We start from the raw sequence: 53,975 nt of genomic DNA on the forward strand, positions 1-53,975 counted from the left end.
CGCGTGGCCGAGGCGCTGGCGGAGCTCGCCCCCTATGCCGGGGAGCGGGGCGTCAAGCTCGCTCTGGAGCCGCTGCACCCCGTCTACTGTCCCGACCGGGCCGTGCTGTCCACCCTCGGGCAGGCGCTCGACCTGAGCCTGGCCCACCCGGAGGAGCAGGTCGGCGTGGTGGTGGACACCTTCCACGTCTGGTGGGACCCGAGGTTGCCCGACGAGATCGCCCGCGCCGGCCGCAGGATCGCGTCGTACCAGGTGTGCGACTACCTGCACCCGCTGCCCGCCGACGTGCTGCTCGGACGGGGCATGATGGGTGACGGCGTGATCGCCTTCCCGCCGATCACGCGGGCGGTGCTGGCCGCCGGATACACCGGCGACATCGAGGTCGAGATCTTCAACGCCGACGTCTGGGCCACCGACCCGGACGAGGTGGTGGCCACGATGAAGGCCCGCTACGAGGACGTGGTGCTCGCCACCGGGTGAACGGCCCGCGCGGTCACGACGGCAGGGTGATCGTGCCCGCGGCGCCGTTGACGGTGATCTCCTGGCCCGTGGTGATGCGGTGGGTGGCGCCGGCGACGCCGACGACGGCCGGGATGCCGTACTCCCTGGCCACCACCGCGCCGTGCGACATCGAGCCGCCCATCTCCATCACGAGCCCGCCCGCCGTCAGGAACAGCGGTGTCCAGCCCGGGTCCGTCGAGGGGCAGACCAGGATCTCGCCCGGTTCCAGGTGCGCGCCGGTCGGGTCCATCACCACCCTGGCCACGCCGGTGACGGTGCCCGCGGACGCGGCCGTGCCGGTCAGCGCGCCGTCCGCGGCGGGGGTGGCCAGCGCCTCGGGCTCGGTGCCGTCGGAAAGCAGCACCCTGGGCACGTGCCTGCGGCGCGACTCCCGTTCGTACGCCTCCCGCCGCTGCGCCACCAGCCCGCGCAGGTCGCCGCCGCGCAGGGCGGCCCTGGCCTGCCTCGGGTCGAGGAAGAACACGTCACGCGCCTCGTCCAGCACGCCGAGGCCGGCCAGGTGCTCCCCCACCTGGAGCAGGCTCCGCCGCACGCCGGCGAGCGCCTTGACCGCGTAGAACTTGGGCAGTTCCCGCAGCCCCGCGTACATCCGCGTGCGCCCGAGCGCGAACCGCACCACGGCGGCCCGCCACCGGCCCTTGCGCCCGGCCTCGGCCGCCACGCGGGCGATCTCGGTCTCCGCCTTCCGCGCACCGTTGGCGAACATCGTGGCGGGCGCGAGGCCGGCGTCGGCGTCCATGCGCAGGTAGTTGGCGATCACGCCGAGGATGTGGCCGGGCTCCTCCGACCAGCGGGGCACGCCCAGGTCGATCTCGGCGACACCGCGATGGCCGTACGTGTCCAGAAATTTCGTGATCTCCCGCTGGGCGATGGGCGGGAGCGTCCCGGCCCGGTAGCGGCGGACCAGCTCCTCCACCGGCTCCTTCATGAACGGCTCCGGCTCGACGCGGGTGGACAGGTCCCACAGCTCCAGGTCCATCTCCGTGGTGGGGTTGTGCGGGACACTGCGCAGGACGTCCTGCATGTCGCCGAGCGGCACGCCGGAGAGCCTGGACGACAGCGCGAACAGGCCGTAGCCCGTGATCACGATCGGCATGATCGAGACGATGAGGGGGAAGACGGTCCTGAGCACGCGCTCGGCGTGGTCGAGGCGCTGCTCCGGGGTGGCGTCCGCCGGCAACCGGAGCCGCCGGCCGGCGACCTCGCCGACGCGGGCGGTGTACGCCAGGGCCTTGCGCGGCCTGGTCAGCGCGAGCAGCACCCGTGAGGGGGCGTGGATGCGGCCGGCGAACCGGCGCAGGCCACGGATCACGGGACGGCGAGAGGTGTACGCCAGCGACAACCGCGGATCGGCCACCAGCTGCTCCACGACCGGGCCCGTACGCGCCTCCCCGAGCTGCAGCATGCGGGGCATGATGACGCGGCCGGCCTTGCTGCGTACGGCGGTGGTGAGGTCCATCCACAACCGCTGCCCCGACTCGGTCATGAAGTGCGGGCCGTCGAGGGGGTCGGCGGGGCCGTGGCCGAACATCCCGGCCCCTCCTGAGGCGATCAGCTTGAGCGCCGACGCTCCCATGGGGGTGAGCGGGCCCATGACGCCCTGGGCGACGTTGAAGGAGAAGTACACCCGCAGTCCGGGCCCGGGGGCGTCCGGCAGCGGATAGAGGGTGGTGATGGGGCGCGCCTGGGTGAGCCAGAGCCGGCCGTCGTGGTCGACGGCCCATTCGGTGTCCTGCGGGGCGCCGTAGTGGTCCTCGACGCGCGTGCCCAGCTCGGCCAGGGCGAGCACCTCGGCGTCGGTCAGGCAGAGCTCCTCGCCGGGCGCGTCGCCGGTGGCCTCGACACGTTCCGTGCCGCCGCCGGGCAGCGCGCGGATCGCCAGCCGCTTGTCGCCCGGCCGGCGTTCGAGGATCTCGCCCCCGTGGACGATGAAGCGGTCGGGGTTCACGGCGCCGGAGACGACGGCCTCGCCGAGCCCTGGCGCCGCGTCGATGACGGCCTCGCGCCGGCGGCCCGTGACCGGGTTGGCGGTGAACATGACGCCCGAGACCCGCGCGTCCACCATCGTCTGGACGACCACCGCGAGCCGTACGGCGGCGTGGTCGATGCCGTTCGACTCGCGGTAGGCGACGGCGCGATCGGTCCAGAGCGAGGCCCAGCAGCGGCGTACGGCCTCGACCACCGCGTCGGCTCCCACCACGTTGAGGAAGGTGTCCTGCTGCCCGGCGAAGCTGGCGAACGGCAGGTCCTCGGCGGTCGCGGAGGAGCGCACGGCCACCGGCACGTCGTCTCCGAGCGCGGTGTACCCCTTGACGATCGTCTCGTGCACGGCCGCGGGCACCGAGGCCTCCAGCAGGTGCCGCCTGGCGCGCTCGGCGAGCCCCTCGCCGCTCGTCTCCAGCCCCTCGGCGACCTGCCGGTACGCCTCCGTGGTCAGCACCCAGCCGGGGGGCACGGGCAGCCCCGCCCTGGTCAGCTCGCCGAGGTTGGCGGCCTTTCCGCCCACCTCGGCGAGCATTCCGGCGTCGATCTCGGAGAAATCCAGTGCCGTGTTCATCAGATGCACCCCTGCCCTTCAGCGTCCTGACATGAGTGTCACGCTTTCCCGGCAAGAATTCAACACATGATGAAAGAAGTCACAGAGGCAGCGGCTCACCGTCCAGCTCCCAGGCGGGATCGACGTCCGCCCCCAGCAGGGCGAGCACCGTCGGGGCCACGTCGACCAGCCGGGGACCGCTCAGGGAACGTCCGCCCAGGTGCTCCCCCAGCCGGCAGACGATCACGAACACCCGGCGCTCCTCCTCCGAGTCGCCGCCGTGACCCCCCTCGTCCACGTGCCCGTGGTCGGTGGTGACGAGCACGGTCCAGCGCTCGCCGGCGTACGAGGGCCGGGCGCGGACGGCGCCGAGCAGGCGTCCCAGGTAGGCGTCCTGGGTCTGGAGTGCGGCGGCGTACTCGGGGCAGTGCGGGCCGAGGTCGTGGGCCACGTCGTCGGTCTCGCCCAGGTAGACGAACATCGCGTCCGGGTCGCCTTCCGCCAGGTGCCGCCCGGCGGCGTCGGCGACCTGCGTGTCGGCCTCGGCCCAGCCGATGGCGTAGCCGTCGCGCACGAACCGGTGGCCGGCCGCCGGGCCGAACGCGCCGTGCTCGGCGAGCGCCGCCCACGAGAAGAAGGCGGCGGTGGACAGCTCGGGGCGGGCATGCCTCGCGCGCGTCAAGAAGTCCGGAAATTTTTGGAACTGGGGTGCGGTGAAGCTGTTGTCTACGACGCCGTGTTTGTCGGGCCAGGCCCCGGTGGCGATGGACGACCAGCCGGGCCCCGAGTCCGTACGCGACCTGATCGTGCGGCCGCCGGTCGCCGGTTCAGGAGCCTTGGGCACGACCTCGCCCGCCGACTCCGTACGCGGGGTGCCGGCCTCACCGTAGGGGAGCAGACTGGTGCCGTACGCACCGGAGGCCATCAGCTCCGCCAGCACCGGCGCGCCCACAGCCTGGAGCCGGTCGAAGCGCAGGCCGTCCATGCCGACAACGAGGACTTTGTTCTTGGATGCGGACATCCCCCTATCTAAGCGGTGAAGCGTCGCACCCAGTCGGCCGCTCCCGGCAGGATCTCCTCGACCGGAGCGACCTGCGGATACCACGTGCGCTCCCACTCCAGCGACACCCAGCCGTCGTAGCCGGCCCCGCGCAGCAGCCCGCCCGCCTCGTCGAGCGGCACGGACCCGGTCCACAGGGGCACCGGCGTGGTGTCGTGCGCCGACACGGCGTCCTTGACCTGGACGTACACCAGGTGAGGCCCGAGCGCGGCGAGCGAGTCCGCCGGCGGCTCGCCGTTGCGCCAGGGATGCAGCAGGTCCCACAACGCGCCGGCGGTCTCGGGGCAGCCCGCCTCGGCGAGCAGCGCGGCCACGGCGGCGCCGGTGGCCATGGCGTCGTGCGTCTCGACGAGCACGCGCAGGCCGAGGGCGCCCGCCGTACCGGAGACCGCCCTGAGCCTGCGGGCGCCGACGGCCGGATCGTCGCCGCGGGGGAAGACGCGCACGCCGGGAGCGCCCAGATCGGCGGCCAGCCGCAGGTCGGCGAGGAGCGCCCCGACGACGGGTTCGTCCGGCCCTGGCTCACAGATGCCGACGTATCCGGCGAGGGCGGAGATCTCCAGGCCCGCCCCCTCCACCCGCTCCCGCACCGCGCGCCGCTCGGCGGCGTCCAGGCCGGAGTGCACGCCGGTTTCGGGGTGCAGGCGCAGCTCCAGCCCCTCACAGCCGCCTGCGGTCGCTATCTCGATCGCCCTGCCGAGCCCTTCGCCGGGCAAGCCCAGCGTGCTGACCGCCAGCCTCACGCCATCCTCCGCACACTCTCCCGCAGCACGACCTCGCCCGCGACCTGCTCGACCACGACCGGGTCGCCTTCGCCCAGCGCCAGCTCCAGCGCCCTGGCCCCCATGTCCTTCAACGGCAGGCGCACGGTCGTCAGCGCGGGCACATGGTCACGCAGGGTGACGATGTCGTCGAACCCGGCCACCGAGACGTCGTCGGGCACGCGCACGCCGCGTTCGCGGTAGGCCGCGAGCGCCCCGACCGCCATCACGTCGTTGACCGCGAACACGCAGCTCACGTCGCCGGCCTGTGAGGCCGCCGCGTAGCCGCCGTCGCGGTCGAACGGCCCATGGATCACCTGCGGCGCGGGCAGCCCCAGCTCCTCCAGCGCCTCGACGAACCCGGCGCACCGATCGGCCGCCGTCACCAGGTGCGGCGGCCCCGCCAGCACCGCGAAGCGGGTGTGCCCCAGGCCGGCCAGGGCCCGCGCCAGTTCGGCAGCGCCCTGCCGGTTGGCCGGCGCGACGGTGTCGACGCCGAGCAGGTCCTGGCCCACGCAGGCCGCCCGGCCGCCGCCGGCCTGGTATCGGGCCAGCTCGTCGCGCAGGCGCCCGGTGACGGCGGGGTCGGCGACACGTGAGCCGACCAGCAGCACCGCCCTGACGCGCTGGGCGTTGAGCGTCGCGACGTAGGCGATCTCCTGCTCGGGGTCGCGATGCGTGGTGCCCACCATGACGAGCAGGCCCTCGGTGGCCGCGGCCCGCATCGCCCCGTCGGCCAGGGCCGCGAAGTAGGGGTCGGTCAGGTCGTGGACGACGATGCCGATGACGTTGCTCGCGCCGCGGGCCAGCGTCTGGGCCGCGATGTTGGCGCGGTAACCGAGCTCGTCGGCGGCCTGCTCGACGCGCGCCCGCAGGGCCGCGCCGACCTGGCGGGTGCTGCCGTTGAGCACCCGCGAGGCGGTCGCCAGTGAGACGCCCGCCTGCTTGGCGACGTCTTCAAGCGTGACCACGAGACCTCCCAGGAAAGCGGTTTCCAAGTCTGCCAGACCAGCACCTGGATCCGCATCCTACGGGTGGGCCGCACTCGGCGGCCCACCCGGAGAGTGGTCTGTCCTGCGCCCGGGTCCTATGCCCAGGGGAACAGGATGTCGAGCAGGCCCTTGCGCTCCTCCTCGGTCGGCTCGGGGTCGGGCACCGGGTCCTGCGTCGTCGGCTGCGAGGCGGGAGGCTGGTCCTGCGACTCCTGGCTGGTGCTCCGCGAATCCCGGTTCTCCGACGACTGCCTCTGGGCCGGGGTGTCGGTGTCCCGCATCTCGTCCTGCGGGGCCCGGGTCGACCTAGGGCTGGCCTTGGTCGTCGGGTCGCCGATGTCGCGGGTGGGCGACGGACGGCTCTGCGGCTCGCGCGTCGGCTGGGTCTCCCCCTGCGGGCGGTTCTGCCGCGCCGGCTCGGTGCTGGTGGGCTCGTCCGTGGCCGTGTCGGTGGGCTCGGGCTCGGTCTCCTCCTCCACCGGCGTCTCCTCCTCGGAGGGGATGGCCGAGTCGGACGGAGCGGTCACCTCTCCGGCGCTGGCGCACCTGCCGCCGGCGCACGGGTCGTCGGCGGACGTACCGGTGAGCATCCAGCCCACGCCGACGCCGACCAGCACCACCGCGGCGGCCGCCACCAGCAGGACCCTGGTGCGGTGACGCACCTCGCCCTCGCCGCCGGCGCCATCACCGGCGCCACCGCCTCCGCCACGGGAGGAACGCCCCCCGTCGCCCTGGTCGTCGGTCCAGCCGGAGCCGAGGAAGCCGCGCTTGGGCTTGTCGTCGTCCAGGTCGTCCGCCTCGTACCCCCGGTCGAGCGGGAGGTAGGGAGACTCGTCATCGGGGTGGCGGGAGCCGCCGCGCTCGTCGAGCACCTCGTGCGGGCCGCTGGGCCCGCCGAAGTCGTGCGGGCCGCTCGGGCCGCCGAAGTCATGCGGACCGCTCGGACCACCGAAGTCGTGCGCGCCGCTGGGACCGCCGAAGTCGTGCGCGCCACTGGGCCCGCCGAACTCGTGCGAGCCGCTCGGGCCGCCGAAATCATGCCCACTGGAACCGCTCAGCACTTCACGGTGGGAGTCGCTCCCGCCGCCCAGCACATCATGGGGGTCACCGCCGCCGCCCAGCACGTCACGCGGAGGGCTTCCCCCGTCGAGCACGTCATGCGAGCCGCCCGTCCCGCCGGCGTCGTACGCCGAGGACGTCCCGCTGAGCACATCATGGTGACCGGGGTCGTCAAGGACGTCACGCCGCTCGATCAACTGGGGCTCGGCGCCCTTCTCCAGCGGAAGGATGTAGGTCTCGTTGCCGACCACCTGAATGGCGGGTTGTTCGTCGGTGTCCTCAGTGCTCCACCGCGGAGACAGCACATCACCCGTCATCTCCGGGTTTAACGACCTACCCTGCCCATCCTCGTATGGCCTGTCGTTCTCGTCGCGCGCCACGATGGAACCTCTCTAATACGAATACGACCCGCCCTTTCCTAGCAGACACGACCATCACTTGTCCGGAAATTTCACATGTTTCCCTCAAAACACGCAGTGTAACGTGCGCCCCTGAGCTGTCCCTACCATGCCACGTACGAGCGGACAAAGCCCCTCAGCAGCCGTCTCAGCCGGCGAGACCGGGCACCAGCCCGTCAGGCACGGCAGCGGCGGTCAAGGACGGCGGCGCGTCTCCGGGCAGGCGCACCGGTCCGCACATCGCTGAACGGCGGCATCGAGGGCTCCATCCAATGGACGCGAATCACGGGCGTCGCTACGCCGGGTGACGCCATCATGACGGTCATGCTGTTGACCGAGATGGCGCCCCCTCCCGGCGCCGAGCAGGTGGCCGGGCTGCGCGCCCGCGCCAGGGCCGCCCGCCACCGCGCCTTCGTCGCGCTGTCCGCCTCGATCGCGGTGCTGACCACCGCCCAGTTGCTCGCCGACCGGGCGCCGACCAGGGAGCAGACGGTGCCGCTCGCGGTGCTGTCCCTGGTGGCCCTGGCGGCGGCGCTGCCCGCGATGGCCGCCACCCAGTACGCCTGGGGTGTGCGGGCCCGCCTGGTCCGGTGGCGCGAGCACGAGTTGTACGGCGCCGCACACTCGGGCGGCACCCGGCCGTTCAGCCGGCTCGCCCTCGCCGCGGGCTGGGCGGTGACCCTGCTGCTGGGCGGCACCACGCCGGGCTTCTTCGACCAGGCCGCCCTGTACTCCGTCGCCGACGACCTGAGCTGGACGGTCGAGGCACTGGCGGTTGCGAGTTGCGGGGCCGGGGTGCTGTTCCTCCTCTGGTGGGCCCGCGACGCGCTGTGGCTGCTGGCCCGCGCCCGGCGTTCGGGCGTCTCGCCGGGCGACCCGTGGGATCCGGGCCACGAACCCCGCCCGCGTACGGCCCCGTGGCGGACGGGCGCGCTCTGGGCGGGCGCGGCGGTGGCGGTGACGGCCCTGCTCGCGGCCCGCGCCCATCTGTGGGAGCCGGCGACGGCGGCGGTCTACACGCTGCTGACCGCCGCTCTTGTGCTCGGAGTAGTTACCGACGAGTAGCATAGGCGCGGAACCCATCCAGCGAACGAGGAGCGAATCCGTGCCTTCCTCTCGTGACGTCGTGTTCGTCGACGGCGTGCGCACACCCTTCGGCCGGTCGGGGCCGAACGGGCTGTACGCGGAGACCCGCGCCGACGACCTGGTCGTCCGCGTCATCCGCGAGCTCATCCGGCGTAACCCCGGCCTGCCGCCCGAGCGCGTCGACGAGGTCGCCATCGCCGCGACCACGCAGATCGGCGACCAGGGCCTGACCATCGGCCGGTCGGCGGCGGTGCTGGCCGGGCTGCCGAAGAGCGTGCCCGGCTACGCCGTCGACCGCATGTGCGCGGGCGCGATGACCGCGGTCACCACGGTCGCGGGCGGCATCGCGTTCGGCGCCTACGACGTCGCCATCGCCGGGGGCGTCGAGCACATGGGCCGCCACCCCATGGGCGAGGGCGTCGACCCGAACCCGCGCTTCCTGTCCGAGAAGCTGGTCGACCCGAGCGCCCTGGTGATGGGCATGACGGCGGAGAACCTGCACGACCGCTACCCGTCGATCACCAAGGAGCGCGCCGACCGGTACGCGGTGCTGTCGCAGGAGCGGGCGGCCAAGGCGTACGCCGACGACAGAATCCAGCCCGACCTGGTGCCGTCCGCGATCAGGACGGCCGAGAAGGGCTGGGGTCTCGCGGTCGAGGACGAGGCGCCGCGGCCGGGCACCACCATGGAGGGCCTGAGCACGCTCAAGACGCCGTTCCGTCCGCACGGCAACGTCACGGCGGGCAACTCCTCCGGCATCAACGACGGCGCCACCGGCTGCGTCGTGGCCGCCGGAGAGGTCGCCGCCGAGCTGGGGCTGGCGCCGAAGATGCGGCTGGTGTCCTACGCGTTCGCGGGCGTCGACCCCGAGGTCATGGGCGTCGGGCCGATCCCGTCCACGGAGCGGGCGCTGCGCCTGGCCGGGCTGGACATCTCCGACATCGGGCTGTTCGAGATCAACGAGGCGTTCGCCGTGCAGGTGCTGGCGTTCCTCGAGCACTTCGGCATCGCCGACGACGACCCGCGCGTGAACCCCTACGGCGGCGCCATCGCCTACGGCCACCCGCTGGCCTCTTCGGGCGTGCGGCTGATGACGCAGCTCGCGCGGCAGTTCGGCGAGCGTCCCGGCGTGCGGTACGGCATCACCACGATGTGCGTCGGACTGGGCATGGGCGGCACTGTGATCTGGGAGAACCTGGCATGAGCGAGCTGGACAACTGGCGTGCGCTGCTGAGCGAGCGCGCCGCCGACGAGGTCGTCACCAAGGCGCTGGTACGCGACGTGCGCCTGCCCGGCGGCGCCGGCACGATGGCGCTGATCACCCTGGACAACGGCTTCGACCACACCAGGCCGAACACGTTCGGCCCGCACGGCCTGTTCGCGCTGAACGGCGCCCTGTCGGAGATCGCCGAGCGCACCGACCTGGCCGCGGTGGGCGTGACGGGCAAACCGTTCATCTTCGCCGTCGGCGCCGACCTCAAGGGAGCGGCAGCCCTGCGTACCCGTGAGGAGGCGCTGGCCGTCGCCCGGCTCGGCCACCACGTGTTCCGCCGGCTCGGCGAGCTGCCCGTCCCGTCGTTCGCGTTCGTGAACGGCGCGGCCATGGGCGGCGGGCTCGAGGTCGCGCTGCACTGTACGTACCGGACGATCTCCTCGGGCGTGCCGGCCGTGGCGCTGCCCGAGTGTTTCCTCGGGCTGGTGCCCGGCTGGGGCGGCACGCAGTTGCTGCCGCGCCTGATCGGCCCGGCCGACGCGATCAAGCTGATCATCGAGAACCCGCTGGCACAGAACCGCGTGACCAAGGGCAGGCAGGCGTACGAGCTGGGCGTCGCCGACGCCATGTTCGAGCCCGCCGACTTCCTGGAGGAGTCGCTGCGCTGGGCCGCCCAGGTGATCAACGGCGAGGTGGTCGTGGAGCGGCCCGCGCACGACGGCTGGGACAAGGCGGTCGCCGACGCGCGGTTCCTGGTCGACATGAAGCTGCGCGGCGCGTCGCCCGCCCCCTACCGGGCGCTCGACCTGATCGAGCAGGCCCGCACCGCGACCCGCGACGAGGGGTTCGCCGCCGAGGACGAGGCGCTGGCCGACCTGCTGACGGGTGACGAGCTGCGGGCCGGGCTCTACGCGTTCGACCTGGTGCAGCGGCGCGCCAAGCAGCCGGCGGGCGCGCCCGACCCGTCGCTCGCCCGCAAGGTGGGCAAGGTCGGCATCGTCGGTGCGGGGCTGATGGCCTCGCAGATGGCGCTGCTGTTCGCCCGCCGGCTGGAGGTGCCGGTCGTGCTGACCGACGTCGACCAGGCGAGGATCGACAAGGGCGTGGCGTACGTACGGGACGAGATCGGCAAGCTGCTGGCCAGGGGCCGCATCTCGCGGGACCAGGCCAACCGGCTCACGGCGCTGGTGACCGGCTCGCCCTCCAAGGACGCCTTCGCCGACGCCGACTTCGTGATCGAGGCGGTCTTCGAGGACCTCGCGGTCAAGAAGCAGGTCCTCGCCGAGGTGGAGGCCGTCGTCGGCCCCTCCTGCGTGCTGGCCACGAACACCTCCTCGCTGTCGCTGACCGCGATGGGCGCCGAGCTCGCGCACCCGGAGCGGCTGGTCGGGTTCCACTTCTTCAACCCGGTCGCGGTCATGCCGCTGCTGGAGATCGTCGCGGGCGCCGCGACGGACGACGCCACGCTGGCCACGGCGTTCGCGGTGGGCAGGACCTTGAAGAAGTCGGCGGTGCTGGTCAAGGACGCACCCGCGTTCGTGGTCAACCGGCTGCTGACCCGCTTCATGGGCGAGGTCGTGGCGGCCGTGGACGAGGGCACGCCGCTGGAGACGGCCGAGCACGCGCTCGACGGGCTGGGCCTGCCGATGACACCGTTCGCGCTGCTGCAGCTGGTCGGCCCGGCCGTCGGCCTGCACGTGGCGGGGACGCTCCACGAGGCGTTCCCCGAGCGGTTCGGTGTCTCGCAGAACCTGGCCGAGCTGGTCGCCGCCGGCAAGCCGGGCGTCTACCTGCCGGACCTGACGCTGGACGAGGAGGCGGTGGCGCTCTTCGCGGGCGGCGACCGGCCGTCCACCGCCGAGCAGGTGCGCGAGCGGGTGCTGGCGGCGCTGGCCGAGGAGATCCGGATCATGCTGGACGAGGGCGTCGTCGCGGCGGCGCAGGACATCGACCTGTGCATGATCCTCGGCGCCGGCTGGCCGTTCCATCTGGGTGGCATCACGCCGTATCTGGACAGGTCCGGTATCGCCCGGCCGCGCTTCCTTCCTCCGGGCCTGGCGTCGATGCCCGCGTGATTTTACGGAGGCCCGCCCGGCGGGCCTCCCCACGCCACACCCTCCTCCGCCGTAGCGTTTGGTGCCGTCCTACGAACGGAGAGTAACCATGATGAGAGCAGCCGGCACCATCGCGCTCTGCGGAGCCCTCCTGGCGGGCGCGTCGTCGCCCGCGGCGGCGGCGCGTGACCCCAAGGTGCAGCTCAAGATCGTCAACTCGGTCAAGGGCGGGGCCACGAAGACGGCCTGGCTCCACTGCGCGCCCACCGGGGGGACCCACCCCGACGCCCGCACGGCCTGCCGCCAGCTGCGCCGGGTCGGAGGCGACCCGGCCAAGCTCAACGTCTCGCCCGGCACGGCCTGCACGAAGGAGTTCAGGCCGCACGTCATCGCGGTCGTCGGCCGGTGGCACGGCAAGACCGTGAAGTGGGGGAAGGTCTTCCCCAACGGCTGCCAGGCCAAGGCCGCGACCGGAGCCGTCGCCGCGCTCTGACCCCCGGCACGGGGGTGGTCCGCGCCCCACCCCCGGCGTTGCTCAGCGGCCGCTCTTCTGCCAGGGCATCGCCGTCCTGCTGTGCCAGTAGCCGTACGCGAAGTAGAGCACGATGCCGATGATCATCCAGATGACGAACCGCAGCCACGTCTGCACCGGCAGGTTGAGCATCAGGTAGAGGCAGGCCAGCACGGACAGGATCGGCAGCACCGGCACCAGCGGCGCCCTGAACGCCCGCGGCAGGTCCGGCCTGGTGCGCCTGAGCACCACCACGCCGATCGAGACCACCACGAACGCGAAGAGCGTGCCGATGTTCACCAGCTCGGCCAGCTCGCCGAACGACACGAACCCGGCCAGCACCATCGTGACCAGCCCGATGAGGACCGTGAGCCGGACCGGCGTGCCGAAACGCGGATTGACCTTGGCCATCGAGCGCGGCAGCAGCCCGTCGCGGCACATCGCGAAGAGCACCCGGGTCTGACCCAGCAGCAGCACGAGCACCACCGTCGTCAGGCCGGCCAGCGCGCCCACGCTGATGATTCCGGCCAGCCACGGCTGACCGACCGCGATGAAGGCGTCCGACAGCGGCGCCGACGTGCTCAGCTCGCTGTAGCGCTGCATGCCGACGACGACGATGGAGACGGCGACGTACAGCAGCGTGCAGATCGCCAGCGAGCCGATGATGCCGCGCGGCACGTCGCGCTGCGGCCGCACGGTCTCCTCCGCGGCGGTGGCCACGATGTCGAAGCCGATGAACGCGAAGAACACGATGGCCGCGGCCGAGAAGATGCCGATCACGCCGAACGCGACCGGCGTGATGCCGAACAGCACCTGGATCAGCGGCGCGTTCGTGCCCTCCACCTGCGGCGTGGGCACCGCCTCGGGGATGAACGGCGTGTAGTTGGCGCCCTTGATGAAGAAGAGCCCGGCCACGATGACGAGCAGCACCACGGCGACCTTAGTGATCACCAGGATGAGGTTGACCCGTGAGGACAGCTTGATGCCGACCGCCAGCACCGTCGTGAGGACGGCGACGATGACGACGGCGGGCAGGTTGACCACGGGGTCGTCACCGGCGATCGTGGCGGGCAGCTCCAGGCCGGCCGAGGCCAGCATCGAGGCGAAATAGCCCGACCAGCCCACCGCCACCACGGCGGCGGCCAGCGCCAGCTCGAGGATCAGGTCCCAGCCGATCACCCACGCGGGGAACTCCCCCAGCGTGGCGAAGGAGAAGGTGTAGGCGGACCCCGCCACCGGGATCGTGGAGGCGAACTCCGCGTAGCACAGCGCCGCAAGGGCGCACACGACGGCCGCGACGACGAAGGAGAGCGCCACCGCCGGGCCGGCCAGCTCCTTGGCGACCTGCCCGGTGAGCACGAAGATCCCCGTACCGACGATCACGCCGATGCCGAAGACCGTCAGGTCCGTGGCCGTCAGGCGTTTACGCAGCTGGTGCTCGGGGGCCTCGGTGTCGCCGATCGACTGCTCGACGCTCTTCGTGCGAAAGATGTCCACGCTCAGCGATCCTTCCCACGCCCCCGGCCGTCATGCGCCGCCGGGGGCATGCTCCCCGAGCGTGGTTCAGTGGCGGGCGGGCTCCTCCGCCTGGGCGCGTCTGGCGACCGCCTCGGTGATCTGGCGGGCGAGGTCCTGGCCGGTCAGGCCGATGCGGCTGAGGATCGCGGCCCGCTTGGCGTGGTCGAGGAACTCCTGCGGGATGCCGAAGGTGCGTACGGGCACGTCGACGTCGGCGTCACGCAGCAGGCGGGCCACGGCGTCGCCCACCGCGCCCACCCGGCCGTTGTCCTCGACGACGGCCACCAGCTTGTGCTGCCTGGCCGCCGGCGCGAGCGCCTCGTCGAGCGGCTTGACCCAGCGCGGGTCGACCACGGTGGTCGCGATGCCCTGGGCGTCGAGCAGGACCGCCGCCTCCATGCAGATCTGCGCCATCGGGCCCACGCCGACCAGCAGCACGTCGGGCTCGGACTCGTGCCCGCCCTCAGGGTCGCCCTTCGGGACGCGCAGCACGTCCATCTCGCCCAGCCGGCCGACCGCGTCGAGCGTCTCGGCGACCGGGCCCTTGGGGAAGCGCAGCACGGTCGGGCCGTCGGAGACCTCCACGGCCTCGCGCAGCAGCTCGGTCAGCCGGTCTCCGTCGCGCGGCACCGCGACTTTGAGGCCGGGCACCACCTGGAGGATGGACAGGTCCCACATGCCGTTGTGGCTGGCGCCGTCGTCGCCCGTGACGCCCGCCCGGTCGAGCACGACGGTGACCGGCAGCCGGTGCAGCGCGACGTCCATGAGAAGCTGGTCGAACGCGCGGTTGAGGAAGGTGGCATAGACGGCCACCACCGGATGCATGCCGCCCAGGGCGAGGCCGGCGGCGCTGGTGAGCGCGTGCTGCTCGGCGATGCCGACGTCGTAGATGCGGTCGGGGTAGGCCTCGGCGAAGGCGTTGAGGCCCGTCGGGTGCAGCATGGCCGCGGTGATCGCGACCAGGTCGTCGCGCTCCTTGCCGAGCCGGACCAGTTCCTCGCTGAACACGTTGGTCCAGATGCGGCCCTTGGGCTTCTCCGCGCCGGTGGCCCGGTCGAAGGCGCCCGGCGAGTGGAACTGGTCCTCGTCGTGGTCCTCGGCGGGGGCGTAACCGCGGCCCTTCCGGGTGAGCGCGTGCACGATGACGGGCCCCCGGAAGCCGCGGGCCTTGCGCAGCGCCGCCTCCATGGCCTGCTCGTCGTGGCCGTCGATGGGCCCGACGTATTTCAGGCCGAGGTCCTCGAACATCACCTGCGGCGCGATGACGTCCTTGACGCCCTTCTTGAAGCCGTGGAGCGCGTCGTAGAGGACGGGAACGTTGCCGATCTTGTCTTTGACGTATTCGAGCACGTCCTCGTAGTGGCGGTTGACGCGCAGCGAGGACAGGTGGGAGGCCAGGCCGCCGATGGTGGGCGAGTAGGAGCGCCCGTTGTCGTTGACCACGATGACGACCGGCAGGTCCTTGGCGGCGGCGATGTTGTTGAGCGCCTCCCAGGCCATGCCGCCGGTCAGCGCGCCGTCGCCGATCACGGCGACCACCGTGCGGTCGCGCTCGCCGCGCAGCTTGAACGCCTTGGCCAGGCCGTCGGCGTAGGACAGCGCGGTCGAGGCGTGGGAGTTCTCGACGAAGTCGTGCTCCGACTCGGCCCTGCTCGGGTAGCCCGACAGGCCGCCCTCCTGCTTCAGCGCGTCGAACCCGGACGCGCGGCCGGTGAGGAGCTTGTGCACGTACGCCTGGTGGCCGGTGTCCCAGACGACGGGGTCGGCAGGCGAGTCGAAGACCCGGTGCACGGCGATGGTCAGCTCGACCACGCCGAGGTTGGGGCCCAGGTGGCCACCGTACTTCGCGCACGAGTCGACGAGCAGGTCACGGATCTCCCCCGCGAGCCGCGGCAACTCCTCCACAGTGAGCCGTTTGACGTCCTGCGGTCCCTTTACCGAGCCCAGCAACCCGCTCACGGATCCGACTCCCCTCTGCTCTTGTCCGCCGATTCCCCGAGTGTAGTTCGCGGACGCCTCACTGACTCCATCGAGTCAAACCCACCCCGGTATGTCCGATCTTGACCTACTCTTTCGTTACCTATGAACTCCGTCCACAAAACTAAACGCGCAGCACTTGTGGCCGCCGCACTGGTTCTCGCCCTGGCAGCGGCCGGTCTGGTGCTCGTGCTGGTGGACGGGACCTTGACGCCGCGCGGGTTACGCAACGAGGCCCAGCAACTCGCCGACCCTCCCTCGCGCGCCGCGGGTCAGCAGGCGCGGGTGCCCGACCTCGGCAAGGCGGTGGCGACCCGCAATCCGCTGTACAGGACCGGGCGGCTCACCGACGTCAACTGCCGCCCCGGCCCCCTTCCCGCCAGGAGCATCACCGCGTACCGGCGGTTCCTGACGCGCGTGACCGCGTGCCTGAACCGGGTGTGGGGCCTGCAGTTCCGCAAGGCGGACATGCCCTTCACCAAACCGCGGCTGCGGATCATCACTCGCAAAGTCAAGACGCCCTGCGGGGTGTGGAACGCCGGCGCCGACGGCGTCTACTGCTCCACCGACCGCACCATGTACCTCATGATCAGCAAGGACCAGCTGCGCAACCCGTTCCCGCTCGGGATCACCCGGCTGATCGCCCACGAGTACGGTCACCACGTGCAGCAGATCTCCGGCATCTGGAACTACTACTGGACCGCCAGGACCCTGGCGGGCAAGACCAGGCGGCTGCTGCTCTCACGCAAGTCCGAGCTCCAGGCCGAATGTTTCTCCGCCGCCTTCATGCGGACGATGCGGGGCTCCGAACTGGTCTCCACCGCCGACTGGGCCTACACCGTGGAGTGGTTCAGGAAGAACGGCGCCAAGGGCTGGCCGCAGAACGACCACGGCAAGGGTCCCACGCAGGCGGCCTGGATGTCGCGCGGGTTCAAACGCGGCACGCCGGGCGCGTGCAACACCTGGGCCACCGCGTCCCGTAACGTCAGATGATCTAAGATCCGCCATCGTGCGCTTATCCCACTTGCTGGTAGCCGCGTGTGTGGTCGTGGGTCTGCTCCTGCCCGGCCCCGCCCGCGCGGCGCAACCGGCCCCGTCCGCCGGGCTGTCCGGCGAGCTGAGCGGCACGGGCCTGCCGCTCCTGTGCGACATCCCGGACATCCGGCTGGGCAGCGTGGCCTCGCTCAGGTCGTTCCACCGCGCGATGGCCGACTGCGCCGACCGGTTCTGGGCGGTCACGTTCGCCGTGGCCGGACTGGCCTACAGTCCGCCCGAGCTGTCCATCACGACGGGAACCGACTCGGTGTGCGGCGCGATCACCGACAACGGCGCACAGTACTGCCCGGACCAGCAGACGATCGTCGTCCGGATCATGCAGCACGAGCTGCACGACCCGTTCAGGATGAACATCGCGCACTCCATCGCCCACGAGTGGGGACACCACGTGCAGCGGCTGACCGGGGTGCTCGACGCGTACAACGCGCTGTACCAGCCGGCCTCGGGGCAGGCGCGGAACCTGCTGAACCACCGGCTGGAGATGCAGGCCGAGTGCTACGCGGGGGTGTTCTACAGCGCCGCGCTGGACTCGATCGCCCCCGGCATCGCATGGGAGGCGTGGATCGAGGCCGTGAGCGAGGCGGACGAGAGCGAGGCCCACGGCAGGCCCGCCAACCTGGCGGCCTGGCAGGACCGCGGCTACCGCGGCGGGGCGACCGGCCACTGCGACACATGGACGGCGGGCGACTCCGCAGTCACCTGACCACGGCCCCTGACCACGGTCACCCCGACCACGGGCCCTGAGCATGGGCCCTGAGCATGGGCCCTGAGCATGGGCCCTGAGCATGGGCCCTGAGCATGGGTGGGGCGGCCCTCAGGCGTTGGCGCGGGCCAGGACCTCCAGCGGGTCGGACAGCACGTGTGCGAAGGCGAGCTCGGCCGCCCCCACCAGGGTCGCGGCGTCACCCAGGGCCGACGTACGCAGCCGCAGGTCACGCTGCGGCGCCATCGCGTGCAACGTGAGCTGTGTGCGCACCTGCGCGGCCGAGCCGAGATAGATTTCCCGCAACATCCCGCCGAAGATCAGCATTTCCGGGTTGAAGATGTTCACCAGGTTCGCGACGCCGAGCCCGAGCCACTCGCCGACCCTCTTCAGGCCCTCCTGCGCCCCGATGTCGCCGCGGTCGGCGGCCTCGACCACGGCCCTGACCGCGTCCCTGCCCTGCTGCGCGCCGAACCGGCCGGCCGACTCCAGCAGCGCCCGCTCTCCCACCTCCGCCTCCAGGCAGCCGCTGGAGCCGCAGCCGCAGGCGCGGCCGCCCGGGTTGATGACCATGTGGCCGACCTCCCCGCCGTAACCGTCGTGGCCGCCGAGCAGATGGCCGCCCGCGATGATCCCGCCACCGATGCCGACGTCGCCGTGCAGGTAGATGAGGTCCTTGGCGCCGGTGCCGACCCCGCGGCTGTGCTCGGCCAGCGCGCCCAGGTTGGCGTCGTTGCCCACGCTGACCGGCAGCCCCAGGCCCAGCCTGCGGCCCAGCTCCTCGCCGAACGGCACCTCACCGTCCAGCAGGTTGGGGCCGAACGTCACCACGCCGTCGGCCTTGCGCACGCCGCCGGACACGGCCGCCGCCGCGCCGACGCACACCGTGTCGGCGCTGGTCTTGCGCCGCATCTGCCGGGCGAACCCGGACAACGTCGCGGCCAGCTCGTCCAGCTTGAACCGGCTCCGGTCGCGCGGGACCTCCCTGCGGTCGAGGATGACCCCGCCCAGCCCCACACGCGCGACCGCGAGCCGGTCGGGGCCCACGTCGAACGCGAACACGTAGACCCGTGCCGACTCGGGCCGCACCACGAGCGAGGGCCGCCCGGCACGGCCCGTCTCGCGCGGCAGCTCCTCGCGTACCAGCCCCGCGGCGGTGAGGTCGGAGGTCAGCGCCATGATGGTGCTCCGGTTGAGCCCCATCCTGGACGTGAGCTCGGCGCGCGAGATCGGCCCGCCCAGATGTACATGCCGGAGCAGCGCGCCGAGATTGTGGCGCCTGATGTCCTCTTGAGACGGTCCGGCACGCATGGTCTGGAGTTCCTTCAGGGGCTGCGAGTCGCTGATCACCTTAATCCAGCGGCCGCCGCCCGCTTGCGCGCCAGGGCGTCGACACCCGCGGCCAGCAGCAGGACGGACCCGGTGACCAGGTATTTCACACTGGCCCCGTACCCCATCAGGCCCATGCCGTTCTCGATCACGGCCACCACCGCGCCGCCCATCACGGCGTCCAGCACCCGGCCCTTGCCGCCGAACAGGCTGGTGCCGCCGATGACGGCCGCGCCGACCGCGTACAGCAGGACGGAGCTGCCGCCCGTGTTCGGGTCGACGGAGCTGGCCCTGGACGCGGCCACGATCCCGCCGACCGCGGCCATCGAGGAGCAGATCACGAAGGCGTAGATCTTGATGCGGTCGACCGGGATGCCCGCCCGCCTCGCGGCCTCGGCATTGCCTCCGACCGCGTACAGGTGCCGGCCGAACGCCGTGCGGCGCAGCACCAGCGTCCACACGACCAGCAGCACCAGGATGACCGGCACCACGATCGGCACGCCCGTGAGCGAGACCAGCTCGGGGTTGCGGCTGCGCTCCAGGTTGAGCGCGAAGACCGCGAGCCCGGCGAACACGACCAGCAGGCCCACGCGGAACGCGATCAGCGACATCGGGTCGGCGACCAGGCCGCGCTTGGCGCGCGATCTGGCCCGCCTGAGCTGTACGCCCGCGAAGATCGCCACGCAGACCGCGTAGAGCACCCACCCCAGCCACGGGGGCAGGTTCCTGTTCGCGATGGCGACGATCACGCTGTTCCTGATGGAGATGTTCGTGCCCTCGTCGACCAGCACCAGGACCAGGCCCTGGAAGGCGAGGAACCCCGCCAGCGTCACCACGAACGACGGTATGCCGACCTTCGCGACCAGCGCGCCGAGCATCATGCCGATGAGCACACCGGTGAGGATCGCCGCCACCACGGACACGTACCAGGGCAGGCCCGCGCTGGTCAGCGTGACCGCGAGCACCGCCGCGCACACGCCGCTGGCGAAACCCGCCGACAGGTCGATCTCGCCGAGCAGCAGCACGAACACCAGGCCCATCGCGATCAGCGTGATCGCGGCCCCCTGGGTGAACAGGTTGGCGAAGTTGATCGCGGTGACGAACGAGGGCCGCGCGGCCGCGAAGACCCCGCAGAGCACCACCAGGCCGAGTACGGCCGGCAGCGCGCCCATGTCGCCGCCGCGCACCCGCTGGACGTAGGCGAGGAAACTGTTGCCGATCGACGGTGACTGCGTCGCCGTGACGATCGCCTCGCTCGGTAGTTCTTCGACCTTGTTCATGGCGTGACCCCGTTCTTGAGGCCGAGATCGCCGCTACGGCCGGAGGTGATCAGTTCGACGACCTGCGCGTGCGTCACGTCGGCGGTCTTGACCTGCGCGGCCATCCTGCCGAGGTAGAGCGCCGCGATCCGGTCGGAGACGGCGAAGACGTCGTTCAAGTTGTGCGAGATGAGCACGACGGCCAGCCCCGTGTCGGCCAGCCTGCGCACCAGTTCCAGCACCTGCGCGGTCTGGGCCACGCCCAGGGCCGCGGTCGGCTCGTCGAGGATGACGACCTTGCTGTTCCACAGCACGGCCTTGGCGATGGCCACGGTCTGCCGCTGCCCGCCGGACAGGCTGGAGACCTGCTGCCTGATGGACTTCACCGTACGCACGGACAGGCTGCTGAGCGTGCGCTCGGCGAGTTCCTCCATGCTGTCCTCGTCGAGCATCGGGCCTCGCCTGCGCTCTCTGCCGAGGAACATGTTCTGCACGATGTCGAGGTTGTCGCACAGGGCGAGGTCCTGGTAGACGATCTCGATGCCCAGTTCGCCCGCGTCGCGCGGGCTGTGGACCTGGACCGGGCGGCCGTCGAAGAGGATCTCGCCGTCGTCGATCGGGTAGATGCCGCCGACGCACTTGACGAGCGTCGACTTACCGGCGCCGTTGTCACCGACGAGCGCCGTGACCTCGCCGGCGTACGCCGACAGTTCGACCCTGTGCAGCACCTTCACCGGGCCGAAGCTCTTGTCTATCCCGCGCACTTCAAGGAGGGGGGTCATGGGGCTCCCTAAGGAGGGCACGGCCGCGCTCGTGGCGCGGGCCGTACCCCTTGGTCTTATTCGATTCCTGCCTCGGTGCACTTCTCGGCGAAGTCACCCGTGCACAGTTCCTCCTTGGTCACGAACCCGTCGGCCACCACGTCCTTGATGTTCTCGAAGTGGATGGCCTGCGGCTCCATCAGCTCCGCGGGCACGTCCTGGCCGCTCTCCGGGTCCTTGACGCTGCTGCTCGCCGTGGGCTTCTCGCCCTTGGCCAGCGCCACCGCGAGCTTGGCCGCGGCGTCGGCCTCCTTCTTGACGGCCTTGTAGACGGTCATGCACTGGTCGCCGGCGAGGATGTTCTGCAGGCCCTGCACGGTGGCGTCCTGGCCGGTGACCGGCACCTTGCCGTTGAGGTTGTTCTTCTTCAGCACGGTGATGGCGGCGTTGCCGAGGCCGTCGTTGGCGGCCAGCACCCCGGCGATCTTCGGCTCCTGGGTCAGCATCTGCTCGAAGAGCGTCGCGGCCTGGGTGTTGTCCCAGTCGGGCACCGACTGCTCCGGGCCCTTGACGTACTCGCCGGCGTCGAACTTCGGCTTGAGCACGCCGTCGTACCCCGCCTTGAACAGGGTGGCGTTGTTGTCCGTCGGCGAGCCGTTGAGGTAGGCGACGATCGGCTTGTCCGCCTCCTTGTCGGTCAGGCACTTGGCCAGGCCCTCGCCCTGGAGCTGACCGACCTTGGTGTTGTCGAAGCTCACGTAGTAGGCGGCGCCGCCGCCGAGCGTCAGCCGGTCGTAGTCGATGGTGGGCACGCCCTGCGACTTGGCCTTGTCGATGACGGTCTTGCCGGTGCCGCTGTCCAGGTTGACGATCATCAGAACGGTGGCGCCGTTGGTGATCATCTGGTCGGCGATGGTCTGGAACGCCGTCTTGTCGTTCTGGGCGTTCTGGATGTCGTACTGGACTCCGGCGGCCTTGAACGCCTCTTCGAGGTACTTGCGGTCCGCCGTCTCCCACCTGGCCGAGGACTTGCTGTCCGGCAGGATGACACCGATCTTGCCCGCCGCCGCCTGTGATGCGGTCGCGGAGGCCGTCGACGAAGTGGTCTGACCGCTTTCGCCCCCGCAGGCGGTGAGACCGAGAGCGAGCGCGGCTGCCGCGGCGGTCATGCTGAGGATCCCCTTGCGCATGGTGCAGGGTCCTTTCTTCCGGAGGGGCCGGATGAATGTTGTTTGCGGCAACGTATTCCGGGATCGCCTGCTTTGGAAGACCCACTCGCGCGGTAGTTTGTTGTTTCTAGTAACAATCAGGAAACATGGGGCCGTACTCCGGGCCGCGCGTCCGGAAGCCCGCGGCTCGCTAACGTGGGCCCATGATCGTATGGATCAACGGCACCCACGGCGCGGGCAAGACGACCACCGGCGCACTCGTGCAGCCACTGCTTCCGGACTCACGGGTGTTCGACGCCGAGAAGGTCGGCGTGACCCTCATGGACATCCGGCCGGGGCTGCCCTCGACGGGCAACTTCCAGCACTGGCCGCCGTGGCGGTCGCTCGTCGTCGAAACCGCCCGCCACGTGCTCGACTACGTCGGCGGCACCCTGGTGATGCCCATGACCGTCCTGGTCGAGCAGTACTGGCGCGAGATCAGCGCGGGCCTCGCGCGGCACTCCATTCCGGTACGGCACTTCGTCCTCCACGCCGACCAGGACACCCTGCGTGAGCGCATCGAGGGGGACACCGTGCTCGGCCCCTCCACCTTCCGGCTCCAGCACCTCGAGCCCTACGCGGAGGCGGCCCGCACGTGGCTGCATCGCGAGGCCGAGGTCGTCGACACCACGCATCTCACCCCCGCCCTGGCCGCCTCGCGGATCGCCGAGGCCGTCAAGAACTGAGACCCGCTCCGCCGCCGGTACCTGGGGTGGGGGCTTACGTTCACGGGCTGTGCGCCCGCCGCGTGATCGCTCCGGGCAGAGCCGACCATCGACGGAGCCGCCGTCCGCGTCGGCGGAGCGGGGTCGGCGGAGCGGGGTCGGCGGGCCGGCGTCGCGCCGGGTTGGGTGCGGTGACAATGGGGGCATGGGAGATCCGGTCGAGATCGTCGACCACGACCCGGGCTGGGCCGCGACGTTCGCCACGCTCGGCCGCAGGATGCGGGCGGCGCTCGGCTCGGTCGCGGTGCGGATCGACCACATCGGGTCGACGTCGGTGCCCGGACTGGCCGCCAAGCCCGTGATCGACGTGCAGGTCGCCGTGCGCTCGTTCGAACCGCTGGAGGCGTACAAGGGCCCGCTTGAGCGGGTCGGGCTGGTCCACCGGGCGGGCAATCCGGAACTGACCAAACGTTACTTCCGCGAGGCGCCGGGACACCTGCAGCGCAGGACTCATGTGCACGTACGCGAACTCGGCAGCTTCTCCCAGCAACTGCCGCTGCTGTTCCGCGACTACCTTCGCGCGCACCCCGAGGCCGCGGCAGAGTTCGCCGAGGTGAAACGGCGGTGCGCCGAGCGGTTCCGTGACGCGCGGCACGAGTACGTCGCCGCCAAGGAACCGTACGTGTGGGCCATGGTGCGCCGCGCCGACACCTGGGCCCAGCGCACCGGCTGGCGCCCGGGCCCGAGCGACGCGTAACCGCCGGCCGGGGCGCCCCGGCACACGAGCGGGCACCCGGGCCACCCGGCACGTCCCCGCCCGCAATCGAGACCCTGACCCGACCACCGACGCCTGCTGCGCCACCCGGCAGTACGCATGACCGGAAGCCGAGCCGAGCGCCGGCGTCCGGGCCGTGCCGGTGAGGTCCGGGGCACGACGGTGTCCGTACGAGGAGGGCGGGCCCACCTCACGGCCGTCACGGCGGGCCGGTCAGGGCAGGCCGATGACGACGTTCTGGGCGATCAGGCTCAGCGCCGAGGCGGTCGCCACCACGAGCACCGCCATCCGGGCCCTGCCGCCGTCGAGGTAGCGCCGCAGCGGCCCCGACGCCAGGAACCCGATGGCCATGGGCACGACCAGCGTCGCCCCCGCCGCCACCGCCTGCACGGGCAGTTCGCCCACCAGGGCCAGGATCCCCAGCGACTGCAGCGCGCTCAGACAGAAGAACGCCGCGAGCGTCGCCCTGATCTGCGGGCCCTCCGCGCTCTGGTACACCAGCGCGATGGGCGGCCCGCCGATGCCCGTCGCGGTGCCGGTGATGCCGGAGACGAAACCGGCGGAGGTGAGCGTCACGCCGGTGCGCGGCACGCTCATCGCCCTGGCGGTCAGGAGCACGGCGATCACCACCATGACCGCCACGAAGACGCTCCTGGCATATATGGATGTGTAGACAATAATGAGTGCACCGATGACACTCCCCGGCAGCCTGCCCAGCAGCGCGAACCCCACTCCGCGCCACTCCACCCGCCGCCATTCCGAGGCCAGCGTGAACAGTGGCATCGCCAGGTTGACCATCTGGACGGCGCCCGGCATCAGGCCGGGCTCGATCATCGTCAGCACGGGCACGGCCACCAACCCCAGCCCGACACCCACCCCACCCTGCACGACCGCGCCCGCAAAAACCGCCAGTCCACCCACGATGAGCAGCAATGCCGCATCAGTCATGCAGGAGAGTCAACCATCTTTACTCTCTGTTGCCATTCCTGCTCCAAGAGTGACCGGCTCGTGTATTCTTTTCCACGACGCAGACGTAGCCTCTGGAGTATGAGCATGAAGTCTAAAGCCGCGACGACGATACGCGTCAGCGTCACAACCCGAGACCGCCTAGCCCGAATCGCCCGCCAGGAGGGTCGAACCATGACCGAGGTGCTGCACAACGCCATCGCCGACTACGAGCAGAAGCAGTTCTGGCAGACCGTGAACGAGCAGGTCGGGCAGACGCAGCGCGAAGACCCAGAAGGCTGGGCCGACTACCTGACCGAACGCGAACAGGTGCTCGGTCCACGCCCCCGCTCCCGTCGGATCGCGCCCGAATGGGACGGTCTAATCACATTTCCCGAGGAGAAGGATGAAACTGACGCAAGGTGATATCTGGTTCACCAGGTTCAGCAGTCCGACCGGTCGCGAGCAGGGTTTCGACCGTCCCTCTCTGATCGTCAGCAACGACAACCTCAACCAGTCGAGGCTCGGGCTCGTCTTTGCCGTACCTCTGACCACCCGGGAGCGCGGATATCTCACCCATGTCCGGATAGGCCGTGACGGGACCGGGTTGGCCAAGACAAGCTGGGCGATGATCGAGCAGATCCGCGCCATCTCGCCGGACAGGTTCGACTTCTTCGTCGGCACCGCCCCCGAGGAGGTCGTCGAGGAAGCGGTCACCGTGCTGAAACGCATGCTCTAGGAGATTCGCCGCCCGGCGAAAAAGAGCTTCGCCGGGTGGCTCTCTCATCGTGCCACACTTTGCAGATCAATAAGCTGGCGAGCGTGCGATCCCTCCCGATGACGCGTGTCCTGGCCCTCGCCGCTGTTCTGGCGTCCGTCTGCCTGACCGCCCCGCCCGCGCAGGCGGCGCCCGTACGCAGCCCGTTCCCCAAGAAGGCAGGCAAGCTGGCCGCGACCTCATGCCCCGAGACCCCGATCGTCTCCGGCGGCGTTCCGCGCACCCGGGAGTACCTCCAGACGGTCGTGAAATGTCTGGACAAGTCGTGGGGTGCATACGTTGAGCGGGCAGGGCGTACGTTTCACAAGCCCGTCGTCCGCTACTTCGAGGAGCCGGCGAGCACCGTGTGCGGGATGCGCTGGCCCGCGTACGCCGACGCCTTCTACTGCACCGAGCGCGCCACCGTGGTCTTCCCGCTGACCGGCCGGTGGATCGAGAACAGGACCGACCTCTTCCCGTTCAAGGTGGCCGCCCACGAGTACGGTCACCACCTGCAGAGCCTGCTCGGCATCCGCCGCTCCTACGAGGCCAGGGCACGCGCCGACCGCAGCCACGCGGACCGGTTGAAGCGCCGCTACGAACTCCAGGCCGACTGCCTGTCCGGAGTCTTCCTGGGCAGCGTCTGGCGCTCCCTGGCCCGCTCCGAACGCGACTGGGCGGCGCTGCTCGACGCGACCCGGGCGAGCGGCGACGACGATGACGGCCACCGCACCCACGGCAAGGGGTCAAGCCGGGCCTACTGGCTCAAACGCGGCTACGGCGCCGTCTCTCCCGCCGCCTGCGACACCTGGTCGGCACCCGCCACCAGAGTCGCCTGACCGCAAAGCCTCTCGACCTGCCCGGTGACCCGCCCAGTGAGCTGACCAGTGAGCTGCCCGATGACCTGACCGGTGACCTGACCGGTGAGACGGCGGCGGGTGGGTCGCGGGCCTGCGACGCAGACCCGAGCGACCGGCCGCCGGCTCGTGACCAGCGTGATCCGTGATCCGTGATCCGTGATCCGTGATCCGTGATCCGTGATCCGTGGCGGAGGGCCGCCTGGGGAGCGAGAAGCCGCCCGGCGGAGGGTGTTCCGCCGGGCGGCTCTCATGGTGTCGGGTGGTTCCCCCGAAACGGGCGCGTGAAGATCGCGCCCAACCCCGGCGACGAGCCGGGCTCCGTCGCTCCCGGCCGGCTCTTGACCGGCCGGGAGGTCGGGACGTTCACTTCGCGAGCAACGACCGCAGAACGTACTGCATGATGCCGCCGTGCCGGTAGTAGTCGGCCTCGCCCGGCGTGTCGATGCGCACCACCGCGTCGAACTCGACGTCGCCGGCCTTGACGTGCACCGTGCGCGGGATGCCGCCCTTGTTGAGCTCCTCGACGCCCGTGATGTCGAACGTCTCCTCCCCCGTCAGGCCGAGGCTCTCCACCGAGGCGCCCTCGGGGAACTGCAGCGGGAGCACGCCCATGCCGATCAGGTTGGAGCGGTGGATGCGCTCGTACGACTCGGCGATGACCGCGCGGACGCCCAGCAGCGCCGTGCCCTTGGCCGCCCAGTCGCGCGAGGAGCCGGAGCCGTATTCCTTGCCCGCCAGCACCACCAGCGGCGTTCCCTGGGCCGCGTAGTTGACCGAGGCGTCGTAGATGAACGACACCGGGCCGTCGGGCTGGGTGAAGTCACGGGTGTAGCCGCCCTCGGTGCCGGGGGCGATCTGGTTGCGCAGGCGGATGTTGGCGAACGTGCCCCTGATCATCACCTCGTGGTTGCCACGACGCGAGCCGTAGGAGTTGAAGTCCTTCACCTCGACCCCGTGGGACTTCAGGTATTGCGCGGCCGGCGTACCCACCTTGATGGAGCCGGCAGGCGAGATGTGGTCGGTGGTGACCGAGTCGCCGACCTTGACCAGTACGCGGGCGCCGGTGATGTCCGACACCGGCTCCGGCTTCTCCGGCATGCCGTCGAAGTAGGGGGCCTTGCGGACGTAGGTCGAGTCAGGGTCCCACTCGAAGGTGTCGCCGGTCGGGATCGGCAGCGAGCGCCAGTGGTCGTCGCCCTTGAAGACGTCGGCGTAGTCGCGCTCGAACATGTCGCGCCCGATCGAGGAGTTGACCACGGCCGCGATCTCGTCCGGCGCGGGCCAGATGTCGCGCAGGTAGACCGGCTCGCCGTCGCTGCCGAGGCCGAGCGGCTCGGTCTCGAGGTCGAGGTCCATGGTCCCGGCCAGCGCGTACGCCACCACCAGCGGCGGCGAGGCCAGGTAGTTCATCTTGACGTCGGGGTTGATGCGGCCCTCGAAGTTGCGGTTGCCCGACAACACGGCGGTGACGGCCAGGTCGTTGGCCTGCACGGCCTCCGAGATCTCCGGCAGCAGCGGGCCCGAGTTGCCGATGCAGGTGGTGCAGCCGTAGCCGACGAGGTTGAAACCGATCTTGTCGAGGTACGGCTGGAGCCCCGAACGTTCGAAGTAGCCGGTGACGACCTGCGACCCGGGGGCCAGCGAGGTCTTGACCCACGGCTTGCGGGTCAGGCCCTTCTCCACCGCGTTGCGGGCCAGCAGCGCCGCGCCGAGCATGACGTACGGGTTGGAGGTGTTGGTGCACGAGGTGATCGCGGCGATCGAGACGATGCCGTGGTCGATCTCGAACGAGGTGCCGTCGGCCAGCGTGACCGGCACCGGCTTGTGCGGCCGGCCGCCGTTGGCCGTGGAGTTGGAGGCCGGCGAGTCGGAGGCCGGGAAGGACTCCTTGGACGCCTCGTCGACGCCGTCCTCCACGTAGTTCTCGACGTCGTGACGCCAGGTCTCCTTGGCGGCCGACAGGGCGATGCGGTCCTGCGGGCGCTTGGGGCCGGCGATGGACGGCACGACCGTGGCGAGGTCGAGCTCGATGTACTCGGAGAAGACGGGCTCGGGCGCGGACGGGTCGAGCCAGAGACCCTGCGCCTTGGCGTACGCCTCGACAAGAGCGATCTGCTCCTCGGAGCGCCCGGTCAGGCGGAGGTAGTCGACGGTCTGGCCGTCGATCGGGAAGATCGCGCATGTGGAGCCGAACTCGGGGCTCATGTTGCCGATCGTGGCCCGGTCGGCCAGCGGCACCGACGCGACGCCCTCGCCGTAGAACTCGACGAACTTGCCGACCACGCCGTGCTTGCGCAGGATCTCGGTGATCGTCAGGACCAGGTCGGTGGCCGTCGCGCCGGCGGGCAGCTTGCCGCTGAGCTTGAAGCCGACCACCCGTGGGATGAGCATCGAGATCGGCTGGCCGAGCATCGCGGCCTCGGCCTCGATGCCGCCCACGCCCCAGCCGAGGACGCCGATGCCGTTCTCCATCGTGGTGTGGGAGTCGGTGCCGACGCACGTGTCGGGGTAGGCCTTGCCGTCGCGGGTCATGACCACGCGGGCCAGGTGCTCGATGTTGACCTGGTGGACGATGCCGGTGCCGGGCGGCACCACCTTGAACTCGTCGAAGGCCGTCTGGCCCCAGCGCAGGAACTGGTAACGCTCGTGGTTGCGCTGGTATTCGCGCTCGACGTTGCGCTGGAAGGCGTCGGGATGGCCGAAGTAGTCGACGATGACCGAGTGGTCGATGACCATCTCGGCGGGCGCGAGCGGGTTGATCCTGGCCGGGTCGCCGCCGAGGTCGCCTACGGCCTCGCGCATCGTGGCCAGGTCGACCACGCACGGCACGCCCGTGAAGTCCTGCATGATGACGCGCGCGGGCGTGAACTGGATCTCCACGCTCGGCGCCGCCTTCGGGTCCCATCCTCCGAGCGCGCGGATGTGGTCGGCGGTGATGTTGGCGCCGTCCTCGGTGCGGAGGAGGTTTTCCAGCAGGATCTTCAGGCTGTACGGGAGGCGTGCGGCGCCCTCGACGGCGTCCAGCCGGAAGATCTCGTATGACGCGTCGCCGACGCGTAGCGTGTCACGGCTGCCGAAGCTGTTCGCGGACACGGTGGTTCGCCTCCTCCATCAGACATCTTTCAGGCTTGCGGGTGGCTCCCCGCTCCTCACTCACGTCGCGGAACCCCACCAGGGTCGGGTCTCCACTCCGCTCGCTGCGTCGGGTTCACTCGCACTCATGGGTCGTTCACCCTCCTCACTCACGTCGCGGAACCCCTCCTGCGTCGGGTCTCCACTCCGCTCGCTGCGTCGGGTTCACTCGCACTCATGGGTCGTTCACCCTCCTCACTCACTTCGCGGAACCCCTCCTGCGTCGGGTCTCCACTCCGCTCGCTGCGTCGGGTTCACTCCCCAAATCCTGCCGCACGCGCGGACAAGTAAGCACGTTAGGTACGCCTAAGTCGCGACTGCGCGGCAGGTGTCTCGATATCAAGATATCTGGAAAAGTATCTCGACATCAAGTTAAACGGGTACGAGACGCCAGTACAGCAGCCCGATGATGGCCACGGACAGGACCGGCGCGAGGATCTTCTGCTCGAACTTCCTGCCCGTCTTGATGCCGATCTTCCAGGGCAGGACGAACTTCGCCCCGAGCGGCCACAGAACGGGGCACCCGCGTTCGGTCATGCAGTCGCCGACGACGTGGGTGAAGCTTCCGACCGCCACGGCCAGCCCGAGCCAGGCGTACCCCACCTCGAGGGAGAGGAAGACGGCGTAGAGCCCGGCGGTCATGCCGATGTTGATCATGATCGAGCCGAGCTTGTTGCCGGGGATGCCGACGCCGATGGCGCGCAACGCCAGGCCGATGAGCAGCACGACCATGATGTCGCGCCCGATCGGATAGGTGTTGGCCAGCCAGTGGGCCCCGAGCCCGATGGCCACGGCGAACAGGAGCGAGTGGGTGGCGCCGCGGTGGCCGCCGCCGATCCAGGACACGAACTTGCTGAGCGCCCATGTCAGCGGCCCGAACGTCTGAGCGATCGTCGCACTCGGATGGTCGAGGTCGGGCAGCATCGCGGCGCCCGCACAGATGATGGCGCCGGCGATCAACTCGGCGGGACTGAGCGCGGTGGCCATGATCCCGGTCTCCACGAACCGGGTGGACTCGTTCAGCAGCGGCAGCGCCGCAAGGGGCGGCGCCAGCCCCAGCCAGGCGATGGCCCCGGTCATCGCGTGCGTGTGCCCCATCATGATCCGGACTGTACGGCAAAGACCTTCTTTACGCGGCGAGGCATGCCGTGCATCCCGGGCACCAGGGCGACGACCCGAGAGGAAAGTGCCCGCGAACGCAGACGAGGTCGTCTCCGCGGCGACAGCACCCCCCAGCCCTGCCGACGCGGAACGACCTCGTCTGCTCTGAACAACGTGCGCCTCCCCCGAACTGTTCCCAGATTCCGCAACTTTTTCGTGATGTGGCTCACACCTTTTCGTGACTTGCGGAACGTCATTTCATCGATATATCTTTGACCCATCGAGAACAGATCGCGATATAGGGGGAAAAATGAGTTCAGCACAAGCAGCGGGAGGCCCCTGGCCGGGCGCGCACGAATACAAGCGCGCCGCCCGCGAGGCCTTCAGGGCCATGAGCGACGCCTTCGAGCAGATGGGCGGCCACCACCATCACCGCGGCGGCCCGCACGAGCACCGCCACCGCGGCAGGAGGGGTGGCCCCGGATTCCCGTTCGACTTCGGGCGCGGCCCGTGGAGCGGCCCCGGCGGCTTCGGCGGCCCGTGGAGCGGCGGGCACCGCGGCAGGGGTCGCAAGGCGAAGCGGGGCGACGTGCGCGCCGCGATCCTGGCCCTGCTCTCCGAGGAGCCGCGCAACGGCTACCAGATCATCCAGGAGATCGCCGAGCGCAGCGAGGGCGGCTGGAAGCCCAGCCCCGGCGCCGTCTACCCGGCGTTGCAGCAGCTCACCGACGAGGGCCTGGTGATCTCGGAGGAGCACGAGGGCCGCAAGGCCTACCGCCTCACCGAGCAGGGCAGCGCGTACGTCGAGACGCACGCCGACGAGGTCAGGGCCCCCTGGGACGAGATGCGCCCCGACATCGACGACAACACCGCCGACCTCTGGCACATCGCGCGGCAGTCGGCGTTCGCCATGATGCAGATCCTGCAGACCGGCAACGACGCACAGATCCGCGAAGCGCGTAAGACTCTGGTGGAGACCCGGCGCAAGCTCTACCACGTCCTCGCCGACGACGAGCCGGGCGAGGAATGACCACACGGACGGCCGGCGCACGCGATGGCCGGTCCGGAGACAGCGAGGAGCCGCACATGGACCGCAACGATCTGCGCATCGGCGACGCCGAGCGCGAGCAGACGATGGCCGCCCTGCGTGAGCACTTCGCCGAGGGCCGCCTGACCCACGAGGAGCTCGACGAGCGCATCGACCGGACGCTGGCCGCGAAAACGGCCCGCGACCTGGCGAGCATCACGGCCGACCTCCCCGGGCACGACCATCACGCGCCGACGCCGCAGCCCGGCATGGACGACTGGCGGGCGGTGATGCACGCGCACCGCCGGCAGATGCAGCAGATGCGCCACGCGCACCGCGACCTGCACCGCGACCTGCACCGCGACATGCACCGCGACATGCACTGGGGCCGGCCCCACCAGCACTCATGGCGGCGCCACCGCGGTCCGCACCCGATCGTGCCCCTGCTGTTCGTGGCCATGATGGCGGGGCTGTTCTTCGGCGGGTTCGGCATCTTCAAGGTGCTGCTCGTGGTGTGGGTCGTCGCCGTGGTCGTCAGCATGGCCCGCCGCCGGTTCCACCACCGCCGCTGATCGCCCCGCAGCCAAGACCATAGCCCCCGCCCGACGGCTCGTTGACAAACGGAACACCGATCCGTATCTTTTCGGAACAACGATCCGTTTATCGCGTGGCCTGCCGCGACGTGTTCACCCCGTGCGCGGCGGCCGCGGCCCTCAGACGGGAGTCATCATGATCTTGGTAACCGGCGGTCTCGGATTCATCGGCTCGCACACCGTCCAGGCGCTCTCCGACATGGGCCAGGAAAGCGTGCTGGTCCAGCGGAGCGCGACCGAGCCGCCCGCCTACCTCGCCGGCGCGAAGGTGGCGGTGGAGCAGGCCGACATCACCGACCTGCGCACCCTGCTCGACGTCGGCGAACGCCACGAGGTCACCGGCATCGTGCACCTCGCCGGATCCATGCCCTGGCCGCCCGATCCCGGCCGGCCCGTCGAAGCCACCCGCAAGGCGCTCGGCGGCCTGCTCAACGTCATGCAGGCCGCCCGGGACTGGGGGGTGCGGCGCGTGGGTGTCGCGAGCACGATCGGCGTCTACTCCGGCCTGGCGGACGAGGGCGCGCTCCATGAGGACCTGCCCCTGCCCATGACGTCGTTCCACGCCATCCCGACCTTCAAGAAGATCGGCGAGCTGCTCGGCGAGCACCTGGCCGACGCCACCGGCCTCGAGGTCGTCAACTACCGCATCTCGGCCACCTGGGGACCGCGCGACCCCCACGGGGCGCTGTTCTTCGCGGCACCCGAACTCGTTCACGCCGCCGTTCGCGGGACCGAGCCCGACCTGTCGGCTCTGCCCGCGCCGGCGCACGCGGAGGACGCGATCGACCTGTGCTACGTGAAGGACACGGCCCGCGCCATCGCGCTCCTCCAGCTCGCCGACCGGCTGAACCACCGCACCTACAACGTCGCGTCCGGGCGCGCGACGTCCAACGCCGAGGTCATCGCCGCGATCAGGAAGGTCGTCCCCGGCGCCGAGGTAGGTCTGCCCACCGGCGGAACCGGCGGGCAGACCTACCTCGACATCACCCGTCTGCGGCAGGACACCGGCTTCCGGCCCGGCTACGACGTCGAGCGCGCCGCCGCCGACTACATCACCTGGCTGCGCGCCGGCAACGAGCGCTGAGCCCGGCCCGCGGGCGCGCGCTCGTTGACGCAGCGCAGCACGGGGAAGCGGGTCAGCGCGCCGGTGTCCAGCTCCCGGTCCGTGGTGACGTGGAAGACCGCCCTCTCCCCCGGCAGCAGCGTGACGAGCTGGTCGTCCACGGCCGCGCCCGGGTCGAGCCGATCGGGGAAGAGCGCCAGCTCGCGCAGCACGCTGCCGGCGGTGACCGTCACCCGGTAACCCCCGGGCACCCGTTCCGCGCGGGCGTCGTAGACGGCCTCGGGGAAGGCCATGGCGGTGTCCTCGGCGTAGCAGTGGGTGGTGCGGACCGTGCCCGGCTCGGCGTCCAGCTCGGCCGTGAGCAACTCGCCCGCCGGGTCGTCAGGGGTCGCGACGGAGCCGGGCAAGGCCACCCTGAGCACCGACCTCGGCGCCGCCCGGACCGCCACGACCTCCTTGGCCAGCGGCTCGCCGGTCAGCCGCCGCCGTACGAAGCGCAGATCTCCCGACCACGGCTCGCCGCTGTCGTTCACCACGGCCAGCGCGCCGTCCTGGACGCTGAGCAGCCGGTCGGCGTAGGCGCGGCGCAGCGCATACCAGAGCGGTTTGAGCCGTCCGTCGCCGTCGACCGCCGACCAGGACGTGACCGGCCAGCAGTCGTTGAGCTGCCAGACGATCGTCCCCATGCAGTACGGCATGAGGGCACGGAAGCGCTCGATCCCGAACGCCATGGCCCGCGCCTGGTTGAGCTGGGTCAGGTAGTGCCAGTCGTCGAACGTCTCCGGCGCCGGCAGGTGCTCGCCCAGCCCGCGCAGCAGCTTGGCGTGCCCGTCGACGGCCTTCTGGTGGGAGGAGCCGGGCGTCAGCGGCTCGTCGGAGGAGGCACGGCGCACGGTCGCGTACGCCGGCGGCCCCTGGAAGCCGAACTCGGCCACGAACCGGGGCCGGTAGGCGGCGTAGCGGGTGTAGTCCTCGCGGTTCCACACGTCCCAGATATGGACCGTACCGGCGGACGGGTCGTTCGGGGGCAGGCCGGGCGCGCCGGAGTAGGGGCTGCCCGGCCAGTACGGGCGGGTGGGGTCGAGCTCGGCCACGATCGACGGCAGCAGGTCGTGGTAGAACCCCGCGCCCCAGCTCCGGCCCTCCAGCCGCTCCCGCCAGCCCCAGTCGGCGTGACCCTCCAGGTTCTCGTTGTTGCCGCACCACAGCACGAGGCTCGGGTGCGGGGCCAGCCTGGCGACGTTCTGCCTGGCCTCCGCCTCGACCTCGGAGCGGAAGGGCTCCTCCTCCGGGTAGGCGGCGCAGGCGAACGGGAAGTCCTGCCAGACGAGCAGGCCCAGCTCGTCGGCCAGGTCGTAGAAGGCGTCGCTCTCGTACCGGCCGCCGCCCCAGACGCGCAGCAGGTTGACCCCGGCGGCGATGGCCTGGCCGAACCGCTCGGCCAGCCGCTCCCGGGTGATCCGGGGGGCGAAGCAGTCGTCGGGGATCCAGTTGACGCCCCTGACGAAGACCGGCACCCCGTTCACCCGGACCCTGAACGCCTCCCGGTCCAGCTCGACCGAGCGGAAGCCGATCCGCCCGCGCCACTCCTGCCGGCCGAGGCGTACGGTCAGGTCGTGGAGGGGCTGGCCGCCGTACCCCCGGGGCCACCACGGCTCCGGGTCGGGCACCCGCAGCGCCAGCACGGCCGCGCGCCCGTCGACCTGCTGCCCGGCGCGCACCCCCGCGACCTCGGCGGTCACGGTGACCGGCTCCTCGGTGACCCGCTCGACCCGTACGTGCACCTCCACCCGGCCGTCGGCGTGCGCGATCGGCCGCACCTCGGCCAGGCGGGCGCCGCTCCAGCTCTCCAACCCGATCGGGCGGCTGATCCCGGCGGTGACCACGGTCGGCCCCCAGTCCCAGCCGAAGTTGCAGGCGGTCTTCCTGACGAACATGTACGGCTCCGCGTACGAGGCGGGCCGCTCGCCGAGCGCCGCCCTGCGTTCCCCGGCGTAGTCGTAGGCCGAGTCGAAGCGCACGGTGAGGGTGTTGCCGCCCTCGCGCAGCAGGTGGCGTACCGGGAAGCGGTAGGAGCGGTGCTCGTTGGCCGTGGCCGCGAGCCGCACCCCGTTGAGCTCGACGGTGGCGACCGTGTCGAGGCCCTCGCACACCAGGTCGGTGCGCTCGTGCTCGTCCGGCGACCAGGCGAAGGAGGTCCGGTAGACCCAGGCGGTGCGCCCGATCCAGGCCAGCCGTTCCTCGTTGTCGCCGAGGTAGGGGTCGTCGATGAGAGCGGCGGCGAGCAGGTCGGTGTGCACACACCCGGGCACGGTCGCGGGCACGCTGCCCGTGGTGACAGGGGCGGGCACGTCCGCCGGTCCCCCCGGGACGGCCGACAGGAACCAGCCGTCGTGCAGCGGACGGTACGAACTCACAGGCAACTCCTAGGGGCAGGTGTCCAGCCGGGCGCACGCCACGAAGTGCCCCGGCTCGGCCTCGATCAGGGCGCCGGTGGCCCCGCGCTCGTGGTAGACGCAGGAGTCCACCGGCGTGGCGTCGTCCCACGCCTGGTTGAGGCGCGGCACGGCCGACAGCAGCTCGCGCGTGTACGGGTGCAGCGGGTCGCCGAAGACGCCGCCGGTCAGCCCCATCTCCACGATGCTCCCCCGGCGCAGCACCATGGTGCGCTCGGCGAGGTAGGTGCCGAGCGACAGGTCGTGCGTGATGTAGAGCACGCCCAGCCCTCGGGTCTTCAGCTCGGCCAGCAGGTTGAGCACGTCGATGCGGGTGGAGGCGTCGAGCATGCTGGTGATCTCGTCGGCGACCAGCAGCTTGATGTCCAGCAGCAGCGCGCGGGCGATGAGCAGGCGCTGCAGCTGGCCGCCGCTCAGCTGGTGGGGGTATCTGCCGAGGACCTGGCCGGGGTTGAGCCGCACGTCGCGCAGCGCCGCCTCGACCCGCTCCTCCCACTCGGCCTGGGGGACGGCCGGGTAGTACGTCTCCTTGATCATGCCGTAGACGCGGTCGGCCTTGAACACCGGGTTGAACGAGCTGAACGGGTCCTGGAAGATGCCCTGGATGTGGCGGTAGTACTCCTTGTCCGCCCGTACGGGCCGCCCGTCGAAGGTGATCGAGCCGCGGGTGACCGGGTTCAGCCCGAGGATCATCCGGCCGATCGTGCTCTTGCCGCTGCCGCTCTCCCCGATCAGCGACACGACCTCGCCGGGGGCGACCTCGAAGCTCACCTCCCGTACGGCCGTGACGCTCTTGCCGCCGAAGGCGCCGATCCTGAATTCCTTGGTGACGTCGTCGAGTCTGAGCATCAGGCCTTCCAGCATGCGACGTGGTGGTCGGGGGCGAGCTCGGCCACCGGCGGGTCCTGCGCGCACTCGTCCCCCGCGATCGGGCAGCGGGCGCGGAAGCGGCAGCCGGCCGGCGGGTCGAGCAGCGAGGGCGGGCTCCCGGGGATGCCCTCCAGCCTGCGGTCGGCGTGCCGCACGCCGACCTCGGGCAGGGAGTCGAGCAGCATTTTCGTGTACGGGTGGCGGGGCGCCTTGACGATCGCGTCGGCCGGCGCCTTCTCGGTGAGCCTGCCGGCGTACATGACCATGATCGTGTCGGCGATGTGGTGGGTGAGCGCGATGTCGTGCGTGACGAAGATCATGCTCTTGACGTAGCCGCTCTCGCGGAAGCCCAGCAGGGCGCGGGCGACGGCCTTCTGCGTGGAGACGTCGAGGGCCGAGGTGACCTCGTCGGCGATCAGCAGCGACGGGTCGAGCAGCGTGGAGATCACCATCACCATGCGCTGCTTCATGCCGCCCGACAGCTCGATCGGGTAGCGGTCGAGCACCTCGCGGGGCAGGCCGACCTGGTCCATCCGGCGCTCCAGCTCGGCGGTGTCGACCTCCGCGCCCCTCGACCTGAGCAGTTCGGTGACCATTCTGCGCAGCTTGCGGGTCGGGTTGAGCGCGCTCATGGCGTACTGCGGGATGAGGGAGACCTCGCGGAAGCGGAAGTCGTTCATCGCGCGGTCGTCGCCGATCGGCAGTTCCCGGCCGTCGAGCACGACCATGCCGCCGACGTGGCGCATGCGGCCGTCCATGCGGATGAGGCTCTTGCCCAGCGTGCTCTTGCCGCAGCCGGACTCGCCGACCAGGCCGAGGATCTCGCCGTCGCCGAGCTCGAAGGTCATGCCGTCGAGCGCGCGCACCTCGCCCTTGAGCGTCTTGTAGTACACCTTCAGCTCGCTGACCTGCAGACTCATGTCTCCCTCAGTTTCGGGTTGAAGACCTCGTCGAGCCCGACGTTGGCGACGTAGAGGGCGCCGACGATCGCCGTGATGCCGGCTCCCGGCGGCACGAACCACCACCACATGCCGAGCTGGAGCGCGCTCCACTGGTTGGCGTTCTGCAACATCAGGCCCAGCGAGACGCCCTCGGTCGGGCCGAGGCCGATGAAGTCGAGCGAGGAGGCGATGAGGATCGCGCCGCCGAACAGCAGGATGAATGTCATGAACAGGTAGGAGCTCATGTTGGGCGCGATCTCCCTGGAGACGATGCGCCAGGTGCCCGCTCCGCTCATGCGCGCCAGGTCCACGAACTCGCGGGTGCGCAGCGAGAACGTCTGCGCCCTGATCGCCCGCGCCGCCCACGGCCACTGCGTCAGGCCGATGAACAGGCCCTGCACGGCCACGCTCCGGATGCCCAGGTAGGCGTTGATGATCAGCAGCACGGCCAGCGTGGGGATGACGAGGATGACGTTCGTCAGCATGTTGAGCACCTCGTCGACGGCGCCGCCCCGGTAGCCGGCCACGAATCCCACGAGCATGCCGATGACCGCCGCGATGCCACCGCCGATGACGCCCACGAGGAAGGTGGCACGCAGGCCGTGCACGAACTGCAGGAAGATGTCCTGGCCGAACGTGGTGGTGCCGAGCCAGTGCTCGGCCGACGGCGGGCTCATGGGGCGGGTGCCGTAGTCGTTGGGTGCGCCGCCCACCAGCCACGGCCCCACCATGCCCAGCACGAGCAGGACGACCACGATGGCGAACCCGGTCATCAGCTTGGCGTTGCGCACGGCGAAGTGCAGCGCCTCGCGGCGCACCCCCTCGCGCTCGCGCGGCGCGGTTTCCTGAAGTGCCGTCATGCCTGCGCACCCGCCATTCCCGCCCTGGTCCGCGGATCGACCACGACATAGACGATGTCGATGATGAAGTTGGCGATCAGCACGCCCAGCACGATGAACAGGAACGTGCCCTGGAGCAGGAAGAAGTCCTGGTTCTGGATCGCCTTGAGAATCAGGCTGCCGAGCCCCGGGTAGGCGAAGACGATCTCGGTGACGAGGGCTCCCGCCACGAGCACGCCCAGTTGCAGGGCCAGGCCGGTGATCTGGGGCAGGACGGCGTTGCGGAAGGCGTACCTGCGGATGAGCCGGGCGGGCGCGCCGAGCGCCGACAGGTAGTTGGAGTAGTCGGACTCCAGCTCATAGATGATCATGTTGCGCATGCCGATGGCCCAGCCGCCCAGCGCCACCAGGAACAGCGACAGGAACGGCAGGGTCCAGTGGTGCAGCAGGTCCAGCACGAACGTCCACGACCAGTTGGGCCGCATCGAGAAGCTGTAGCCGCCGGCGACCGGGAAGAGGCCGGCGATCACGCCGAGCGCCCAGGCCAGCAGCACCGCCAGCCACATGTACGGCATGGCCGTCAGCACGTAGCCGACGGGCAGCACGGTGTTGTCGAGCAGCTTGCGCCGGGCGGCGTAGGCGCCGAACCGGTTGCCCACGACCCAGCTGAGCAGCACCGACGGGACGATCAGACCCAGCGTGTACGGCACCGCCCCGTTGATCACGGTGCTGACCGGTGTCGGGAACAACCAGATGCTGATCCCGAAGTCGCCCTGGAACATGGCGCCCCAGAAGTTCACGTACTGCTGCCAGAGCGGCTGGTCGAAGCCGAACAGGTCGTTGTAGTAGGCCCGCATCGCCTCGACGGCCTCGGGCTGGGCGACGTTCGCCCGCGCCACCATGCTCGCCACCGGGTCACCCGGCATGAAGCGCGGGATCAGCCAGTTGACCGTGACGGCGACGAAGAAGGTCAATCCGTAGATGAGCAGTTTCCTGCTGAAGTAACGGCGCACGCGTGTTCTCCGGGAGGGCCCTCCGCCCCTGGCGGAGCGTGCCGCGAGCGGGGCGGAGGGGCGGACGGGCAGAGGTCAGGAGCCGGCGGGCTGGAGCTGGGTGAGCGTCTCGAAGCCGCCCAGCTCGAACCAGTTACGCCACATGACGGCGCCGGTCTTGGGTGCGCTGCCCTCCGCGGACGGCCAGTTCTTCCACACGCTGGTGCTGTGCTGCGCCCACAGGCCGTTGTACCAGAGCGGGATGATCGGCATGTCGTCGAAGTGGATCTGCTGGAGCTGCGAGATGATCTTCTGCATGCCGGCGGTGTCGTCGGTCTTGACCTGGTCGAGCTGCTGCACGAGGTCCCAGGCCTTCTCGTTCTCGTAGCGGGCGAAGTTGACCGTGTTCTGCTGCTTCCTGACCGGCAGCTGGAACATGTACTCGTAGTAGGTGTACGGCGAGTTGGACAGCTGGCGCTCGTTGTTGATGAGCAGGTCGAAGTCGCCCGCGGTGCGCTTCTCCACCAGGGCGTTGAAGTCGGGGAAGTCGGGCGTGATCTGGATGCCGGCGGCCTTGGCGCTGGCCGCGATCGACCGGGCCGACTCCATCCAGTCGGTCCAGCCCGACGGCACGATGAGCGTCAGGCTGATCTTGGAGCCGTCCTTGTTCTCCACGAATCCGTCGCCGTCGCCGTCCTTGTAGCCGGCGTCGGCCAGCAGCTTCTTGGCCTTGCCCGTGTCGAAGGTGAAGCCGGAGGAGGAGACCACGTTCTGGTCCACGTACGTGTCCCACTGCGGGAGCAGGCCGGTCGGGCTCGACGCCTTGACGAGGTTGCCGTACACGCTTTCCACGATCTTCTTGACGTCGATCGACGAGGCCAGCGCCTTGCGGAAGGCGGGGTCGTCCATCGGCTTCTTCGTGGTGTTGGGCACCAGCCAGGCGGTGTTGGCCGACAACATGTACGGGGGCTCTTTGTAGTAGGTGGTCAGGCCGAAGTTGCCCTGCACCAGGTTGGCCACGCCGGGCAGGAAGTTGTTGCTGAGATCGAGGCCCTTCTGCAGCAGCATGCCCATCGCGACCTCGTTGCTGGGCGTGGCGATGTCCACGATGTAGCGGGGCTTGGGGTCCAGGTTGAGTGCCGCCTTGCCCCACCAGTCGTCACGCCGCTGCAGGACCACGCGGTCCTGGTCCTTGCTCATGAACGTGTACGCACCCGTCGCGACCGGGTTGTCGTTGGTGCCGTCGAGCACCTCCTTCTCCGAGCGGTCCTTCCAGACGTGCTCGGGGACCATCGCCCGGCTGTAGAGCATGTAGTCCCACTCCTGGTAGTTCGCCTTGGAGAAGGTGAACGTCACCGTCCGGTCGCCGGTCGCCTTGACGCTCTCCAGCCAGTTCCAGAGGTTGTGGAAGGGGATCGTCTCCATCTTGCCGAGCTCGAAGGTGTAGACGACGTCCTTGGCGCTGAACGGCTGGCCGTCGGACCACTTGACGCCCTGGCGGAGCTTGAGCTCGTAGGTGGTGTCGTCGGTCCAGGAGCCGCTCTCGGCCAGCCACGGGACGAGCTTGGCCGCGTTGGTGTCGTAGTGGAACAGCGTCTCGTACACCAGGCCCTTGGTGCCCACGGCGGAGTCCCACTCCCGGATGGGGTTGTAGTTCAGCGGCGGACCCCACTGGGTGCCGGTCGTGTACAGGGTCTCGTTGCGCGGTAGCTGGTCGGGGTCGGCGCTGGCCGCGCCGGCCTGGCCCTGCGGCTGTGTCGCCGGGGCGTTCGGCGTGGATCCGCCGCCGGTGCAGGCCGTGGCCAGCAGGCCCGCCGCCACGAGCGGGATGAGGATCCGAGCCCGGATTCGCATCGCTTCTCTCCTTCCTCCGCGCTCAGGCGCGAAGGTTCGCACATCTGCTGGACACCCCGATGAGCCGGACGACTTTTGGGAGCGCTCTCATGGGCAAGGCGAGCGCGCTTCCGCCCGTCGGCCGGTGAGCGATCGCTTCTTCGTGAGTCGCAGGCCGCCGAACGGCTCGCTGAACCGGATAAGTACGGCGAACGTAAATTCCTGGTGACGGGGACGTCAAGGTCCGTGACGGTTTCGAGACGTGCTCCCGGAGCCGCTTTCTCCGCGGAGCCGTACGTGGCCAGGGACGATGCCGCCGCACCGGCGGTCATGGCCTAACCGGTTCAACCGGCGGCCAGGCCGGGCACGCCTCCCCATGGGCTCCGTGATCGCCACCGACGCCCCTGGAGTCACCGTGGTTTACCTGCATTTATCGCGATTCGATGACAAATCGGTCGCTTTCCCGACAGAATGCGATCCCATCCAGCGTCTATCGCAACTGGAGGCACACCCTTATGCGTAGACCCCTTGGGGCACTCGCCGGTCTCGTGACCGTGGCGGCGCTGGGCGCGCCGCTCGGCACGGCGCAGGCCGCCACCGCATCCGAGGCCGCGTGCCGGGTGAGCGTGGCCAAGCCCCGGCTCGACAGCGAGGCTGAGAAGATCACGGCGTCCGCCGTGCGCCGCGGATGCTTCGGCCCCGCGCTCCTCCGTATCCGCATCAAGCGCGCCGTGCCGGGCCGGGACCCGGTCGTCAAGAGCGGCGCGACCAGGGACGGCCGCATCACCCTGAAGACCGGCTGCCGGCCGGGCACCTATTACGCGTTCGCCACCGACTACCGCGGCCACACCGTCAAGTCCAAGGCCGCGAAGCTGACGTGCTCCCCCGCCGACGACGCCACCTCCACACCGTCGACACCGCCGACCTCCGGCTCCGTGGGCACGACCGTGGAGAACGAGGTCGTCAAGCTGACCAACGCCGAACGCGCCAAGGGCGGCTGCGAGCCGCTCAAGCACGACAGGAAACTCCGTGCCGCCGCCTTCGGCCACTCCTCCGACATGGCCGAGCAGGGCAAGATGGCGCACAAGCTCCCCGGCCGCCCCGACCTGCAGCAGCGCATCGAGGCCGCGGGCCTGAGCGGGTTCCGTGCGTGGGGCGAGAACGTCGCCTGGGGCCAGCCCTCCGCCGCGTCCGTGGTGCGGGCCTGGATGAACAGCTCCGGCCACCGGGCCAACATCATGAACTGCCGGTACACCCTCATCGGGGTCGGCGCGAAGAAGGACGGCCAGGGGCGGATCTACTGGACCCAGGACTTCGTCACGAAGTAACCCCCCGCCGGTGAACACGGTGTGGCCGGGGTCGGCTGCCCCGGCCATGCCGTGTCAGCCCATCTCTTCCAGCTTGCGGCCCTTGGTCTCCTTGACCCACTTGGCGACGAACAGGAAGGAGAGCGCGGCGAACAGCGCGTACCCGGCGTACGTGAGCGACAGGTTCCACTCCGACAGCGCCGGGAACGACACCGTGACCAGCCAGTTGGCGATCCACTGCGCCCCGGCGGCGACGCCCAGGGCGGCGGCGCGGATGCGGTTGGGGAACATCTCACCGAGCAGCACCCAGACCACCACGCCCCAGGACAGCGCGAAGAACAGCACGAACACGTTCGCCGCCACGAGGGCGATCGCCCCTTGCGGGTTGGGCAGGGACACCTCTCCCTCCACCAGCCGCGCCGCGCTGAACGCCCACGCCGCGGTGGCCAGCGAGATCGCCATCCCGGCCGAGCCGATCATGAGCAGCGGCCGGCGGCCGATCTTGTCGACCAGCGAGATCGCGATGAAGGTGCCGATGATGTTGATGATCGAGCTGGAGAAGCTGATCAGCAGCGAGTCGGACTGGTTGATGCCGACCGACTGCCACAACACGGACGAGTAGTAGAAGATCACGTTGATGCCGACGAGCTGCTGGAAGGCCGACAGGATGATGCCGATCCAGACGATCGCCAGCAGCCCGAACGCGGGCCCGCGCAGGTCCTTCAGCCCTGGCACCTTCTCGGTGCGCAGCACGTGCTGGATCTCCGCCACCCGCGCGTCGAGGTCGATGTCCTCGCCCTCGACCTCGGCCAGCACCTCGCGGGCCTTCCTGCTCCGCCCCGACATGATCAGGTAACGCGGCGACTCCGGGATGACCACGGCGAACAGCAGGTAGAGCAGGGCGGGGATGACGCACGCCCCGAGCATCCACTGCCAGGCCTGCAGCGGCCCGAGATGATTGTTGACGTTGCCGCCGGCGATGCTGGCGATCACATAGTTGACCAGCTGCGAGACCGCGATGCCGAGCACGATGGCGAGCTGCTGGAACGAGCCCAGCCGCCCGCGGTAGGCGGGCGGGGCCACCTCGGCGATGTACGCGGGCCCGAGCACCGACGCCATGCCGATGGCGAACCCCGCGACGATCCGCCAGAACCCCAGGTCCCAGATGGTGAACGGCAGCATCTGCCCGATCGAGCTGATCGCGAACAACACCGCCGCCACCTGCATGGAGCGGGTGCGTCCCAGCCGGTCGGCCAGCCGGCCGCCCATCCAGGCGCCCACGGCCGAGCCGAGCAGCGCGATCGCCACCACGAACCCGATCTCGAACGCCCCGACGCGGAAGTGGTTCTGGATCCCCACGACCGCGCCGTTGATGACCGAACTGTCGTAGCCGAACAGGAACCCGCCCACGGCCGCCGCCGCCGTGATGAACACGACGTGGCTCAGATGCTCTTGATGGGTGTGCTGAGTAGCCATGCAGGTCCTTCCCCGAGGCCCGGGGAACTACCCGCAGATCACCCACGTATGCCCGTCACAGGCGGGGGTCGACCGGCTCCGACTCCAGCGCCAGCACGGCGAAGACCGGCTCGTGGACCCGCCATCCCGGCTCGCCGTCGGCCAGCCGCGACAGCGCCTCCAGCCCCAGCGCGTACTCGCGCAGCGCCAGCGAGCGCTTCTTTCCCAGGAAGCGCCTGCGCAGCACGTCGAGCGACTCGGTGTAGTCGGGGCCGTAGATGATCCGCAGATATTCGCGCCCGCGCACCTTGACCCCGGGCTGCACCCGGCCCGGCGTGTGGACGGCCGGCTTGACCACCATGCCCTCGCCGCCCGTCGCCGTCATCGACTCCCACCACGCGGCGGCCGCGGCCCTGGACTCGGGCGAGTCGAGCGTCACGAAGACATGCTCGGTCCTGGCGATCAACGGCGAGTCGAGCAGCCCAAGCGTGGACAGGTGCCAGGCGTGCGGCTCCAGCGCCGTGGCCCTCCCCTCGCAGGCCAGGATCTGGAACGGCGCCACCTTGACGCCCTCCAGCCCGTCGACCGGCCAGCAGTAACGCGCGTACGCGTCGCGGAACAGGGCGGCGTTGCCGGAGCGGCGCCGGGTGCGGTCGAGCAGGTCGTGCACCTCCAGCCCGCGGCCGGTCGCCGCCTCCAGGGCCGCGACCGCCTCGGGCAGCGCGGCGCGGGCGGCCGCCCCGACGGAGGCGTACTGCGACGTGATGAGCTCGCCCGCCTTCGCCGACCACGGCAGCAGCTCGCAGTCGAGCACCACCCAGTCGGAGCCCAGCTCCGCCCAGAGCGGTTCGCACGCCTCGCGCAGCCGGGTCACCAGGGGCTCGGTGTCGGCGAAGAACGGCCGGCCCGTCCGCGTGAAGACCGCGCCCGCGCCGCCGTCGTTCACGCCGAACCGGGCCGCCGCCACCTCCGGCGTCCTGGCCAGCACGGCGACGGCCCGCGAGCCCATGTGCTTCTCCTCGCACACGACCTCACGCACCCCGGCGGCGGCGAACTCCTCGAACGCCTCGTGCGGGTGCTCCAGGTAACCGTCCAGCGTGGACGTCTCCGGCGGCGCCATGGTGGGCGGCAGGTAGACCAGCCAGCGCGGGTCGACCGCGAACCGGCTCATGACCTCCAGCGCGGCGGCCGCGTTCTCCTCCATGACCTTGACCCGGGCGCCGAACCTGGTCTCGACGTGCCGGGTGCCGATCACGTCGTTGATGTCGAGCATGCCGGGATCGCGTACGGGGGCGGCACCGAGCGGCTTGGCCGGTTCGTACCACACCTTCTCGGCGGGGACCTGGACGATCTCGCGTTCCGGGTAGCGCAGCGCCGTCAGGTGGCCGCCGAACACGCAGCCGGTGTCGAGGCAGATCGTGTTGTTCACCCACTCGGGGCTGACCGTGGGCGTGTGGCCGTAGACGACCATGGCCCGGCCCCGGTATTCGTCGGCCCACGGGTAGCGGACCGGCAGGCCGTACTCGTCGGTCTCGCCGGTCGTGTCGCCGTACAGGGCGAACGCGCGCACCCGGCCCGAGGCGCGGCCGTGGTAGGCCTCCTTCAGGCCCGCGTGGGCGACGACGAGCCGGCCGCCGTCGAGACGATAGTGGCTGAGCAGGCCGTCCATGAACGTCCTGGCCCGCTCGGCGAACTCGGGCGGCTGCGCGGCGAGCTGGTCCAGCGACTCCTGCAGGCCGTGGGCGAGCCTGACCTTGCGCCCGTTCAGCGCGCGCACCAGCTTGTGCTCGTGGTTGCCCATCACGCAGATCGCGGTGCCCGCCTCGACCATGTCCATGACCACGCTCAGCACGCCCGGCGTGTCGGGCCCGCGGTCCACCAGGTCGCCGACGAACACCGCCGTACGGCCCCCGGGGTGCGCGTACCCCTGCGGTCCGCGCCGCCAGCCGAGCTCGACCAGCAGGGTCTCCAGCTCCGAGCGGCAACCGTGGACGTCGCCGATGATGTCGAACGGCCCGGTCAGCTCCGTCTTGTCCGACCACGCCTTCTCGTAGCCGATCGTGGCGGCCTCGATCTCGTCGAGGCCGCGCAGCACGTGGACCCTCCTGAAGCCGTCGCGCGAGATCTTGCCGAGCGAGCGGCGCAGGTCCTTGCGCTGCCTGATCACCACGCCGGGGCCGAAGTCACGGTCGGGGCGTGCGACGTTGCGCTCGATCGCCACCTCCTCCGGCACGTCGAGCACGATCGCGTCGGCCAGCACGTCGTGCTTCCTGGCCAGGTCGATGAGGCTCTTGCGTGCGGCGTACTGGACGTTGGTGGCGTCGACGACGGTCAGCAGCCCCCTGGACAGGCGCACGCCGACGATGTGGTGCAGCAGGTCGAACGCGGCCGGGGTGGCCGACTGGTCGTTCTCGTCGTCGGCGACCAGGCCGCGGCAGAAGTCGGAGGAGATGACCTGCGTGGGCGCGAAGTGCCGGGCCGCGAACGTGGACTTGCCGCTGCCGGAGACGCCGACGAGCACCACGAGGGACAGCTCAGGAACGCTGATCACGGGTGAACACTCCCATCTGGGTGGGCGGGCCGACCTCGGGGTCGTCGTCGCCGACCGGTTCGAACGCGACCTGGTAGCCGTGCTCCCCCGCCACCCGGGTGGCCCACGCGGCGAACTCGGCGCGGGTCCACTCGAAGCGGTGGTCGGGATGGCGCAGCCCTGTCAGGAACTCGTAGCGGACGTTGTGCTCGATGTTGGGCGTGGTGACGAGCACGTGGGCCGGTCTGGCGTGGGCGAACACCACCCGTTCGAGCGCGGCCAGCCGGGGCGGGTCGACATGCTCGATCACCTCCATGAGCACGGCGGCGTCGTAGCCGGACAGCCGCTTGTCGGTGTAGGTGAGCGCGCCCTGGAACAGGGTGAGCCGGGCGCGCTTGCCGTCGGGCATGCGGTCGAGGCGCAGCTTGCGGGCCGCGATGGTGAGGGCCATCGACGAGACGTCCATGCCGCCGACTCTGGCGAACCGGGGGCGGGCCAGCAGCGCGCCGACCAGCTCGCCGTGGCCGCACCCGAGGTCGATCACGCTGGCGGCGCCGAGCTGTTCCAGCCGGTCCAGCACGGCCTCGCGCCGCCGCGCGCTGAGCGGCCCGCCCTTGGGCGTCTTGGGGGCCGGGTCCACGGAAGCCGGGTCCACGGAAGCCGGGAGCTCAGAAGCCGGGTCCTCCGGGGCGGCGGTCTCAGTGGCGGCGGCCTCGTCGGCGGCGGTGACTCCGGCGGGCGCGTCCTCCTCGACCGCGGGCTCCAGTCGCTCCTCGATCTCGTCGCCCAGCTCGGCCAGGCGCGCCAGCGCGGTGCGGGTCAGCGTGGAGCGCCGCCCCAGGTAGCGCCGGGTGATGAGGCCGCGCTCCGGGTGCCCGTGCAGCCAGCCCTCCCCGGCCCTGATCAGCTTGTCGACCTCGTCGGGCGCGATCCAGTAGTGCTTGCCGTCGTCGAGCACCGGCAGCAGCACGTACAGGTGGTTGAGCGCGTCGGCCAGGCGGGCGGACCCGCTCAGGGTGAGCCGTACGTAGCGCGACTCCCCCCACTCGGGGAATCCGTCGTCGAGCACGATCGGCTGCGCGGTCACCTCCCAGCCGAGCGGCTCGAACAACCGCCGCGCCAGGTCGGGCCCGCCCCGGCAGGGCAGCGCCGGCAGCCGCAGCTCCAGCGGCAGCGCCGTGCCGGGCAGTTCGGGCCTGGCCCTGCACCGGCCGGCCCGCGCGGTGCGGAAGACGTCGGCCAGCGCCACGGCCAGCAGCGAGGAGGCGGCGTAGGGGCGGTCGTTGACGTACTGCGACAGGCTGAAGTCGGGCGAGCCCTTGCCGCGCGACCTGGCCAGCGCGATCGGGTCGACCTCGAGCATGAGCGCCGCGGTGCAGCGTTCGTCGCCCGCCTCCGGATAGAACACCGTGGCCGTGCCGAACGACTGGCCGAACTCCTGCACGCGCTCGGGATGCTTGTGCAGGAGGAAGCCGAGATCGGTGGCGGGCCTCGCGGTGGTCGTGATCGTCAGCAGCACCCGCCCAAGTGTGCCGTAACCACGCGAAGGCCCGCCAATCGGTTTACGCCACGTGCGGCAGCACCTCGGCCGCGATCAGCTCCAGGTGCTCCAGGTCGGCGAGGTCGAGGATCTGCAGGTAGACCCGTTCCGCGCCCAGCTCGCCGAACTTGACGATCTTCTCGGCCACCTCGGCCGGGGTGCCGGCCAGGCCCGCGGCGCGCAGGGTGTCGGGGTTCTCGCCGATGGCCGCCGCGCGCCGCTCGACCTCCGCCCGGTCGGCTCCCACGATCGTGGTCTGCGCCGCCGACAGCAGGACGGAGCGCCCGGTGCTCTGGCACGCCTCGCGGACCCGGTCGAAGGCCTCCTTGGTCTCGTCCAGGGTGCGGAACGGCACGTTGTACTCGTCGGCGTACGTTGCCGCCAGCCGGGGCGTGCGCTTGGCGCCGAACCCGCCGATGATGATCGGCGGCCTGGGCCGCTGGACGGGTTTGGGCAGGGCCGGAGAGTCGGCGAGCCGGTAGTAGCTGCCCTCGAACGAGTAGCCCTTCTCCGACGTCCACAGGCCCGTGATGATCTCGAGCTGCTCCTCGAAACGCGCGAAGCGCTCGCCCGTGGGCGGGAACGGGATGCCGTACGCGGCGTGCTCGCCGTCGTACCAGCCGGTGCCGAAGCCCAGCTCGGCCCGGCCCGCGCTCATCTGGTCGACCTGGGCCACGCTGATCGCCAGCGGTCCCGGCAGCCGGAACGTGGCCGGGCTCACCAGCGTGCCCAGCCGGATCCTGGAGGTCTCCCTGGCCAGGCCGGCGAGCGTGATCCACGCGTCGGTCGAGCCGGGACCCGGGTCGCCGGGGCCGATGCGCTGGTAGTGGTCAGACCGGAAGAAGGCGTCGAAACCCAGGCGTTCGGTCGCCTGGGCGACGGTGAGCAGGTCGTCATATGTCGCGCCCTGCTGGGGCTCGGTGAAGATCCGCAGCTTCATGCCCACATTATCCGCACACAACGGACGCGAACCGGAAAAGGGCCGCGCCGCGCCGCCACGGTTGGTAACGTGCAGCCGCCAGCGCTGTACGTAGCCGACCGAACACACGGGGTGGCCCATGCCGCGGCACACCAGGGAGCCCGGCCTGCTCCCGCGACCTCTGGCGATCCTGGCGGCGCTCGCGCTCGTCGCGGGCACCGGCGCGGCGATCCGCGTGCTGCCGGCGGGCGGATCGCCCCCTCCACAGCCGTCACCGCCGGTCGCGCGGCCGTCGCCGTCGCCGTCGCTTTCACCCGTGGTGTCCGAGGAGCCGCCGACGACGTTCGTGGCGTTCGTCGACACCGCCCGGGAGCCCGGGTTCGACCTTCCCGCCTCGTCCCGCCGCACCGGCGTCCGCCGCTACGCGCTCGGTCACCTCGTCGCCGACGCCGGGCCGTCCGGCGACGGCTGCGTGCCCGCGTGGACGGGCTCCCCCGCCCCCGGCAAGCCGATCGGCCGGCTCAGGGCGCTGGGCGGCGACGCCGCGCTCGTGTTCGGCGGCCCCGGCGGGCGCGCGCTGGCCACGACCTGCACCCGTCCGGGAGGGCTCGCCACCGCCTACCGCCGGATCATCGGGGCGTACGACGCCACCACCGTCGACTTCGAGGTCCGCGACAGCGCCGACAGGGCCGCCGTGCTGCGCAGGGCCCGCGCCATCCACGCCGTGCAGCAGGAGCGCGACCTGCGGGTGAGCTTCACCCTGGCGCTGCGGCCTGGCGGGCTGAGCCCCGCCGACGTGGCGATGTTGCGGACGACCCGCCGGGCGGGCGCGGACGTCGGCACCGTCAACCTGCTGGCCCCTCTCGAAGGGCGCACGGCCCACCGCGGCCGGCTGGGCAAGGTGGCGACGGCCGTACGAGCCGCCCGCGTCCAGATCGCGCGGGCGCAGGGGGTGGACGATCCCGGCGAGGCGTGGGAGCGCATCGCGCTGACCCCCGTGCTGGCCGGCGGCTCCGACCTCGGCGCGTCCGACGCCCGCACGCTGGCCGCGTACGCCACCCGCCACCGGCTGGCCTGGGTGTCGCTGCGCGGCGCGGAGCCCTCGCACGGCGTCTCACGGATTCTTTTGCGGGCCTTGTCCTGAAATAGGATTCCCGGGAGAGGTGAGGATCTGTCGGCAAGGGGAGGGCGTGATGGCGGCACGTCCTGACATGGCGAGAAAGCTCCTCATCTACTGGATGGACGCCGTCATGGGCGTCATGGGCGTGATTTTCGGCGCCGCCACCATCGCGGAGACGGCGGCCGGCACGATCTCCGTCCCCCGCGGGGCGGCCGTCCTCGGGTGCCTGCTCGGCTTCTTCGGGCTCTACCCCCTCCTCCTCAGGCAGGCTTTCGACCACCGGACGGGACCCACGCCGAAACTGGCGCTCGCGGCGATGTTCGCGTTGGGCATGCTGCTGCTCATGCCGCACCAAGGCAGCATGGCCGGCCTGCGCTGGGAGAGCGTCACCCTGTGGTTGTCGGTCGCCGCGCTCTATCTGCCGCTGTGGGCGACGGTCTGCCTGGCCACGGTCTCGGTCGCCCTGTCCACCACGTTCCTCGCCCACGTGACCGACCAGGCGTGGCCGGGCATCCTGCTCGGCGAGACGGCCGTGGCCGTCGCCCTGATCGCCGCCCTGCTGCTGTGGCGCTGGCTCTGGTGGATGATCCGGGACGCGCACAAGAGCCGCGAGGCCAAGGCCAGCCTGGCCGTCGCGGAGGAGCGGCTGCGCTTCGCCCGTGACCTGCACGACCTGCTCGGCCACAGCCTCGCCGTGATCACGCTGAAGAGCGAGCTGGCCGCCAAGCTGGCCACCAAGGACGCCGCGAGGGCGTCCGCCGAGATGGCCGCCGTACGCGAGCTGGCCGGCGAGTCGCTGGCCGAGGTGCAGCAGGCCGTGCACGGTTACCAGCGGCTCGACCTGGAGGAGGAGCTCGACGGTGTACGCGTCGCCCTGGAGGCCACGGGCGCCCGCTGCGAGATCCGGGCCAGGGCCGACGGGCTGGGGCCCGAGGCCAGGACGCTGCTGGCGTGGGCGGTGCGCGAGGGCGGCACCAACGTGCTCAAGCACAGCAGGGCCACCCGCTGCGCCATCACGATCGACGGAGGCGTGCTGGAGATGGTCAACGACGGCGTGAACGGCCTGCCGGGCACGCCGGGCAACGGCCTGCGCGGCCTGTCGGAGCGGCTGGTCGCGGCGGGCGGCTCGTTCTCCGCGGCGCCCACCAGGTCGGGCGAGTTCCAGCTGCGCGCGGCGGTGCCGTCGTGAGGGCGATCACCCGGATACGGAACGCGACGAAGTTCGACAAGGCCCGCTGGCTGATCGTCTCCTCCTCCGACACGCTGACGTTCGTGGCCGCCGTCGGCTTCGTCCAGCTCTACGTCGGATGGCAGCAGGGCTGGCCGTGGCAGCTGGCCGCGAGCGCCGCCGGGCTGCTGCTGGTTCTCATCGTGCTGAGCACGCGGCCGTTCAGGATCGCCGTCAGGGGCGGGAAGCGGCCCACGACGACCATCGCCGTCGCCGGGGTGATCGTGCTGCTCCTGTCGATCGTCCCGGTCTTCTGGGCGACCGCGACGTGGGTGGGCATGGTCGCGACGTTCGCCCGCAGGAGGACCGTCGTCGCCCTGTCCGTCGCGACGATCGTGATCACCAACCTGTACGTGACGCTGGCCAACACCTTCCTCCCCGAACTGCTGCTCGCCCAGGTGCTGGTCACCGCCTTCACGGTCGGCGCGGTGTGGGCCAACCTGCGGCTCTGGCACCTGACCAAGGAGGCGCACGAAGGGCAGGAGGCGCTGTCCCGGCTGGCGGTGTCGGAGGAACGCCTGCGCTTCGCCCGCGACCTCAACGACCTGCTCGGGCAGAGCCTCACCGACATCGCGGCCAGGACCGCCCACGCCGAGCGAACCATGCGCTCCGGGCAGGAGGCGGCAGCCGCCGAGATGTTCGAGGTGCGCAACCTGGCCAGGCAGTCGCTGCGCGAGGTGCGCAGCGTCGTCCAGAACTACCGGGCGATCGACCTGGACGAGGTCCTCGCCAGCGTGCGGGCGGTGCTGGAGGCGGCCGACGTACGCTGCACCGTGCGCGCCGAGACCTCCTCGCTGTCGCCCGAGACCCGCACGCTGCTGGCCACGGTCGTACGCGAGGGCGCGACGAACGTGCTCAAGCACAGCAAGGCCGAACGCTGCACGATCACGATCCAGGACGGAGTGCTGGAGATGTCCAACGACGGGGTGAACGGGCCGGTGGGCGCGCACGCGCCGAACGGCCTGGCGGGGCTGGCCCAGCGCGTACGCGCGGTGGGAGGCACCCTGGAGGCGGAGCCCACCCGCGAGGGCCACTACCTGCTGCGCGCGGCGGTGCCCGCATGACCGCGCGCGTGAGGCGTACGAGGAGGCCCTCATGACCACCCGCGTGCTGCTCGCCGACGACGAGCACCTCGTCAGGGGCGCCATCGCGGCCCTGCTCGATCTGGAGGACGGCATCCAGGTCGTGGCCCAGGTGGGCCGCGGCGACGAGGTGGTGGCCGCGGTCGCCGAGCACCGGCCCGACGTGGCCGTCCTCGACATCGAGATGCCGGGCATGGACGGTCTGAGCGCCGCCGAGCAGATCAGCTCCGAGTGCAAGATCGTCATTCTGACGAGCCTGGGCCGCCCCGGCTACCTGCGCCGGGCCATGGCGGCGGGCGTGAGCGGCTTTCTCGGCAAGGACGCCTCGGCGGAGGAGCTGGCCATGGCCATCCGCAAGGTCGAGGCGGGCGGGCGTTACCTCGACGCCGAGCTGGCCGCCGCGGCGATGGCCGCCGGCGACAGCCCGCTGACCGAGCGCGAGCGCGACGCGCTGCGCCTGGCCGGCGACGGGGCCACGATCTCCAGGATCGCGGGCGAACTGCACCTGACCGAGGGCACCGTGCGCAACTACCTGTCGAGCGCCATGGCCAAGCTCAACGCGCAGAACCGCCTGGAGGCCATCCGCACGGCGCAGCGCATGGGCTGGTTGTGACCCGCTGAGGCCCCCGCCGCCCGGCCCCGCCCCGGCCTACGCCCGGACGAGCAGCGCGACGCACTCCACGTGGTGGGTCATCGGGAAGGCGTCGAAGGCCCGCAGGTCCGCCAGCGTGTAGCCGCCCTCCGCCAGCCAGGCCAGGTCGCGGGCGAGGGTGGCCGGGTCGCACGACACGTACACGATGCGCAGGGCCTCCATCGACGCGACGCGCGCCACCACCTCGCGCCCCAGCCCCGCTCTCGGCGGGTCGACCACGACGAGGTCGGCCCGCTCGATCTGGAACCGGTCGAGCGCGTCCTCGACGCGCCCCCGCTCCACGCGCGCCTGCGGCAGGTCGCGGAGGTTGGCGCGGGCGTCACGGACGGCGGACTCCTCCGACTCCAGCCCGAACACCGCCCCCTCGGGCCCCACGGCCTCCGCCAGGCCGGCCGCGAACAGGCCCACCCCGCAGTAGAGGTCGAGCGCCCACTCCCCCGGCTCGGGCGCGGCGTACGCCAGCACCGCGTCGAGCAGCGTCTCGGCGGCACCGGGGTGCACCTGCCAGAAGCCGCTGCCCGCCACCCGGAAGCGGCGCTCGCCCGCCTGCTCGTGCAGCACGCCGGACCCGCGCCGCGGCACCGTGCGCCCCTTGCCCTGGTCGAGCAGGACGGAGGCGGGCACTTGCAGGTCGGGCACGGTGACGCTGCGCCGGGGCCGGGGTTTGACGACCACGGCCCGGTCTCCCTGGGACGAGGCGATGACCTCGACGCCGGACGCGCCCGGCCAGGTGTGCTTCTCGACGGCGACCGCCTCGACCTCGGGGTGGGCGATCAGGCAGGCGTCGACGACCTCGATCGCGTGGGAACGGTGGCGGCGCAGGCCCAGCTCGCCGGAGGGCAGCGCGGCGAACTGCACCCGTGTGCGCCAGCCGAGCCCGTCTTCGGCCCCCGGCACCTCCTCGACCACGACCTCGCGCTCGATGCCCGCGAGCCGCTGCAACTGCTCGGCCACGACCTGCGCCTTGAGCCGCCGCTGCGCCTCCAGCGTGGCGTGCTGCCAGTCGCAGCCGCCGCAGCGGCCCGGCCCCGCGAAGGGGCAGGGCGGGACGACCCGGTCGGGCGACGGATCGAGGATCTCCACGGCGTCGGCCCGCAGGAACCGGGTGGTCTCCTCGGTGACGTGTGCGATCACCCGCTCGCCGGGCAGCGCATGGCGCACGAAGACCACGCGCCCGTCATGGCGTGCCACACACCAGCCGCCATGGGCGACCGGACCTACCGTCAGCTCGAGAGATACCTGTTCCACACCGACACCCTATGTGCGCGGGCGCGGGCGGCCGTCACGGGC

45 protein-coding genes are annotated in these 53,975 nt (G+C 71.0%); 20 read left to right on the plus strand and 25 right to left on the minus strand.

The annotated features are described in order from the left end of the window. Positions 1-480 (plus strand): sugar phosphate isomerase/epimerase family protein (locus E1295_RS19310; RefSeq protein ID WP_132631723.1); only part of this gene is annotated, 480 nt, incomplete at its 5' end. Between the two features lie 13 nt (positions 481-493). Here the strand turns inward: E1295_RS19310 and E1295_RS19315 are convergent. The 5 genes from E1295_RS19315 to E1295_RS19335 form a co-directional block, all read right to left on the minus strand. Further along, a complete protein-coding gene (locus tag E1295_RS19315; protein WP_132631724.1) occupies positions 494-3,079 on the minus strand; it encodes a PEP/pyruvate-binding domain-containing protein in 2,586 nt (861 codons plus the stop codon). Positions 3,080-3,158: 79 nt separating this feature from the next. Then, positions 3,159-4,079: an alkaline phosphatase family protein gene (locus E1295_RS19320; protein WP_132631725.1), complete on the minus strand. Its 921-nt coding sequence runs from the start codon at positions 4,077-4,079 to the stop codon at positions 3,159-3,161. Positions 4,080-4,087: 8 nt separating this feature from the next. After that, positions 4,088-4,861 carry a sugar phosphate isomerase/epimerase family protein gene (locus E1295_RS19325; protein WP_132631726.1) on the minus strand — a complete coding sequence of 258 codons (774 nt, stop codon included), beginning with the start codon at positions 4,859-4,861 and terminating at the stop codon, positions 4,088-4,090. Beyond that, positions 4,858-5,850, minus strand: coding sequence for a LacI family DNA-binding transcriptional regulator (locus E1295_RS19330; RefSeq protein ID WP_181958013.1), 993 nt, complete (start codon positions 5,848-5,850; stop codon positions 4,858-4,860). Before E1295_RS19330 ends, E1295_RS19325 begins: the two co-directional genes overlap by 4 nt. Before the next feature lie 116 nt (positions 5,851-5,966). Then, complete coding sequence (locus E1295_RS19335; RefSeq protein WP_132631727.1) at positions 5,967-7,247, minus strand: hypothetical protein; 1,281 nt, start codon at positions 7,245-7,247, stop codon at positions 5,967-5,969. 405 nt (positions 7,248-7,652) lie between these two features. Between E1295_RS19335 and E1295_RS19340 the strand changes: the two genes are divergently transcribed. The 4 genes from E1295_RS19340 (at position 7,653) to E1295_RS19355 (ending at position 12,174) form a co-directional block, all read left to right on the plus strand. Next, positions 7,653-8,393 carry a hypothetical protein gene (locus E1295_RS19340; protein WP_132631728.1) on the plus strand — a complete coding sequence of 247 codons (741 nt, stop codon included), beginning with the start codon at positions 7,653-7,655 and terminating at the stop codon, positions 8,391-8,393. A 61-nt stretch (positions 8,394-8,454) separates the two neighbouring features. Next, on the plus strand, positions 8,455-9,618 hold the full coding sequence (locus tag E1295_RS19345; protein WP_220448796.1) for a thiolase family protein: 1,164 nt from the start codon (positions 8,455-8,457) through the stop codon (positions 9,616-9,618). Further along, the gene (locus E1295_RS19350; RefSeq protein WP_132631730.1) at positions 9,615-11,702 is read left to right on the plus strand and encodes a 3-hydroxyacyl-CoA dehydrogenase NAD-binding domain-containing protein; all 2,088 of its coding nucleotides are present in this window, start codon (positions 9,615-9,617) and stop codon (positions 11,700-11,702) included. Before E1295_RS19345 ends, E1295_RS19350 begins: the two co-directional genes overlap by 4 nt. A gap of 88 nt (positions 11,703-11,790) precedes the next feature. Then, positions 11,791-12,174 carry an SSI family serine proteinase inhibitor gene (locus tag E1295_RS19355; RefSeq protein WP_132631731.1) on the plus strand — a complete coding sequence of 128 codons (384 nt, stop codon included), beginning with the start codon at positions 11,791-11,793 and terminating at the stop codon, positions 12,172-12,174. 42 nt (positions 12,175-12,216) lie between these two features. On the opposite strand, the gene E1295_RS19360 is transcribed toward E1295_RS19355, so the two are convergent. Continuing rightward, positions 12,217-13,689, minus strand: a complete 1,473-nt coding sequence (locus E1295_RS19360) for an amino acid permease (RefSeq protein WP_132631732.1) — start codon at positions 13,687-13,689, stop codon at positions 12,217-12,219. Positions 13,690-13,755: 66 nt separating this feature from the next. Next, complete coding sequence (dxs, locus tag E1295_RS19365; protein ID WP_425465353.1) at positions 13,756-15,669, minus strand: 1-deoxy-D-xylulose-5-phosphate synthase; 1,914 nt, start codon at positions 15,667-15,669, stop codon at positions 13,756-13,758. 159 nt (positions 15,670-15,828) lie between these two features. Here dxs and E1295_RS19370 point away from each other — a divergent pair, with 159 nt between their 5' ends. Both E1295_RS19370 and E1295_RS19375 read left to right on the plus strand, forming a co-directional pair. Beyond that, positions 15,829-16,680, plus strand: coding sequence for a neutral zinc metallopeptidase (locus tag E1295_RS19370; RefSeq protein ID WP_246080142.1), 852 nt, complete (start codon positions 15,829-15,831; stop codon positions 16,678-16,680). Between the two features lie 16 nt (positions 16,681-16,696). Then, a complete protein-coding gene (locus E1295_RS19375; RefSeq protein WP_132631734.1) occupies positions 16,697-17,446 on the plus strand; it encodes a neutral zinc metallopeptidase in 750 nt (249 codons plus the stop codon). 111 nt (positions 17,447-17,557) lie between these two features. Here E1295_RS19375 and E1295_RS19380 read toward each other — a convergent pair whose 3' ends face one another. The 4 genes from E1295_RS19380 to E1295_RS19395 are packed head-to-tail and all read right to left on the minus strand — an operon-like array spanning position 17,558 to position 21,985. Next, entirely contained in the window at positions 17,558-18,757 is a 1,200-nt protein-coding gene (locus E1295_RS19380) for an ROK family transcriptional regulator (protein ID WP_132631735.1), read from the minus strand. 35 nt (positions 18,758-18,792) lie between these two features. Beyond that, entirely contained in the window at positions 18,793-20,055 is a 1,263-nt protein-coding gene (locus E1295_RS19385) for a sugar ABC transporter permease (RefSeq protein ID WP_132631736.1), read from the minus strand. Further along, positions 20,052-20,816, minus strand: a complete 765-nt coding sequence (locus E1295_RS19390; protein ID WP_132631737.1) for an ATP-binding cassette domain-containing protein — start codon at positions 20,814-20,816, stop codon at positions 20,052-20,054. The genes E1295_RS19385 and E1295_RS19390 overlap by 4 nt, the downstream gene beginning before the upstream one ends. Positions 20,817-20,872: 56 nt before the next feature. Continuing rightward, positions 20,873-21,985, minus strand: coding sequence for a sugar ABC transporter substrate-binding protein (locus E1295_RS19395; protein ID WP_132631738.1), 1,113 nt, complete (start codon positions 21,983-21,985; stop codon positions 20,873-20,875). A 182-nt stretch (positions 21,986-22,167) separates the two neighbouring features. On the opposite strand from E1295_RS19395, the gene E1295_RS19400 reads away from it, so the two are divergent. Both E1295_RS19400 and E1295_RS19405 read left to right on the plus strand, forming a co-directional pair. After that, positions 22,168-22,689 carry a P-loop nucleotide/nucleoside kinase family protein gene (locus tag E1295_RS19400; RefSeq protein ID WP_132631739.1) on the plus strand — a complete coding sequence of 174 codons (522 nt, stop codon included), beginning with the start codon at positions 22,168-22,170 and terminating at the stop codon, positions 22,687-22,689. 184 nt (positions 22,690-22,873) lie between these two features. Beyond that, the gene (locus tag E1295_RS19405) at positions 22,874-23,425 is read left to right on the plus strand and encodes a GrpB family protein (RefSeq protein WP_132631740.1); all 552 of its coding nucleotides are present in this window, start codon (positions 22,874-22,876) and stop codon (positions 23,423-23,425) included. Between the two features lie 231 nt (positions 23,426-23,656). Here E1295_RS19405 and E1295_RS19410 read toward each other — a convergent pair whose 3' ends face one another. Further along, positions 23,657-24,391, minus strand: coding sequence for a sulfite exporter TauE/SafE family protein (locus tag E1295_RS19410; RefSeq protein ID WP_246080143.1), 735 nt, complete (start codon positions 24,389-24,391; stop codon positions 23,657-23,659). A 192-nt stretch (positions 24,392-24,583) separates the two neighbouring features. Here E1295_RS19410 and E1295_RS19415 point away from each other — a divergent pair, with 192 nt between their 5' ends. The 3 genes from E1295_RS19415 (at position 24,584) to E1295_RS19425 (ending at position 25,984) form a co-directional block, all read left to right on the plus strand. After that, positions 24,584-24,814 (plus strand): hypothetical protein, encoded by a 231-nt coding sequence (locus E1295_RS19415; protein ID WP_132631741.1) that lies wholly within the window; start codon positions 24,584-24,586, stop codon positions 24,812-24,814. After that, positions 24,795-25,127 carry a type II toxin-antitoxin system PemK/MazF family toxin gene (locus E1295_RS19420; RefSeq protein WP_132631742.1) on the plus strand — a complete coding sequence of 111 codons (333 nt, stop codon included), beginning with the start codon at positions 24,795-24,797 and terminating at the stop codon, positions 25,125-25,127. The genes E1295_RS19415 and E1295_RS19420 overlap by 20 nt, the downstream gene beginning before the upstream one ends. A 98-nt stretch (positions 25,128-25,225) precedes the next feature. Further along, positions 25,226-25,984: a neutral zinc metallopeptidase gene (locus E1295_RS19425; protein WP_246080144.1), complete on the plus strand. Its 759-nt coding sequence runs from the start codon at positions 25,226-25,228 to the stop codon at positions 25,982-25,984. A 384-nt stretch (positions 25,985-26,368) separates the two neighbouring features. Here E1295_RS19425 and acnA read toward each other — a convergent pair whose 3' ends face one another. Beyond that, the gene (gene acnA, locus E1295_RS19435; protein ID WP_132631745.1) at positions 26,369-29,098 is read right to left on the minus strand and encodes an aconitate hydratase AcnA; all 2,730 of its coding nucleotides are present in this window, start codon (positions 29,096-29,098) and stop codon (positions 26,369-26,371) included. Positions 29,099-29,509: 411 nt separating this feature from the next. Continuing rightward, the gene (locus tag E1295_RS19440) at positions 29,510-30,238 is read right to left on the minus strand and encodes a metal-dependent hydrolase (RefSeq protein WP_132631746.1); all 729 of its coding nucleotides are present in this window, start codon (positions 30,236-30,238) and stop codon (positions 29,510-29,512) included. Positions 30,239-30,548: 310 nt separating this feature from the next. Here E1295_RS19440 and E1295_RS19445 point away from each other — a divergent pair, with 310 nt between their 5' ends. The 3 genes from E1295_RS19445 (at position 30,549) to E1295_RS19455 (ending at position 32,942) form a co-directional block, all read left to right on the plus strand. Next, on the plus strand, positions 30,549-31,268 hold the full coding sequence (locus E1295_RS19445; RefSeq protein ID WP_132631747.1) for a PadR family transcriptional regulator: 720 nt from the start codon (positions 30,549-30,551) through the stop codon (positions 31,266-31,268). A gap of 56 nt (positions 31,269-31,324) precedes the next feature. Continuing rightward, a complete protein-coding gene (locus tag E1295_RS19450; protein WP_166427307.1) occupies positions 31,325-31,837 on the plus strand; it encodes a DUF1707 SHOCT-like domain-containing protein in 513 nt (170 codons plus the stop codon). 157 nt (positions 31,838-31,994) lie between these two features. Continuing rightward, on the plus strand, positions 31,995-32,942 hold the full coding sequence (locus E1295_RS19455; protein WP_132631749.1) for an NAD-dependent epimerase/dehydratase family protein: 948 nt from the start codon (positions 31,995-31,997) through the stop codon (positions 32,940-32,942). Here E1295_RS19455 and E1295_RS19460 read toward each other — a convergent pair. The 6 genes from E1295_RS19460 to E1295_RS19485 all read right to left on the minus strand — a co-directional run bounded on the left by E1295_RS19460 (position 32,906) and on the right by E1295_RS19485 (position 40,873). Further along, entirely contained in the window at positions 32,906-35,338 is a 2,433-nt protein-coding gene (locus tag E1295_RS19460) for a glycoside hydrolase family 2 protein (RefSeq protein WP_132631750.1), read from the minus strand. The genes E1295_RS19455 and E1295_RS19460 overlap by 37 nt on opposite strands. A 9-nt stretch (positions 35,339-35,347) precedes the next feature. Next, positions 35,348-36,226, minus strand: coding sequence for an ABC transporter ATP-binding protein (locus E1295_RS19465; protein ID WP_132631751.1), 879 nt, complete (start codon positions 36,224-36,226; stop codon positions 35,348-35,350). Continuing rightward, a complete protein-coding gene (locus E1295_RS19470) occupies positions 36,226-37,167 on the minus strand; it encodes an ABC transporter ATP-binding protein (RefSeq protein WP_132631752.1) in 942 nt (313 codons plus the stop codon). The genes E1295_RS19465 and E1295_RS19470 overlap by 1 nt, the downstream gene beginning before the upstream one ends. Beyond that, a complete protein-coding gene (locus tag E1295_RS19475) occupies positions 37,164-38,048 on the minus strand; it encodes an ABC transporter permease (RefSeq protein ID WP_132631753.1) in 885 nt (294 codons plus the stop codon). The genes E1295_RS19470 and E1295_RS19475 overlap by 4 nt, the downstream gene beginning before the upstream one ends. Then, on the minus strand, positions 38,045-39,040 hold the full coding sequence (locus E1295_RS19480; RefSeq protein ID WP_132631754.1) for an ABC transporter permease: 996 nt from the start codon (positions 39,038-39,040) through the stop codon (positions 38,045-38,047). Before E1295_RS19480 ends, E1295_RS19475 begins: the two co-directional genes overlap by 4 nt. Positions 39,041-39,115: 75 nt before the next feature. Further along, entirely contained in the window at positions 39,116-40,873 is a 1,758-nt protein-coding gene (locus E1295_RS19485) for an ABC transporter substrate-binding protein (RefSeq protein WP_132631755.1), read from the minus strand. A 494-nt stretch (positions 40,874-41,367) separates the two neighbouring features. On the opposite strand from E1295_RS19485, the gene E1295_RS19490 reads away from it, so the two are divergent. Further along, on the plus strand, positions 41,368-42,180 hold the full coding sequence (locus tag E1295_RS19490; protein ID WP_166427308.1) for a CAP domain-containing protein: 813 nt from the start codon (positions 41,368-41,370) through the stop codon (positions 42,178-42,180). Positions 42,181-42,234: 54 nt separating this feature from the next. Here E1295_RS19490 and E1295_RS19495 read toward each other — a convergent pair whose 3' ends face one another. The 4 genes from E1295_RS19495 to E1295_RS19510 are packed head-to-tail and all read right to left on the minus strand — an operon-like array spanning position 42,235 to position 48,624. Further along, a complete protein-coding gene (locus E1295_RS19495; protein WP_132631757.1) occupies positions 42,235-43,635 on the minus strand; it encodes a sugar porter family MFS transporter in 1,401 nt (466 codons plus the stop codon). A gap of 55 nt (positions 43,636-43,690) precedes the next feature. Next, positions 43,691-46,165 carry a polynucleotide kinase-phosphatase gene (locus E1295_RS19500; protein ID WP_132631758.1) on the minus strand — a complete coding sequence of 825 codons (2,475 nt, stop codon included), beginning with the start codon at positions 46,163-46,165 and terminating at the stop codon, positions 43,691-43,693. After that, the gene (locus E1295_RS19505) at positions 46,149-47,663 is read right to left on the minus strand and encodes a 3' terminal RNA ribose 2'-O-methyltransferase Hen1 (protein ID WP_132631759.1); all 1,515 of its coding nucleotides are present in this window, start codon (positions 47,661-47,663) and stop codon (positions 46,149-46,151) included. Before E1295_RS19505 ends, E1295_RS19500 begins: the two co-directional genes overlap by 17 nt. Before the next feature lie 43 nt (positions 47,664-47,706). Further along, positions 47,707-48,624, minus strand: a complete 918-nt coding sequence (locus tag E1295_RS19510) for an LLM class F420-dependent oxidoreductase (RefSeq protein WP_132631760.1) — start codon at positions 48,622-48,624, stop codon at positions 47,707-47,709. A 118-nt stretch (positions 48,625-48,742) separates the two neighbouring features. On the opposite strand from E1295_RS19510, the gene E1295_RS19515 reads away from it, so the two are divergent. From E1295_RS19515 to E1295_RS19530, 4 genes are read left to right on the plus strand one after another with little or no spacing between them, the layout of a single operon-like run. Continuing rightward, the gene (locus E1295_RS19515; RefSeq protein ID WP_132631761.1) at positions 48,743-49,747 is read left to right on the plus strand and encodes a glycoside hydrolase family 18 protein; all 1,005 of its coding nucleotides are present in this window, start codon (positions 48,743-48,745) and stop codon (positions 49,745-49,747) included. 49 nt (positions 49,748-49,796) lie between these two features. Then, positions 49,797-50,912, plus strand: a complete 1,116-nt coding sequence (locus E1295_RS19520; protein ID WP_132631762.1) for a sensor histidine kinase — start codon at positions 49,797-49,799, stop codon at positions 50,910-50,912. Further along, complete coding sequence (locus tag E1295_RS19525) at positions 50,909-52,015, plus strand: sensor histidine kinase (protein WP_132631763.1); 1,107 nt, start codon at positions 50,909-50,911, stop codon at positions 52,013-52,015. The genes E1295_RS19520 and E1295_RS19525 overlap by 4 nt, the downstream gene beginning before the upstream one ends. Positions 52,016-52,046: 31 nt before the next feature. Next, a complete protein-coding gene (locus tag E1295_RS19530) occupies positions 52,047-52,646 on the plus strand; it encodes a response regulator transcription factor (protein ID WP_132631764.1) in 600 nt (199 codons plus the stop codon). 36 nt (positions 52,647-52,682) lie between these two features. Here E1295_RS19530 and E1295_RS19535 read toward each other — a convergent pair whose 3' ends face one another. Beyond that, positions 52,683-53,933 (minus strand): class I SAM-dependent RNA methyltransferase, encoded by a 1,251-nt coding sequence (locus E1295_RS19535; protein WP_132631765.1) that lies wholly within the window; start codon positions 53,931-53,933, stop codon positions 52,683-52,685. Positions 53,934-53,975: the final 42 nt, after the last annotated feature.

This window comes from Nonomuraea mesophila, assembly GCF_004352805.1.
Classification (GTDB): Bacteria; Actinomycetota; Actinomycetes; order Streptosporangiales; family Streptosporangiaceae; genus Nonomuraea; species Nonomuraea longispora.

Bases quoted from the DNA above. Each gene is read 5' to 3' on its own strand.
- E1295_RS19315 (WP_132631724.1), bottom strand. From the start codon at position 3,079: ATGAACACGGCACTGGATTTCTCCGAGATCGACGCCGGAATGCTCGCC.
- E1295_RS19320 (WP_132631725.1), bottom strand. From the start codon at position 4,079: ATGTCCGCATCCAAGAACAAAGTCCTCGTTGTCGGCATGGACGGCCTG.
- E1295_RS19335 (WP_132631727.1), bottom strand. From the start codon at position 7,247: ATGACGGGTGATGTGCTGTCTCCGCGGTGGAGCACTGAGGACACCGAC.
- E1295_RS19340 (WP_132631728.1), top strand. From the start codon at position 7,653: ATGCTGTTGACCGAGATGGCGCCCCCTCCCGGCGCCGAGCAGGTGGCC.
- E1295_RS19350 (WP_132631730.1), top strand. From the start codon at position 9,615: ATGAGCGAGCTGGACAACTGGCGTGCGCTGCTGAGCGAGCGCGCCGCC.
- E1295_RS19355 (WP_132631731.1), top strand. From the start codon at position 11,791: ATGATGAGAGCAGCCGGCACCATCGCGCTCTGCGGAGCCCTCCTGGCG.
- E1295_RS19380 (WP_132631735.1), bottom strand. From the start codon at position 18,757: ATGCGTGCCGGACCGTCTCAAGAGGACATCAGGCGCCACAATCTCGGC.
- E1295_RS19385 (WP_132631736.1), bottom strand. From the start codon at position 20,055: ATGAACAAGGTCGAAGAACTACCGAGCGAGGCGATCGTCACGGCGACG.
- E1295_RS19390 (WP_132631737.1), bottom strand. From the start codon at position 20,816: ATGACCCCCCTCCTTGAAGTGCGCGGGATAGACAAGAGCTTCGGCCCG.
- E1295_RS19395 (WP_132631738.1), bottom strand. From the start codon at position 21,985: ATGCGCAAGGGGATCCTCAGCATGACCGCCGCGGCAGCCGCGCTCGCT.
- E1295_RS19400 (WP_132631739.1), top strand. From the start codon at position 22,168: ATGATCGTATGGATCAACGGCACCCACGGCGCGGGCAAGACGACCACC.
- E1295_RS19405 (WP_132631740.1), top strand. From the start codon at position 22,874: ATGGGAGATCCGGTCGAGATCGTCGACCACGACCCGGGCTGGGCCGCG.
- E1295_RS19410 (WP_246080143.1), bottom strand. From the start codon at position 24,391: ATGACTGATGCGGCATTGCTGCTCATCGTGGGTGGACTGGCGGTTTTT.
- E1295_RS19415 (WP_132631741.1), top strand. From the start codon at position 24,584: ATGACCGAGGTGCTGCACAACGCCATCGCCGACTACGAGCAGAAGCAG.
- E1295_RS19420 (WP_132631742.1), top strand. From the start codon at position 24,795: ATGAAACTGACGCAAGGTGATATCTGGTTCACCAGGTTCAGCAGTCCG.
- E1295_RS19425 (WP_246080144.1), top strand. From the start codon at position 25,226: ATGACGCGTGTCCTGGCCCTCGCCGCTGTTCTGGCGTCCGTCTGCCTG.
- E1295_RS19440 (WP_132631746.1), bottom strand. From the start codon at position 30,238: ATGATGGGGCACACGCACGCGATGACCGGGGCCATCGCCTGGCTGGGG.
- E1295_RS19445 (WP_132631747.1), top strand. From the start codon at position 30,549: ATGAGTTCAGCACAAGCAGCGGGAGGCCCCTGGCCGGGCGCGCACGAA.
- E1295_RS19450 (WP_166427307.1), top strand. From the start codon at position 31,325: ATGGACCGCAACGATCTGCGCATCGGCGACGCCGAGCGCGAGCAGACG.
- E1295_RS19455 (WP_132631749.1), top strand. From the start codon at position 31,995: ATGATCTTGGTAACCGGCGGTCTCGGATTCATCGGCTCGCACACCGTC.
- E1295_RS19465 (WP_132631751.1), bottom strand. From the start codon at position 36,226: ATGCTCAGACTCGACGACGTCACCAAGGAATTCAGGATCGGCGCCTTC.
- E1295_RS19470 (WP_132631752.1), bottom strand. From the start codon at position 37,167: ATGAGTCTGCAGGTCAGCGAGCTGAAGGTGTACTACAAGACGCTCAAG.
- E1295_RS19475 (WP_132631753.1), bottom strand. From the start codon at position 38,048: ATGACGGCACTTCAGGAAACCGCGCCGCGCGAGCGCGAGGGGGTGCGC.
- E1295_RS19485 (WP_132631755.1), bottom strand. From the start codon at position 40,873: ATGCGAATCCGGGCTCGGATCCTCATCCCGCTCGTGGCGGCGGGCCTG.
- E1295_RS19490 (WP_166427308.1), top strand. From the start codon at position 41,368: ATGCGTAGACCCCTTGGGGCACTCGCCGGTCTCGTGACCGTGGCGGCG.
- E1295_RS19495 (WP_132631757.1), bottom strand. From the start codon at position 43,635: ATGGCTACTCAGCACACCCATCAAGAGCATCTGAGCCACGTCGTGTTC.
- E1295_RS19510 (WP_132631760.1), bottom strand. From the start codon at position 48,624: ATGAAGCTGCGGATCTTCACCGAGCCCCAGCAGGGCGCGACATATGAC.
- E1295_RS19515 (WP_132631761.1), top strand. From the start codon at position 48,743: ATGCCGCGGCACACCAGGGAGCCCGGCCTGCTCCCGCGACCTCTGGCG.
- E1295_RS19520 (WP_132631762.1), top strand. From the start codon at position 49,797: ATGGCGGCACGTCCTGACATGGCGAGAAAGCTCCTCATCTACTGGATG.
- E1295_RS19530 (WP_132631764.1), top strand. From the start codon at position 52,047: ATGACCACCCGCGTGCTGCTCGCCGACGACGAGCACCTCGTCAGGGGC.